The sequence below is a fragment of the Pseudomonas maumuensis genome (assembly GCF_019139675.1).
Taxonomy (GTDB): Bacteria; Pseudomonadota; Gammaproteobacteria; order Pseudomonadales; family Pseudomonadaceae; genus Aquipseudomonas; species Aquipseudomonas maumuensis.
On sequence record NZ_CP077077.1, the window covers coordinates 3,288,488 to 3,345,675 of the forward strand.

The window sequence follows — 57,188 nt, forward strand, 5'->3', positions numbered from 1 at the left end:
CACCTGGTAGGAAACCTTGCGGGTCTTGTGCCGAAACAACTGCTGAGCCAGCAAAGCCCCCGGCCAGCCCCCCAGCAGCTCGCTGGCATGCAACACCTTTTCCGGCGTGCGCCTGGCCTCGCTCCGCGCCTGCTGTTTGTCCTGCCAGTACAACAACAGGCTGACCAGGCTCACCAGCGGATACATCGCCAGTGGCAACCAATTCCCGCCGCTCAACCCCATTCTCAGGCCACCGAGCACCGGCAACAGGCACAGCACCACCAGCACCAACGCTTTCAGGCGTGCATTGCGCATGTCAGCCGTGCGCCGTCGACCAGTCGACCCAACCGAACTCCCAGGTCGCCAGGATCAGCAGGCCAAAGGCGATCCGGTACCAGGCGAACACCGCATAGCTATGGTTGGCGATGAACTTGAGCAGACCGCGCACGGCAATCATGGCGAAGATGAACGAGACCACGAAGCCGATGGCGAACACTGGCAGGTCACCCGGCTGGAACAGATCACGGTACTTGTACCCCGAATACACCGCCGCACCGACCATGGTAGGCATGGCCAGGAAGAACGAAAACTCGGTCGCCGCCTTGCGCGAGAGGCCGAACAGCAAGCCGCCGATAATGGTCGAGCCGGAACGCGAGGTGCCCGGAATCATCGCCAGGCACTGCACCAGGCCGATCTTCAGCGCATGAGTCCAACGCATGTCGTCGACATGGTCGACCTCCACCCGGTGCTGGCGACGCTCGGCCCACAGCATGATCACCCCGCCCACCACCAACGCGGCGGCAACGGTGATGGGGTTGAACAGATACTCGTGGATCAGGTCGGCGAACAGCACGCCCAGGATCACCGCCGGGATGAAGGCGATCAGCAGGTTGGCAGTGAAGCGTCGTGCCGGTACCTGCGTAGGCAAGCCCAGTACCACGTCGAAGATCTTGCGCCGGAATTCCCACACCACCGCCAGGATGGCACCCAGCTGAATGATGATGTTGAACGCCATGGCGCGTTCGCCGCCGAAGTCGATCAGGTCAGCGACGATAATCTGGTGCCCGGTGCTCGAAATGGGCAGGAACTCCGTCAGCCCCTCGATCACGCCCAGGATGATCGCCTGAAAGGCACTCCACAAATCCATCTTTCCCCCAAGTGCGACGCTGCGCGTGGCAGGCCGCTTGTTTTGATTGAGCTAATTGATACCGCACGCGGCGCGTGCTTTTTACAGCGACAGGTGCCCCCAAAGCCAGCTGAAAAGCCCAGCTGCCTAAAGGTTTCATCTGGCGCGGCCGAAATCCTAGCAGAGCCTTTGTTTCAAGGCTTGCGTTACCTGCAACTGAGGATGTCAAGAACGACGCATTAGCCGTTGGTCGAGTGGGGGCCTGCGACAAAGCATGCTTGGATGCCCTGGATAAAAAGAACAAGACTGGAGTAACGCATCATGAAGACCCTGAGGTCGATGTCGATCAGCCGCCGCCTGTGGCTGATCCTGCTGGTGGCCGTGGCCATGCTGCTGGTGCTGGGCCTGCTGATGCTGCGCCAGATCCATGACGGCCTGTACCAGGCCAAGGCCGAGAAAACCCGTCACGTGGTGCAGACCGCCGCCGGCGTGCTGGCCCATTACCAAGGCCTGGAGGCCGCCGGCACGCTGACCCGCGAGGCCGCACAGCAGCAGGCCCTGCAAGTGGTGCGCGGGCTGCGCTACGACCAGAACGACTATTTCTGGATTAACGACCTGCAACCGAAGATGATCATGCACCCGGCCAACCCCAAGCTCGATGGCCAGGATCTCTCGGCCATCCGCGACCCGGACGGCTTTGCCGTGTTCAACGAGATGGTCGCCCTGGCCCGCAGCCAGGGCGCGGGGCCCGTGGACTATCGCTGGCCCAAGCCCGGCGCCAGCGAGCCGGTGGCGAAAACCTCGTACATCCAGCTGTTCAAGCCCTGGGGCTGGATCATCGGCTCGGGCGTTTACATCGACGACGTGCAGGCCGAATTCGCCCGACAAGTGCGCGACGCGTCGCTGGTGGGCCTGGGCATCGCCCTGCTGATGGCCCTGCTGGTGATGCTGATCGCCCGCAGCATCGCCCGGCCACTGCGCGAGGCCGTGCAGGCCATGGGCAACATCGCCAGCGGCGAAAGTGACCTGACCCGGCGCCTGGACACCCATGGCCGCGACGAGATCACCCAACTGGGTGAACACTTCAACCGCTTCAACGGTAAGTTGCAAGGCGTGATCGGCCAATTGCAGGGCGCGGCCCATGCCCTGGCCGAGTCAGCCAGCCATGTCGGTGACAACGCTGGCTCCGCCCAAGCCCGCAGCGCCCAGCAATCACTGCAGATGGACCAGGTAGCCACCGCCATCAACGAGGTCTCCTACGCTGTGCATGACGTGGCCAAGCACGCCGAACAGGCCTCCAGCGAGATGCACAGCGCCCAGACGCAGGTCGGCCACGGCCAACAGGCGATCCATGGCAGCCTGCAGCAGATCGACCGGCTCTCGGCGACCATCGATCAGGCGGTACAGGTGATCCGCGAACTGGCCAGCCACAGCACCAAGATCGGCGGCGTGCTCGAGGTCATCCGCTCCATCGCCGAGCAGACCAACCTACTCGCCCTCAACGCCGCCATCGAGGCCGCCCGAGCCGGCGAACAGGGACGCGGCTTCGCCGTGGTCGCCGACGAAGTGCGCCTGCTGGCCCAGCGCTCCGCGCAGTCGACCGCCGAAATCCAGACCATGATCGAGCACCTTCAGGGGCAATCCGAAGCGGCGGTGCGGGCCATCGACACCAGCAGCGAAGCCTCGCGCCAGACCGTCGAGCAGGCCCGCGAGGCCGGCAGCAGCCTGGACGCCATCAACCAGGCGCTGGGCAACCTGGGAGCGCTGAACGCCTCGATCGCCAGCGCCACCCTGCAGCAGTCGCATGTGGTCGAGGAAATCAACCGCAATGTCACCGAAACCGCGGACCTGTCGCAGCAGACCGCCGAGGCCGCCCGCCAGTCAAGCGACGCCGGAGTGGCGTTGGCACGCTTGAGCGAGGAACTGGAACAACTGCTGCGCCAGTTCAGGGTATAGCCGCGCCAAGCGGCGGGCAGGTCCGATGCTGCTCGCCGCTTGAAGCCGGTCGCTCGAAGCGGTTAGCATCGCGCCCTTTCCCCGCCCAAGGATCGCCGATGTCCGGCCTCGAACTGTTCGCCGCCGCGCTCGGCGTCATCGCCGTCTGGCTCACCGTCAAGCAGAACCCCTGGTGCTGGCCGATCGGGTTGGTGATGGTGGTGCTGTACAGCTGGATTTTCTACGAGGTGAAGCTGTACTCGGACATGCTCCTGCAACTGGTCTACGCCGTGCTGCAGCTGTACGGCTGGTGGCAATGGACCCGCCCGGACCGGGTCGAGGACGCCCGCCAGGTAACCAGCCTGGCCCCCGTGACGATGCTCAAGGGCCTGGCGATCGGCCTGCTGGGAAGCCTGCTGCTGGGCGCCGCCATGGCCCACTGGACCGACGCCGCCCAGCCCTGGCTCGACGCCGCGCTTACCGGTTTCAGCCTGGTGGCCCAGCTGTGGATGGCACAGAAGCGCCTGCAATGCTGGGCGCTGTGGGTGGTGCTGGATGTGGTCTTCGTCGGCCTGTTCCTCTACAAGGGCCTTTACCTCACCGCCGCGTTGTATGCCCTGTTCACCCTGATCGCCGTGCGCGGCTGGCTGGAGTGGCGCCGCGACCCGGCGCTGGCCGGCGCATGAAAGTCTTGGTGCTGTGCGGCCCGGAGTCCAGCGGCAAGAGCTGGCTGAGCGGCGAGATCCAGGCGCATTTCGGTGGCGTGCTGGTCGGCGAGTATGTCCGCCACTTCATGGAACGCGAGCAGCGCGATACCTGCTACGCCGATATCCCCACCATCGCTCGTGGCCAGTTGGCCTGGGAGGACCAGGGCCGGGCGCAGGCACCGGAGTTGCTGATCCTCGACACCCACCTGCTCAGCAACATCCTGTGGAGCCGAGCGCTGTTCGGCGATTGCCCGGCGTGGCTCGAGCAGGCCATCCAGGCGCGCCATTACGACCTGCACCTGCTGCTGCGCCCCGAGGGCGTCGAATGGATCGGTGACGGGCTGCGCTGCCAGCCCCGGCTGCAAGAGCGCCAGGTGTTCTTCGATGACAGCCTGGCTTGGTTGCAACGCCACCAACACAACGTGCAGGTGATCGACGGCGATTGGTCACAACGCAGTGCCAAAGTGTTGAGCGTTGTACAGCGTCTGCTGGACGGAAAATCCCCCACCTGCCCCACCGAATGTTAAGCCGCTGATACACACTGCCGGGCCATGGCCCCCGGATTTGCGCGTACAACGCCAGATCCGGGGGTAGTGTCACAGCCATGAAACACCCTCGACGAAAACCCGTCAGCGCCCGTCTTCAATGGGCCCGGCACCTCATGGGTCGAGCCTGTGTCTCAACACTGATACAACAATCCGTTGACGCACCAGCGCTAATGCCACAACTAACTGATTCGAAAGCAATAACAAAAACCGGCACAGCTTCTGCTCTTCTTCTGGCAACGCGGCCCAGGCCCAACACGCCGAAGAAGGAATTGCCATCGTGGGGAAACTTGATAAAGGCAACGTCTGTCGTCTCCTGCTGATCGGATGCGCACTGGGTTCCAGCTTTAGCCTGCCAGCCCAGGCCGATAACGGGCTCGTCATCATTACCCGTGATGTGCAACCGCGCATTGCCACCCGCGCCCCGATTGTGCCCGATCCCAATCCTGTCACCGTCAATACCAACCCGTCCGCGCACATACTCAAGCAGACCAACGAGCTGAGCGACGGCGACTTCGCCAACATCAGCAGCGGCGCAGGCATCAACACGCTGATCACCCAACAGACCAACAACATCGGGGCCAACATCGGCACCCAGACACAACTGCCGAACATTGCCGGTGGACGAGCCTCGGGCTCGGGCAATGGCATCGCCAACATGGTCAATTCGAACGTCCAGCAAGGTCTGGGCGCCTTGAAGATCCTCAGCGGGGGTCAGTGACATGAAGCATACGCTGCTGATTCTGGCCACGTTGTGCAGTGCATCGGCCTTCGCGCAATCCCCCGTGATCAACAACGCCACCATCGACAGTTCAGGCGCACAGTACCAAGGCAACCTGGGCGTCAACCAGGCTGCCGGCGACCAACAGCAGCAGGTCAACGCCCGGGCTATCGCCATCGGCCATGACGCCAACGCCAGCACCCAGATCCGCCAACGCTTGCGCACGCATGTCGATCCTTCACTGGATGCTCAGTCCAGCATCCAGGGCAACGCCTTCAGCCATGGCAGCGGCGTTTTAGGCGTCAACCAGAGCGCCGGCGCCAGCAACCAGCAAGCCAACGCACTGCGCATCAGCGTCAGTACACAACCGCAAAGCATCGACGACAGCGTCCTTCTGCAACAGAACGTGGCGCTGATCAACAACTCCGATCCAACCGCCCAGACACCCGGCCATCGCCAGGTCAGCACCAGCGACCAGGCATTCACCGGTAGCCGTGGCGTGGTGCAGTTGAATCAGAGTGCAGGGGTGGGAAACCGCACGGCCAACACCCTGAGCATCCGGGTCGCAGATTGACCCAAACAGGTAACAACAACACTTAACCTAAAACAAAGTACGGAGAACCACCATGAAACCCTCGATGGCACTCAAGCCTCTGGTTTTCGCAATTGCTGCGATCATGGCTGTGGCTGTACAAGCTGGGCAGAATGATCCACGTGGCGGCCACAACAATGGCCATAACAACGGCCACAACAACGGTCATCACACCCCTCCTCCTACCAAGATCCCGGTATATGCAACCGCCAATGCCTGGGACAAGCAAAGCAGCACCAACAACCGCATCAACAATGAAGGCACGGTGAACGAAGCCGAAATGAGCAGCTCGGCCTCCGGCACCAGCGGCAACGTCGGTGTCAACGTCGCGGCCGGCGCCGGCAACCAGCAGGACAACGCCGCCGCCATCGCCAACGCCGGCGCCGATTCGAGCCTGGACAACAGCTTCGTGTTCGGCTCCGCCTCGGCCACCGCCGACGTACGTCAGTACAGCAACAACAACAAGGTCAACAACTACGGCACCACCAACTCCGGCATCATGAGCGGCTCGGGCAACAACGGCAGCGGCAACATGGGCATCAACATTGCCGGTGGCGACCTGAACCAACAGAAAAACACCATGGCCATTGCCAACTCCAATGCGCCACTGGGTAATGCCACCGCCACCGCCTCTGCCGACCAGAACGGCCCAGGCCTGGTCGTGAACAACAGCGCCGACCGCACCTACCGGGTCGATACGCTGACCTTCACCACCACGAAAAGTGGCAGTGCTTCGTACGACAAGGACTCCAGCTACAGCAAGGACAGCAGCGCCTCGTCGAGCTGGGACGCCGCCGGCTCCAACAGCTGGAACGCCAGTGGCTCCAACAGCTCCAGCGCCAGTGGTTCGCGTAGCCATGATTCGAGCTCCTCGGCAAGCGGTTCTCTGAACGCTTCGCTGGATGCCTCGGCAAGCGGCAGCGTGACCCAGACCCAGGACTTCGGCCGCCACGAGCGCAGCCGCACCGACTCGTTCGATGCATCGCTGACCGCCTCGATCGACGCGTCGTATGACAAATCGCATGAGAAGTCTTCCAGCTCCTCGTACGAGAAAGCACGCGACTCTGCGTTCGAGAAAGCCTACGACTCCTCCTATGAGAAGTCGGGCAGCGCCTCCAACGAATCGTCGAAGTCCGGCTCGAAGAGCTACAGCGAGTCCAGCTCGTACGACCTGAGCAACACAGTGTCGTTCCAGGTGCTGACCCCTACCGGTTGGGCTAACCCTGTGACCAACACCGCAACCCTCAGTGGCTCGGTGAACGGTGGCAGCGGCAACCTCGGCGTCAACGTCGCAGCCGGTGTGGGCAACCAGCAGAGCAACTCGCTGGCCATCTCCAACACCTCGTTCTAAGCGCTGTAGCCGTAAGGCCCCCTTCGGGGGGCCTTTCTTCAACAGGACCAGGGGGCAAGACCATGCGAATGATCGCCTTGGCGTTTTTGCTGTGCATGGCCAGTTACAGCGAAGCGGCGCAGATGCCGCTTTCGGTTTTGCCGGGGGGCGCGGTGATCTACAAGCCCATCCAGAGCATCCGTGAGCGCAAGTTCGCCGACCTGGTGCAACAGAAGACCGATTTCAGTTGCGGCGCCGCGGCGCTGGCAACCATCCTGCGCCAGGCCTACTGGCTGGACGTGGACGAACAACACATCATCGAAGGCATGCTGGCCCACGCCGACCAGGACCTGGTGCGGGTGCAGGGCTTCTCCATGCTCGACATGAAACGCTACGTGGAAAGCCTGGGCATGCGTGCCCGCGGCTACCGGGTCGCGGCCGACACCCTCACCAGCGTGCGCATTCCCGTGGTGGTACTGATGGACATCCGTGGCTACAAGCACTTCGTGGTCATGCAGCGCGTCGACAAGGGCTGGGTGTACATCGGCGATCCAGTGCTCGGCCACAAGCGCTACAAGGTCGAAGATTTCCTCAAAGGCTGGAACGGCATCATCTTCGCCGTGATCGGCCAGGGTTACGACAAGAACAATGCCTTGCTCGACCCACCTCTGCCGCTGAGCGCCAAGGGCCGCATAAACAATTTCACCCCGGTCAAAGACGCCGAACTGATGGACTTCGGTTTCATCCGCAGCGACTTCTTCTAATGACAATTGAGCAAGACGCTCCGGGAGCATCCCATGAAGACCCCAGCATGGCTCACCCTGATCTGCCTCGCCGCCGCACTGCCGGCCCAGGCAGAGACGTTCAAACCCATTGAACTGAAGGACCAGGAGTTGGCGAACTTGCGCGGCCGCTATGTGCTGCCGGGGCGGATCATCAGTTTCGGCGTGGTCATGACCAGCACCTGGCAGAACGCCAACGGCGATGTGATCGGGGCCAAGACCTCGATGCAGGTCCAGCAGTCGACCATCAAGCCGCAGTTCTATGTCTCCATGATCGACGAGAAAGGCACGGGCTCGAGCGGCGCCAAAGGTGGGACGGGCAGCGTCACCGGTGGTGGTGGCCTGGACAGCACTGTCGGCGTAACTCAGGTCGTGCGTGCCGCTGGCGACAACAACACGGCCTACAACAACGTCGACATCAACGTCACCAAGGCCAACCAGGCGCCCGACGTGCCGCAACAGGGCCAGGCACTCGCCACAGGCTCGACACTGGTCGGCAGCAACGCCGCAGGGTCCATGAGCGTCTCCGCGAATGGTACCGGCGTGCAACTGAATGTCATGGCCAACAACAACCAGGGCAGTACCCTGCAGCAGATCGCCCAGGGCGGGCTGATGCAGAACGCCACCTTGCTGGGCAACGGCAACCAGGTCAGCAACCTGACCTCCCTCAACGTCGTGCTGCGCGACAACGTGCCTGCTGCGGCCCTTAACGGCAATCTTGACCAGCTCAAAGGTCTTCGCGCGCTCGGATACTGATCTACGCTGACTCTCATCGTATGTAGTCTGAAGGGACGGCTAACTCATGCAACGATCGTTGACGCTCAAAGCTATAGTCTGTCTGAGTACCTTGACCCCGGCCACAATGCTGTATGCAGCTCCGGACCCTCAGGTCGAGGCGCTGAAGCAGGAGCTGCGGGAGCTGAAACAACGCTATGAAGCCCAGCAGAACGCCTTGATGGTACTCGAGCAGCGTGTGCGTCAAGTCGAGGAAACCCCTGCCGCGCCGCCTCCCAAACGGCTGACCAAGTCACCTTCGACACCGGCCAAGGGCGCCCAGACCGTGGCCTCCGGCGCACCGGGCAGCAGCGGCAGCTCCTACGGCCAGTCGCTCAAGGACGATTCGGAGCCGGCGCAAAGCGTTTCCAACCTGTATGACGAAGCCAGCGGATTCTTCGGTGGCGGCAAGTTCAGCATCGAGACCGGCCTGACCTATACGCACTACGATACCCGTGCGCTGACCCTCAACGGCTTCCTCGCGCTCGATTCGATCTTCCTCGGCAATATCAACCTGGACCGTATCAAGGCGGACAACTGGACCTTGGACCTGACCGCCCGTTACAACATGGACCAACGATGGCAGTTCGATATAAACGTGCCAATCGTTTATCGCGAATCGACCTATTCTTCCGGTGGTGCGGGCGGTGCCGGGCCGGTCACCTCCGACGCCACCGTCACCCGCGACCCCGCCATTGGCGATGTCAACGTCGGGATCGCCTACAAGTTCCTCGACGAATCGGAAAACCTTCCCGACGCCGTGGTCACCCTGCGGGTGAAAGCCCCCACCGGCAAGGATCCGTACGGCATCAAGCTGGTCGAGGATCCGACGAACAACAACCTTTCGGTACCCGAGAGCCTCCCTACCGGCAACGGTGTCTGGGCGATCACGCCGGGGATCTCGCTGGTCAAGACATTCGACCCTGCCGTGCTGTTCGCCAGCCTGTCCTACACCTACAACATGCAGGACTCGTTCAGCGACATCAGCCCGCAGGTCAACTCCAAGGTCAAAGGAGACGTCAAACTGGGCGACTCTTGGCAGATCGGCGGCGGCATTGCCTTCGCCCTGAACGAACGGATGAGTATGTCGTTCTCGGTCACCGACCAGTTCGCCAGCAAAAGCAAGATCAAGCCCGACGGCGGCGACTGGCAGTCGATCACCAACAGCGACTACAACGCCGCCAACTTCAACGTCGGCCTGACCTTCGCTGCCACCGACAACCTGACCATCGTGCCCAACCTGTCCATCGGTCTCACCGAAGACGCGCCAGACTTCTCGTTCAGCCTGAAATTCCCCTACTACTTCTGACCGCACCGGGCCCGCGCACGGGCCCGGCATTTGGTTACCGGTTTTGTAGCGCCCGACTTTCCCGGCACCAGCCTGTTATCATCCGGCACAATTTTGTGACGGTTTAATGGCATTAAGGAAAGTTTCGTGAACAACCTGCTCGGTCACCCTCGCGCCCGCCTTGCCAGCCTGGCAATCCTGGTGCTGGTGATACCACTGACCGCGCGCGCGCTGCTGGGCTGGTCCAACCCCTTCGGCTACCTGTCCGATCTCGCCATTGGCAGCCTGTTGCTCCTGCTCCTGCAGCGGCGCCCCTGGTGGCTGGCCCTGCCGTTGCTGTTGGCCTGGGGCGGCCTGTGGGTGGCGTCCGCCGAGCTGGTCAGCGCCGTTGGCCGGCTGCCCACGGTCGACGACCTGACCTACCTGATCGACCCGCAGTTCATGGAGAACTCCACCGGCGGCGGACTGGCCCACGCCTGGCTCCCCGCCCTGCTGGTCGCCGGCATTGGCGCCTGGCTGACGAGCGTATGGCGATCGCCAGCCAGCGAGCCGTTGCCACGGCGACTCTGGGCCGTGCCCCTGGCGCTGTTCGGCCTGCACTGGGGCGGCCAGCAGCTGGCCCCTTCGGACGCAGACCAATGGCGCCAATACGGCCTCACCCACCAGGTGCTGTCGACGGCGGTGGGCAAGGTCCAGCATCAGGCCTTGAGCCGTATGGGCCGGGTGCCGGCAGTCACGGCGCTGTCCAGCGCCGGCCTGACCCAGTCCGACCTCAATGGCGTCAAGCTGCTCGACGCCCCGGGCAAGGCGCGCAACCTGCTGATCATCACCGTCGAGGGCATCCCCGGCGCTTACCTGCGCCCCAACCGCGAGGCACTGGGCAGCCACTACCAGCAGGACCTGATGCCCCGTCTCAGCCAGTGGGCCGAGCGCGGCATGAACACCCCCGACTATGTCTTGCACACACATCAGACCATTCGCGGCCTGTACGCGATGCTCTGCGGCGACTACGACAAGCTGGCCAACGGCACCCCCAAGGGCGTGGAGCTGCTGACCCAGCAGCAACGCAACCAGGCCTGCCTGCCGGCCCAGCTGCGCGAGGCCGGCTTCGCCACCCATTATCTGCAAGGCGCCGGGCTGCGCTTCATGGCCAAGGACCGGATCATGCCGCACATCGGCTTCGACACGGTGCATGGGCTGGAGTGGTTCGCCAACGACAACTACCTGGAATTCCCCTGGGGCAAGGACGACCGCGCGTTCTTCGAGGGTGCGCTTGACTATGTCGGTGAGCTGCGCAAGCAGCCGCAACCCTGGATGCTCACCCTGCTCACGGTCGGCACCCATCAGCCCTATTCGGCGCCAGAGGCCTATCTGCAACGCTTCGATACGCCCAAGCAGGCTGCGGTGGCCTACCTCGACGATGCCCTTGGCAGCTTCCTCGACGGCCTCGAGCGCCAGGGCGTGCTGCAAGACACCCTGGTGATCATCACCTCCGACGAGTCCCACGGCATCGATGGCGTGCGCCTGGCCTCGGCCTGGGGCTTCAACCTCACGCTCGCACCGGAGCAGGCCCAACTGCCCAGGCTCAAGCAGGGCACCTACGGCCACGTCGACCTGAGCACCTCCCTGCTCGATTATTTCGCCCTGCCAATCCCTGCGGCGTTGGCCGGCCGCTCGCTGTACCGCGACTACGACAGTGGCCGCGAGATGATTTCCTACACCAACGGCATGCTGCGCTACCACGATGGCCAGGGCACCCTCAGCGAGTGCGATTTCCAGCAACGCTGCCGGCGCTATGCCAGCCCCGGTTTCATTGCCGACCAGGCAAAATTCGTCGGTCGCGGGGACGACAGCCTTGGGGCGCAGATCGGCCTGCTGGCCACCGGCCTCGACCAGTCGTTGCTGCAGACTCCGCTCAACCTGCGCTACCAGTTCGGCGGTCCCTCCCCCATCGCCCTGGCTGAGCGCATCAAGGATGACTGGGCCGACAACCTGATCGGAGCGCAATACCTGGAGATGCCCGAAGGCACCCGCACCCGGGTACGTCTCAAGATACGAGCGCTGGACCCGCGCCACGCCGCGTACATCCGGCTCAAGGCCAAGGAGCTTGAGCAGGATGTGCAGCTTGGCTTGCCCGAAGAGATTCGGGTAACGGCCGACGAGCCCCTGGAAATGCAGTTCGACTTCGACAACCCCACCGTGCGCAAGGCGTTTTCTTTCCACTTGCTGGGGTACGGCGGCGGCGAGGTAGAGGTCAGCGACTTCAGTGTGATCACCGCGCTGCCCGACGAGCCGGAGACGGTGGAGGAATTGGCAGACGGGCATCTTGCCCAGTCGAGCTGAGGCCCCGTGGGACAGTGGTCGATCAGCGAATCTGGTGCTTGTGCAACAACCGATAGAACGTCGGCCGCGACACTCCCAACACCTTGGCCGCGATGCTCAGGTTGTCACTGTGCCGGTTGAGCACATCACACAATGCCTGGCGCTCGGCGCGGTGCTTATAGTCCTCGAGCGTCCCCAGCGGCTGGTCCTGCTCCTGCAGTTCCTGTAGCCCCAGGTCCTGGGCCTCGATCTGCCGCCCTTCGGCCAGCACCAGGCCTCGCCTTACCCGGTTGGCCAGTTCGCGCACATTACCCGGCCATTCATGCCGCCCCATGGCCGCCAAGGCACCGTCGCTGAACGACCGCGGCCGCCTGCCCGTCTCCGCGCTGTAGAACTGCGAGAAATGGCTGGCCAGCATCGACAGGTCGCCATGCCGGTCGCGCAGTGGCGCGGTTACCACTTGCAGAACATTGAGGCGGTAGTACAGGTCTTCGCGAAACCGCGCCAACGCAATGGCCTTTTCCAGGTCCACATGGGTCGCCGCCAGAACCCTGACGTCAACCGCAATGGGCTGGTTGCCGCCCACCCGCTCGATATGTTTTTCCTGGAGAAAGCGCAGCAGATTGGCCTGCAGCTCTAACGGCAGATCGCCGATCTCGTCGAGAAACAGAGTACCGCCGTTGGCCGCTTCGATTCGCCCCACCTTGCGCTGGTGCGCACCCGTGAAGGCGCCCTTTTCATGGCCGAACAGCTCGGACTGGATCAGGTGTTCCGGGATGGCCCCGCAGTTGATGGCAATGAACGGTTTGTCCCGGCGCTGCGACTGCCGGTGCAAGGTACGCGCCACCAGCTCCTTGCCGGTGCCACTTTCGCCACGGATCAGCACTGGCGACTCGGTGGGCGCCAGCTTGCCCAGCAACTTGCGCAGCTCGCGGATCGGTCGGCTTTCGCCCAGGAGTTCGTGTTCGGGCTCATCCACCCGCACCGCACCCTTGCCGCGCAGGCGTGCCATGCCAAAGGCACGGCCCAGGGTTACCTGCACCCGCGAGACATCGAACGGCAGCGTATGGAAGTCAAAAAACCACTCGCAGACGAAATCACCGACATTCTGCAGACGCAGTTCCTCGGCGCTGAGCACGGCGATCCACTCGGTATTGCTGCGTTTGATCAGATCCTTGAGCGCTTCGGGATGCAGCAGGTGCGAGGCTTGCAAGCGCACCAGGCCAACGTCGCAGGGCTGCTCCAGCGCGGCCTCGAGCGTGCAACTTCGTACATCCCAGCCGACACTGCGCAAGCCTGGCAACAGGCGGTGGCAATCGTCGCAGGGGTCGACGATCAGCAGGCGGCGGTGGGATGCAGGTTCAAGCATGACCTTTCCTTGGCGCCAGTTATTGGTTTTTTACCTATAAACAGTCAGTTGCGACGCCCGAATTAACAGTAGCAATGAACTTGACGCCCCCCACTACCGTTGGTCAGCCCGCCACTGTCGCTGCTGCCCAGGCCAGGAATTTTCCCAGTCAAAACTCGTCTTAGGCGCGAAGGGAATGCATAAAAAAATGCCGTCGATTTAAAAAAATTCAACGTCCCTGTGACTTGACCACTGACTTGGAGCATCAGTACGGATAACCCCGCGCTGTAACGTATTCGGAAATAACACCGCGGAACATTATTTCGCTGTTTGGGACCATGAGAGAGACCGAACCATGAACGCCCCGCTCCGTGTCAACGAAGCACTGCTGATCGCCGACCACGCCTTCGAACCCTTCCAGTGCGTAGCCTGGGATGCACCCAACGGTACTGGTGAACTGAGCCTGGCAGTGATCGACCGGACCAGCACTCGTATCGGCAGTAAACAAGTGTCCTCGCGCGTCTATTCCGACCCTGCGCAATGGGCCAGCCTGATCGAGGAAGTGCGCGCCGAACTGTCCGGCAAAGGTTACGACCTGCAACCCTGGTCGATGCCGAAGTAAGCGAGATTGCCTATTGCAAGTGCGTGGCCGCCACGCACTTGGGCAACTTTCCCCGAAGACGGGTAGAACTTTTTCAATTGCGACATCTTGTCGCAGCCACATGCTTAATTCGTCACTGCGAACTGCTCGATATGCCGATAATCGGCATGCAGTTGTTCGGCAAGTTGCCGTGCGCGGCCCACACGTACCGCTGCCGTTTCCATATCCACCAACAGTGTGCTGCACGGCAATGGCTGCAAGTGCTCCCTGTGTTGCAGGCGACCATCGGTCAGCACCAGGCAGCGCTGGGTTTCCTGGGGAAAGCGCTTACCCCGCACCAGCAGCCAGTGGCGCGCCTCCTCCAACGCCGCCAGCAGCGGCGTGCCGCCGCCGGCCCCCAGCGCCTGCAACCAAGGCTGCAACGCCGCCGAGGCCTTCAGGCCATGCCGTTGCCATTGCGGCTTGTCGCCACTGGCCGTGAGCAAGGCCAGACGTGCGCGCTGCCGGTAGGCCTCATCGAACAATCCAGCCAGCAGGCCCTTGGCCTGGGCCAGCGCCTGGTTGCGTCGGGTGGACGCCGATGCGTCGACGATCACCAGCCAAAGCTCCGGCGCCTGGGCCTGACGCAATTGCCAGCACAGCTCGCGACGCAGGCGCGGACGCCCCTTGAGCAAGGTCGGCAGCCAGGCGATACGGCCAGTCTCGGCCGCACGCGGACGACCCCGGATACTACCTGTCAAATTGCCGGCACGGGGTTTGGCATCCGCCGCCTGGGCATGGCGCGAGCGGATGCTCAGGGCTTTTTTGCCCAGTTCGGTACCTCGCGGCGTACGCCCGTCGCCACTGGCTGAGGCGGCAACGCGCCCCAGTCGCCCTGCCCACCTTGCGCTTGCGGCAGTTGAGGTGGCTCACCCGCCGCCGCCTGCGGTTGCGGCGCCTGGGTGCGACGGCGATGGCGCAAGGCGAACTCGGCGACCGCCTCCACATCCGCCTCTTCGATCACCGCGTTACCGCGCCAAGCGGCGTGGGCCCGCGCCGCACGCAGCCAGACCAGGTCGGCACGCATACCGTCCACCCCGGCGGCAAAGCAACGCTCGGTGATCCAGGCCAGAGCCTGGTCGTCCAGGGCGATCGACGCCAACTGCTCACGCGCGGCCTGGCAACGCTGGCGCAGCGCGGCCTGCTGAGGCGCCCACTGGGTACAGAACGTCTGCGGGTCACTGTCGAACGCCAGCCGGCGGCGGATGATCTGCTGGCGCGCTTCAGGCGCGGGCAGGCCCTCGAGGGCCACGTTCAGGCCAAAGCGATCGAGCAGTTGCGGACGCAGTTCACCCTCTTCCGGATTCATGGTGCCGATCAGTACGAAACGGGCGGCATGGCGATGGGAAATGCCATCGCGCTCGATACGGTTGGTGCCGCTGGCAGCCACGTCCAGCAGCAGGTCCACCAAGGGGTCAGGCAGCAGGTTGACTTCGTCCACGTACAGTACGCCGCCATCGGCATGGGCCAGCACACCCGGCGAGAACCGCGCCTGGCCCTGGCCCAGAGCGGCATCCAGGTCGAGGGTGCCGACCAGGCGCTCTTCGGTCGCCCCAAGGGGCAGGGTCACGAATGGACCGCCGCCCAGCAGGTCGGCCAGCCCCCGCGCCAGGGTGCTCTTGGCCATGCCCCGCGGGCCCTCGATCAGCACGCCGCCGATCTTCGGATCGATTGCCGTCAGGCACAGGGCCAGCTTGAGGTCGTCGGCGCCGACCACGGCAGCCAGGGGGAATTGTACGGGTTCGCTCATGTTCAGCTGTCTTCCTCGCCGGCGAGCAACTGCTGCTCGAGGCTCTCGCGATAGTCGCCCGGCTCCTGCCACAACCCGCGCTGCTGGGCTTCCAGCAAACGCTCGGTAAGGTCGCGCAGGGCTTCGGGGTTGTGCTCGCGCATGAAATCACGGGTGGCCGGGTCGAGCACATAGGCGTCGGCCAGGCCCTGGTAATGATGGTCGTCGATCAGGTGGGTGGTGGCGTCGAAGGCGAACAGATTGTCGACCGTCGCCGCCAGCTCGAATGCACCTTTATAGCCATGGCGCTTGGCGCCGTCGATCCATTTCGGATTGAGCGCGCGGGCACGAATCACTCGGTTGAGCTCTTCCTTCAGGGTCCGCACCCGCGGCCGGTCGGCCTGGCTGTGATCGCCGTGGTAGCTGGCCCGCGCGGTGCCGGCCAGGGTTTCGGCTGCCGCCAGCATGCCGCCCTGGAACTGGTAGTAGTCGTTGGAGTCGAGCAGGTCGTGCTCGTGGTTGTCCTGGTTCTGCAGCACGGCCTGCACCTGCGCCAGGCGCTGGGCGAACGCGGCGCGGGCCGGCGTGCCTTCGTCGCTGGCGCCGTAGGCGTAGCCACCGTGGTTGAGGTAGACCTCGGCCAGGTCGTCACGGCTGTGCCACAGGCGCCCGTCGATGGCGTTCTGCACGCCGGCGCCATACGCCCCCGGCTTGGCCCCGAACACCCGCCAGCCGGCCTGCCGCGCCGCCTGCTCCAGCTCCATGCCGGCGCCGAGCAACGCTTCACGGTCGGCGCGCACCCGAGCGGCCAGGGGGTTCAGGTCGTCCGGCTCGTCCAGCGCGGCCACCGCCTGCACGGCGGCGTCGAACAGGCGGATCAGGTTGCCGAAGGCGTCGCGGAAGAAACCCGACACGCGCAGCGTCACATCCACTCGCGGCCGGTCGAGCAGGCTCAATGGCAGGATCTCGAAGTCGTCGACCCGCTGGCTGCCGGTGGCCCACACCGGGCGCACACCCATCAGCGCCAGGGCCTGGGCGATGTCGTCGCCGCCGGTGCGCATGGTCGCCGTGCCCCACACCGACAGGCCCAGCTGACGCAAGTGGTCGCCGTGGTCCTGCAGGTGGCGCTCGAGGATCAGGTTGGCCGAGGCAAACCCCAGGCGCCACGCCGTGGTGGTCGGCAGGTTGCGCACATCGACGGTGTAGAAGTTGCGCCCGGTGGGCAGTACGTCCAGGCGGCCACGGCTGGGGGCGCCACTGGGCCCGGCCGGGACGAAATGCCCGGCCAGTGCGGCCAGCAGGCCGTCGATCTCGGCGGCGCCACAGGCGTCCAGGTCCGGTGCGATCCGTTCGACCAGCGCCTGCAAGACCTCGCGCACCGGTGCCCAGCCGTCTTCATCCGGCAACGCCGCAGCCCCTTGCAATACCTGCTCGATCAATGTCAGCGCGAGGCACTCCAGACGCTCACGGGTATCACCACAGGTACGCCATGCGCTGTTGTCGAGCTGCAGCAGCAGGTCCGGTCGCGGCCCGTCCCAGGCCTGCCCCAGGTCGCAGTCCAACGGATCGAAGCCCAACGCCAAGGCCTTGGCCAGCACGCGAATCAGGCTGGCGTTACCGCCCTTGCCATCTCCCCGCGCCACCCGCACCAGGGCCAGCAGCGTGTCGCTGCGCAGACGCCCCTGGGGCGACTGGCCGAATACGTGCAAGCCATCACGGATCTGCGACTCCTTGAGGTCGCACAGATAGGTGTCCAGGCGCGGCAACCACACTGCGGCGTCCTCCAACTGCCCCTCAAGCTGCAGTTCACGGTCGATGTGGTTGGCCTTGACCAGTGCGAGGATGTCGCGCTGCAACTCGTTGGCGCGACGTGGATCGAGCAGCTGCGCTTCGTAGTACTCGTCGGCCAGCTGTTCCAGGTGGCGCAGCGGGCCGTAGGTCTCGGCGCGGGTCAAGGGCGGCATCAGGTGGTCGATGATCACCGCCTGGGTGCGGCGCTTGGCCTGGGCGCCCTCGCCCGGATCGTTGACGATGAACGGATAGATGTTGGGCAACGGCCCGAGCAACGCGTCCGGCCAGCATTCGGCGGACAACCCCACGCCCTTGCCCGGCAGCCATTCCAGGTTGCCGTGCTTGCCGACATGGATCAACGCATCGGCGGCGTAGCCGTTGCGCAACCAGAAGTGAAACGCCAGGTAGCCGTGCGGCGGCACCAGGTCCGGGTCGTGATACACGGCGCTGTGGTCCACCTGGTAGCCCCGCGCCGGCTGGATGCCGACGAAGGTCAGGCCGTAGCGCAGGCCAGCGACCATCATGCGCCCACTGCGAAACATCGGATCCTGCTCGGGCGGCCCCCAACGCTCCAGCACGGCGCGCTGGTTGGCCTCGGGCAACGCGGCGAAGGCGCTGTGGTAGTCGGCCAGAGCCAGGCTCTGGGCGCAAGGGCGCTGGTCAAGGTGATCGAGGTCGTTGGTAACACCGCCGAGCAACTGGTGGATCAACTCGGTGCCGCTGTCGGGCAGGCCGGCTACCGGGTAACCCTGCGCCTGCAGGGCCTTGAGGATGTTCAACGCCGCGCCTGGGGTGTCGAGGCCGACACCATTGCCGATGCGCCCGTCACGGGTCGGGTAGTTGGCCAGCACCAGGGCCACGCGCTTCTCCTGGTTGTCCAGGCGCGCCAGTGTCACCCAGCGCCGCGCCAGTTCAGCGACGAAATCCATGCGTTCGGGGTGAGCGCGGTAGCAGACCACGTCGGACTGGCTGCGCTCGCTGCGCCAGGCCAGGTCCTTGAAGCTCACCGGTCGGGTGATGATGCGCCCGTCCAGCTCGGGCAAGGCGATGTGCATCGCCAGGTCGCGGGCGCCGAGGCCCTGCTCGCTCTGCTCCCAGCCGGGCTGGTTGTCCTGGGCGCAGATCGCCTGCAACACCGGCACGTCGCGACGCAGCGGACGCAGATTGGGCTGTTCGGGGCTGGACAGGGCGAAGCCGGTGGTGTTGATCACCACCTCCGCCTGCACTTCGTCGAGCCAAGCCTCGACCTGGTCCAGGCAGGCGCGCTCCTTGAGGCTGGCCACGGCGATCGGTAACGGATTCAAGCCGCAAGCCTGCAGGCGCTGGCAGAACACATCGATGAACGCGGTGTTGGCTGCCTGCAGGTGGGAGCGGTAGAACAACAGCGGCGCCACCGGATACTCCGGATGCCACTCGGCGTACCAGTCCTCGAGCCGTGCGCTGGCCTTGGCCGGGTGATAGACCACCGTGCGCGGCAATGGCTGCGGCTCGTCCCAGGGGTAGGCGCGCCCCAGCCACTGGCTGGCCAGGCAGTTGAACAGGTTCAGTGCATTGGCCTTGCCGCCCTGGCGCAGGTAATGCCAGAGGCGCTCGGCCTGTTCGCCGCGTACCGTGCCCAGCCCGGTCAGCTCCGGGTCGGGGCGGTCGTCGCCGGGCACCAGGATCAGTTGCACGCCCCGTGCCGCCAGCTCGACCAGTTGTTCGACACCGTAGCGCCAATAACCGACGCCGCCATGCAGCGACACCAGGATCACCTTGGCATGGCGCAGCACCTGGTCGACATACAGGTCGACCGAGGCGTGGTTCTGCACCTGCATCGGGTTGGCCAGGCGTACGCTGGGAAAATCCGCCGGCAACTGCTCGGCGGTTTCGGCGAGCAGCGCCAGGTGTGAATCACCGCTGCAGAGGATCACCAGCTCGGCAGGAGTCTGGCCGAGGTCGGCGATGCTGTCGTCCGGCACGAAGCCGCCGGGCTGGGTCCGCAGCAGGTGCATGGGTCAGGCGCCCAGGGCCTGGCGCAGGCGCGCCTCCAGCTGGGTCGCGTCCAGGTCCTGGCCGATCAGCACCAGGCGGGTGATCCGTGGCTCCTCGCTGCGCCATGCACGGTCGAAATGCTTGTCGAAGCGGGTGCCCACACCCTGGATCAGCAGGCGCATCGGCTTGCCGGGAATAGCGGCGAAGCCCTTGGCGCGCAGGATGCCGAACTCGGTGACCAGTTGCGTCAAGGCATCGAGCAGCAGGCTCTCGTCAGCCTCGGGCAGGTCGATGGAGATCGAGTCGAAGGCGTCGTGGTCATGGTCGTCATGATCGTCGCCGTCGTGATGGCTGTCGTGGTGGGTGCGGCGACCATCGATATGCGCCTCGGACTCGGCGCCCACGCCCAGCAGCACCTCCAGCGGCAGGCGACCACTGCTGGCCTCGATCACCTTGACCGCCGGCGGCAGTTCCTCGGCCACTTCGGCACGGACCTTGGCCAGGCCCTCGGCATCGATCAGGTCAGCTTTGTTCAGTACCACCAGGTCGGCGCTGGCCAACTGGTCGGCGAACAGTTCGTGCAGCGGCGACTCGTGATCGAGGTTGGGATCGAGCTTGCGCTGGGCATCGACCTGGTCTGGGTAGGCGGCAAAGGTGCCAGTGGCCACGGCCGGGCTGTCGACCACGGTAATCACCGCGTCGACGGTGCAGGCGTTGCGGATCTCCGGCCACTGGAAAGCCTGCACCAAGGGTTTGGGCAGTGCCAGGCCGCTGGTTTCGATAAGGATATGGTCGAGGTCGCCACGGCGGGCCACCAGTTCGCGCATCACCGGGAAAAACTCTTCCTGCACGGTGCAGCACAGGCAGCCATTGGCCAGCTCGTAGACGCGACCGTTGGCCTCCTCCTCGGTGCAGCCGATGCTGCACTGCTTGAGGATTTCGCCATCGATGCCCAGCTCGCCGAATTCGTTGACGATCACCGCGATGCGGCGGCCCTGGGCATTGTCGAGCATATGGCGCAGCAAGGTGGTCTTGCCCGAGCCGAGGAAGCCGGTAACGATGGTGACGGGAAGCTTGGCCAGTGTTTTCATGTCGCGATGCCCTTGGCAGCAATGGCGCGGGCATGCAGGACGACAGCCACGGCCCGTGTCGGCCTGGCTGTTTCGCCACCGGATCACCCCGCCCGGTTGAAAGTCGAAAACGTTGCGAGGCAGGTCTCCTGGCTTGCACCGCCGGCCATCAAAGCCAGTGGGATGGCGCCTTCCCGCGCGTGCGCAGTGGCTGTGCCGAACCCTTCAGTGCCTACAGTTGCGGGGGCAGCCGCGGCTTGTACCGCGTTCCCGTCTTAGCCCGGGACAACGCCCGGGAACCTCGAACCGGCAAGGCTACGCAGTGCCTGCCTGGCGGTCAACCGCCGCGGCGATTGACGCAGCACCGGCCCCGTGATTTGCTAGCGCATTGCATTCAGGTGCCCCCAATGGGGGTGAAACGGGAAACCGGTGCGTCGCGCCTCCTTCACAGGGCCGACAAGGCCGGTGCTGCCCCCGCAACGGTAAGCGAGAGAAGCGTCCAGACCACTGTGCCCGTCGTGCGGCATGGGAAGGTGACGTTTGATCGATGGAGCCCCACTCCACCTCGCCAGCCCGGAGACCGGCCTGACATGCTTGCAGAACACCCCGCGGTGGGCGGGCGCTGTCGTATCACCTGGGTCAGTCGTGCCCGGGACGTCGCGCCTGCCCGTTGCCACAACAAAAGCAGCAGAGGAACGCGTCATGCCCATCACCCATGCCAAACCCAGTATCGCCACTCCCGTAAGCCTCAGCCAGCGACTGATCGTCGCGGTCGGCGCCAGCCTGCTGGGCCTGTGCCTGGTGTACTTCGCCGGTTTCTCGCACATCGAGGCGGTACACAACGCCGCCCACGACACCCGCCACAGCGCCGCCTTCCCTTGCCACTGAGTACCCCCGCATGATCACGCGCATCGCTCGCACCGCTGGCTTCAGCGGCCTGCTCGCCGCTCTGCTGCTGACCCTGCTGCAAAGCTTCTGGGTCGCACCGCTGATTCTCCAGGCGGAAACCTATGAAACCGCCGCCCCCGCCGCCGAACACCACGAACATGGCGAGGCCGCCGCGCCTCATGAACACAGCGCCGAAGCCTGGGCGCCCGAAGATGGCTGGCAACGCATCCTGTCGACCACGGGCGGCAACCTGGTGGTCGCCGTCGGTTTCGCCTTGATCCTCGCCGCCTTGTACAGCCTGCGCGAACCTGGTCGCGTTAGCACCGGCGCACTGTGGGGCCTGGCGGGCTTCGCCGTGTTCTGCCTGGCGCCGACCCTGGGCCTGCCCCCGGAACTGCCTGGCACCGCCGCCGCCGACCTCGGCCAGCGCCAGACCTGGTGGATCGGCACCGCCGCCGCCACCGCCACCGGCCTGGCGCTGCTGGTATTCGCCCAGCACTGGCTGTTCAAGGTGCTGGGTGTCGCCCTGCTGGTGATCCCGCATCTGATCGGCGCACCACAGCCAGCGGTTCATGAAAGCCTGGCCCCCGAAGCGCTGGAGACCCAGTTCAAGATCGCTTCGTGGCTGACCAACGCCGCGTTCTGGCTGGCCTTGGGCCTGCTCAGCGCCTGGTTGTTCCGCCGCTCCAGCCAGCACTGATGCGCGACCTCGCTCCCCAGCCGGCGTTGTATGCCGGCTTTGGTTGCCGCCGTGGCTGCCCGGTCGAAACGCTCGCGGTGCTGCTGCGCCAGACCCTGACCCACCACGCCCTGCCTCTGTCGGCACTGAAGGCCATCGCCAGCATCGAACCCAAGGCGCGCGAACCGGGCCTGCTAGCGCTGGCCGAGCGGCTCGGGCTGCCATTCATCTGCTTCGACAGCAGCCACTTGTCGAGCTTCGAGGCCCTGCTCAGCCAGCGCTCGGCGACCGTATACGCGCAGACGGGCTGCTGGGGCGTCGCCGAAAGCGCGGCCCTGGCCCTGGCCGGGCGCACAGGCGCCACGCCGCGCCTGCATGTACCAAGGCAAGGGCTCGGCGGCGCTACCCTGGCCCTGGCCATGGGTGGATAATCCGCCCCTTTACCTGCAAGGAACCCCCATGACGGTCTATTTCATCGGTGCCGGCCCCGGCGATCCGGAGCTGATCACGGTCAAAGGCCAGCGCCTGATCCACCAATGCCCGGTGATCATCTACGCAGGCTCGCTGGTACCGGCTGCGGTGCTCGAGGGTCATCAGGCGCATACCGTGATCAACAGCGCTGAGCTGCACCTGGAGCAGATCATCGAGGCCATGCGCCAGGCCCATGCCAACGGCCAGAACGTCGCCCGTGTACACAGCGGCGACCCCAGTCTGTATGGCGCCATCGGCGAACAGATCCGCCATCTGCGTGAGCTGGCCATCGATTACCAGATCATCCCCGGCGTGACCGCCACCGCCGCCAGCGCCGCGCTGCTGGGTTGCGAGCTGACACTGCCCGACGTGGCGCAGACAGTGATTCTCACCCGCTACGGTGACAGCTCGCCGATGCCAGCCGGTGAGCAACTGGCCGACCTGGCCCGCCATGGCAGCACCCTGGCTATCCACCTGGGCGTGCGTCATCTGCCGCGGATTGTCGAGCAGCTGTTGCCGCATTATGGCGCCGACTGCCCGGTCGCCGTGGTCCATCGCGCCACCTGGCCAGACCAGGACTGGGTCAAGGGCACCCTGGCGGACATCGCCGAGCGCGCAGCTGCCAAGGGCTTCCGGCGTACCGCGCTGATCCTCGTCGGCCATGTCCTGGGCGATGCCCCCTTCGCCGATTCGGCCCTGTACCGCGCCGGCCACGCCCACCTCTATCGCCCCGGCCCATGAAGCGATTGCCGAGCGGGTGACGGCGGAGCACACTGGGCCTTCCAACTGGATGGAAACCCCGACCATGCTCGACCTGCGCCCCAACTGCGAATGCTGCGACACCGACCTGCCTCCCGAAAGCACGGACGCGCTGATCTGCTCGTTCGAATGCACCTTCTGCCGTGCCTGCAACGTGCGCCACTTTCATGACCGCTGCCCGAACTGCGGCGGTCAACTGGTGACGCGCCCCACTCGCGTCGGCAAGGTGCTGGCGAACAACCCGGCCTCCACGCAGCGGGTAATCAAACCCCACGCTCCCTGCGCCTGAATCCGACTTGTAGGAATTTTCTACATATTGGTACTGGATTTTCAACACACCTATACTCGCCTATTACCAAGGATCCTGAATGTCCGTAAGGTGCGCGCTGCCCAGCAAGTCCGCAGCCCAGTACCTTGAATGCAAGGCTGAAAACGGGCTGCACTTTGACAGGAGTTACCTGAATGACATCCGTGCTGTTGGTCGATGACCACCACATTGTGCGACTCGCCGTACGCATGCTGCTCGAACGCGAACGCTTCACCGTCGTAGGGGAAACCGGTAAAGGCAAAGAGGCCGCCCGCCTGGCCGAGCAGACCAAGGCAGACGTAGTCATCCTCGACATCGGCCTGCCTGACCTCGACGGCATGGAGGTGATCAAGCGCCTCAAACTGATCGAGCCTCCTCCGCGGATCATGGCCCTCACCGGGCAGCCCGCCGACCTTTACGTGCGCCGCTGCATGGACGCCGGCATCTCGGCGTTCGTCAACAAGGACGAAGACCTCGATGCCCTGCTCTTCGCCCTCAAGGCACTGGTCAAAGGCTACTCGACGTTTCCGCAGATGGCAGTCAACAGCAACACCCTGGAAAGCGAGACCGAACGCCTGGCACTGCTGTCCAACCGCGAAATGGAAGTGCTGCGCCGGCTCAGTGCCGGCCAGAGCAACAAGCTGATCGGTGAGCAGATGAACCTCAGTGCCAAGACCATCAGCACCTATCGCGGCCGGATCATGGAAAAGCTCAAGGTCGAGTCGTTGGTGGAAATGGTCGACCTGGCCAAACGCAACCACGTGGCATGAATCATGATCAAAGGCACCCTGCTGTGCATGCTGCTGGCCATGCTGCCGGCATTGCCCGCGCAGGGTGGAATGCCCAGCGAGCATCGCCACCTGCTGGCCCGCGCGCTGAGCGCGGCGCCACCCCTGACGCTGGCCGCGACCGACCGACAGTGGCTCGATGAACGCAAGCACCTGGTATTGGGCAGCTCGCGCCCCGACTATCCCCCCTTCGACATCAACAACAGCCAGTCCGACTACGAAGGCCTGAGCGCGGACTACGCCGGCCTGATCGGCGAGCAGTTGGGCGTGCCGGTCGAGGTGCGCCGCTATGCAAGCCGCGAGCAGGCCCTGAATGCGCTGCGCGCTGGCGAAGTCGACCTGCTGGGCAGCTCCAATGCCTTCGAGGCCAACGATGCACAACTGGCCCTCAGCCTGCCCTATGCCGACGACCTGCCGGTGATCGTCTCGCGCAAGGACCAGGCCTTGCGCGACGGTGACGACCTGGCAGAGCTGCGCCTGGCCATGGTCGATCACTACCTGCCCCTGCAGGCGGTGCAACACCTCTACCCGCATGCCCAACTGAGCCTTTATCGCTCGACTCTCGCCGGAGTCGCCGCAGTGGCCCTGGGGCAGGCCGATGCCTACCTGGGTGACGCCATCAGTACCGACTATGCGATCGCCAAAGGCTTTCAGGAAACTGTCAAGGTCGATCACTTCGTCAAGACCCCGGCCAGCAGCTTCGCCTTCGCCCTGACCCAGAACAACCAACGCCTGCTGCAGTTGGTCGACCTGGCCCTGGGGCGCATCGCCGACAGCGAGCGGTTGAACATCCTGCGGCGCTGGGCTGGCGGCGGCACCAGCCTGTTGCTCGATCGCCGCCTCGATGCCTTGACCCAGGAGGAACGCGACTGGATCGCGCAACACCGGCAGGTCAGCGTAATGATCAACACCACGCTGGCGCCGCTGAGCTTCACCGATGCCCAGCAGCAAACGCGAGGCATCGCCCTGAATCTGCTGGAGCGAATCGGGCTGCGCACCGGCTTGCGCTTCGAGGTGGTCCAGTCGGAGTCGTTCGAGGACATGGTCGAGCAGGTCGCCCAGGGCAAGGCCGACATGATCGGCGCCATCGGCTACGGCGAGCACCGCGCCCAACGCCTGCGTTACACCCGCCCCTACATGATCAGCCCGCGGGTAATGGTCACCCGCCGGGATGCGGCGGCCCTCGATCCGAAGCATCCGCTAAAAGGACTGCGCGTGGCGTTGCTGAGGGGATCGCCCCTGCGCGAAGGCCTTGAACGGCAATATGGCGACCTGCAGACCGTCGAGGTGGAAAACCCCCTGCAACTGATGGAAGCGGTGGCCAACCGTGATGCCGATGTCGCCCTCGGCTCGCACATCAACGCCAGCTACTTCATCAATCAGGTCTTCAAGGACCGTCTGCGCATCGCCGGCCTGCACGGTGACGAGCCGGCGCTGGCGACCTTCGCCGTGGGCCCCGCGCAGCCGCAACTGCAGGCGATCCTGGACAAGGCCCTACTGAGCATTGCCCCGGACGAGCTGGAACAACTGGTCAATCAGTGGCGGACCAATACCGCGGTCAGCGACAGCCCCTGGCGCAACTACCGCACGCTGGCGCTGCAGGTACTGGTGCTGGCCGCCCTGCTGCTGGCTGGCGTGGTGTTCTGGAACACCTACCTGCGCAAGCTGATCCACCAGCGCAGCGAAGCACAGCGCGCGCTGCAGGAACAACTGGCGCTCAGCCGCGGATTGCTCGAACAGCTGCGCCAGGCCAAGGACGATGCCGAACGGGCCAGCCGGGCGAAAAGCACCTTCCTGGCGGTCATGAGCCACGAGATCCGCACACCGATGAACGCCGTGATCGGCCTACTCGAGATGGCGCTGGAGGAAAGCCATCACGGCCATAGCGACAGCCAGGCGCTGGAGGCGGCGCATGGCTCGGCGATCGGCCTGCTCGATTTGATTGGCGATGTGCTCGACATCTCGCGTATCGAGTCCGGTCACATGACGCTGCAACCGGTGGCCTGCAACCTCGTCGAGCTGGTCCGCGCGACCCTGCGGGTCTTCGAAGGCAGCGCACGCCTCAAAGGGCTCGCATTGGCTGCGTTGCTGCCCGCCTCGCCCACTTGGCTGCTGGTCGACCCGCTGCGCTTCAAGCAGGTGCTGTCGAACCTGCTGAGCAACGCGATCAAGTTCACCGATCAAGGTCAGGTCGACGTGTCGCTGGCAATCGCCCCGATCGATGCCAGCCTGTTTCGGGTCACCCTGCAAATCAAGGACAGCGGCGTGGGTATCAGCAGTATTGACCAGACACGCCTGTTCACCACCTTTTCCCAAGTCGATGGCCGACAGGCACGCCAGGGCGCAGGCCTGGGCCTGGTAATCAGCCGCGAGCTATGCGAGCTGATGGGAGGTGAGTTGAACCTCAACAGCATCGAGGGCCTGGGAACCCAGGTCGAAGTGCATCTGAGCCTGCCCGGCGCCGCCCCTCCCGCCAGCGAGACCGTCGACAAGGCCCTGATCGATACCGTCGCAGGCCCCCTGCAGATCCTGGTGGTCGATGACTACCCTGCCAATCTGTTGTTGCTCGACAAGCAACTGCGTTCTCTGGGCCACCAAGTGACGCTTGCCGACCAGGGCGAGGCCGCGCTGACGCTCTGGCTGGACGGTCATTTCGACGTGGTCATCACCGACTGCAGCATGCCGGTCATGGATGGCCACGAGTTGGCCCGCCAGATTCGTATACGGGAGCGCGATGACGATCTGCCCGTGGTTCGTATCATCGGCGTGACCGCCAATGCCCAGGCTGAGGAGCGCCAACGCTGCCTGGACAGCGGCATGGACGAATGCCTGTTCAAACCGATCGGTCTGCAGGCACTCAAGGCCTGCCTGCCGCTAGCCGCCGAAACGCAACGCAGCAGCGGCTTCGACCTGATGCAACTGCGCCACCTCACCCAAGACGACAACCGTCTGGTCAAACGCCTGCTGGAGCAGCTGGCGCAAAGCAGTGCCGAGGACCTGCAGGCACTGCACGCGCTCGGTGCTAATCCACCAGCCAAGGCCCTTGCCCCGGTGGTCCACCGGGTCAAAGGCGGGGCCCGGATGCTCAAGGTCAGGGGGGTGAGGCACGATTGCGAGGCTCTGGAGCAGGCCATCGCCCAGGGGCAGCCAATTGAGCAGTTGCTCGCCCAGCTGCGGGCGAGCCTGCATACCCTGGAGCTCGAGTTACGCCAGAGCCTCAGTGCAATTGAAGGGTCGAATTGATCTGGCTGATGGCGTCCACCACATGCCGCGAGCCTTGCTGGATCTCCATGATCACCGTGCCGGCTTCGTTGGCCAGCTCGACGCCCAGACCGGTACGGGTCAGGCTCGACTGCATGCTCGCCACCGCGGTCAGCGACAGGTCATGGTTTTGCCGCACCACTTCGACGATCTCCAGGGTCGCCTTGCTGGTCCGCGCCGCCAGATTGCGCACCTCGTCGGCGACCACGGCGAAACCACGGCCATGCTCGCCGGCCCGGGCCGCCTCGATGGCCGCGTTCAGCGCCAACAGGTTGGTCTGATCGGCGATACCGCGTATGGTCAGGACGATCTGCCCGATCACCTCGGACTGCTTGCTCACCGCGTCGATGGTGCGGGCGGCGTCATTGAGTTCGCAGGAGATCTGCTCGATCACCTCGACCGCCTGCTGCACCACCTGGGTACCCTTGCGCGCGCAGGCATCGGTCTGCATCGAGCTGGCATGGGCGGCGTCGGCGGCGGTCTGCTGGGTGCTGACCTGATGGGTGATGTCACTGGCGAACTTCACCACCTTGTACAGGCGCCCCTTGTTGTCGAAGATCGGGTTGTACGACGCCTCTAGGTAGACGGTCTGGCCCTGTTTATTGACCCGCTCGAAGCGATGCGAGTGGTACTCGCCGCGGTTGAGTGACGCCCAGAAATCGCGGTATTGGGCAGACTCGCGCTCGTGGGGCAGACAGAACAGCCCATGGTGACGCCCCACCACCTCCTCGAGGCGATAGCCCATGGTGTCGAGGAAATTCTGGTTGGCCTTGATCACCCGCCCGGCCGGGGTGAACTCGATTACCGCCATCGAACGGCCGATCGCTTTGAGCAAGCTTTCGCTCTCGTGCTCCTCGATCACATGGCGGGTGATGTCGGAGGCCACCTTGATCACGCTGGTCACCTGCTGGCGCTCGTCGATTACTGGCATGTAGCTGGCCTCCAGCCACACTTCGCGCCCCGCTTTGTCCAGGCGCTCGAACGTACCGCTGATGGCCTTGCCCTGGCCGAGTTCGCGCCAGAGCTGCTGGTACTCGGCGCTCTTGGCATAGGTGGGGTCGCAGAACAGCCGATGGTGCTTGCCACGGATCTCGTCGGCGCTGTAGCCCATGGTCTTGCAGAAGTTCTCGTTCACCTCGAGGATCGTGCCATCCGGCGCGAACTCGATCATCGCCATGGAACGGCTGATCGCCGCCAGCTTCGCCTCCATGCCCGCCAACGCCTGCCGGCTGCGCTGTATCTCGATCAAGTCGGACTTGCGATGGTACTCGAACATGGACCGGGCCTCCTGTGCTCACGGAATGTCCTGAGCATAGATCGGCGTCACCACCGTGCAAGCGTTCTGATATCACTTTCGCATTAGGCATTTGTGCCGTCTGTCCGGTCGTGGCATTGCTTCGAAACATAACGCGCCATTGCCGGTACGCATGACAGCCGCCAATGCCACCCGTGCATCCAGAACGGTATGTCGTGGGGCAGCATGACAACCTGTAGAATCCTCAGCACCTCAAGCTACAAGCCATTCAACAGGTATCGCATGGTCTTCAACGAGTGCTCTCTCATCGAATCGGTGATCAACACCCTTGATCAAGCAAGAAAAGCAGAGAATGCCTGCGACAGGGCCATCCGGCAGCCACTAACCGACGCCATTGGGCTGAATGAATCGTACTTTGCCGCCTCTCAGGAGCTGCAAACTCATTTGCAGGCTGCATTCAGAGAGATCTGCCTGCTGGCCGAGAAGCTTGGAGTACCACAGGGCCTATCTACATTCCAACGCGACTTTGAAAAGGCTTTCGGAACGAGCGAGCTCGAGCCTTGCCTGGAGGAGGGACGTGCTTTCTCACCAGCACTCACGGTGCTCGAAGTATTTTTCAACTCGCTCCAGCTAATCTCCGGGCACACGCACACTACCGCGAACCAGGCGTTTGAACACATTCTGCGCAGTACGCCGAAGATGTTCGAAGACCTCTTCGAGCCTCCCACCAACGAGGCTGAAGTTCGAAACGCCGTATTGAAGGTCGCCCAGTTCGCCTTTCCCGATATCCAACGGGAAGCCGTGATCCCGGTTCATTGAAACTGCATCGTACCGACCTTGCCGTGCCCTCCTTGCGAACCGTGGTCGAATTCAAGTTTGCCCGAACCCTGACAACCGCCAAGTCCTGTGTCGACGAGTTCTACTCCGATATGAAGGCGTATACGCAGACCCATCAATGGGCGCATTTCTATGCAGTGCTCTATATCCGCGGAAACTTCATGACCCAAGTCAATTTGGACCAGGCCTTCAAGGAAAAGAACGCAGATCGTAACTGGACACCGATCCTGCTCACGGGCCCAGTAAAAGGGAACTGATGCCGTGCCTGGAGCCCGGCAACCTGCCACATTCAAGGCAAGGCCTCGCAAAACGTTCTCCTATACTCAGGAGGCGCCGACATAGCGACGGCGCCTTACCGGAGGGGTACGCATGAAGATCGTAGTCACCAGCATCCTCGTTGACGATCAGGCCAAGGCCCATGCCTTCTACCACCATGTCCTGGGCTTCGAGCCCAGGCACGATATCCCCATGGGCAAGTATCGCTGGCTCACCCTCACCTCCCCCAACGATCCCAATGGCGTCGAGTTGTTGCTCGAGCCCGATGCCCATCCAGCGGCGAAGACCTACAAGGCCGCGCTCAAGCAGGACGGCATTCCCGCCACCTCGTTCGGCGTTCGCGATATCCAGGCCGAGTATGAACGACTGTGCAAGGCCGGCGTGCAGTTCACCCAAGCGCCCACGGCCATGGGCCCTGTCACCGTGGCTGTGTTCGACGACACCTGCGGCAACCTGATCCAGATCGCCCAGCGGCATTAGCCGCCTTCGCGCAGCCCGCGAGGTTTTCCCCGCAGGCTGCTACATTGCTGACTTCCCACAGCGCAGCCAGAACAAGGACACCCCATGCGCTACGAATTCAGCGAAGTGCTCAACGACCTGGTCGACTATTTCCTGCTGGGCGATATCCAGTTGCTCGAACAGTTCAAGGAAGACCAAGACCTGCCCGACGACCTGGCGCGGGCCTTCACCCGCGGCGACAGTGGCGACCTGGCAGTGCAGCAAGGCGTAATCCTGCCGCTGGCCGGCATCGACAACCTGCCCTACCGCATCCTGTTCACCCTCGACGAACGCACCCCGGCACTGCTCGAGCCCGGCAGCCGCCTCAAGCACCGCCGCCCGGGCCATGTGCTACGGGTCGAACACGGCGCCGTGATGCTCTTCACCTGGCGCATCCTGCAGCACTTCACCAACAAGACCCTGGGTGATCTGCTGGCGCGCTACCAGGAGCCGGGGCGGCCAATCATCGAGCTGGACAACGGCTGGTATTCGGTTGAAGTACTCGCGGGCGCCGTGGTGCGCGACGGTTTGTACGAACCGGCGTTCGAATTCGTCATGAAAAAGGCCTATGCGCGACCACAGGCCTCGGAGGTGGATGTCGGCTACCGATACACGTTGCGCGGCTACTTCGACTGACCGGGGCCGCTCCTGCAGTGCCGGCATGAACCGAGCCATTGCTGCAGGAGCGGACCTTCATCCTTCAGGTGTGATGGATATCCCGATCCTTGGTCTCAGGCAGGAAGAAGATGCCCAGCACCGCGGTCATCACCGCAATGACGATCGGGTACCACAGCCCGTAGTAGATGTCCCCGGTCGCCGCCACCATGGCGAAGGCCACCGTCGGCAGGAAGCCACCGAACCAGCCGTTGCCGATGTGGTACGGCAGCGACATCGAGGTGTAGCGGATCCGCGCCGGGAACAGCTCCACCAGCCAGGCGGCGATCGGCCCGTAGACCATGGTCACGTAGATCACCAGGATGGTCAGCAGCAGCAACACCATCGGGTAATGGATCTTCGCAGGGTCGGCCTTCTCGGGATAACCGGCCTCTTTCAGGGCACCGGTCAGGGTGGCGGTGAAGGCGTCGGCCTGCGTCTTCAGTTCAGCCGCGGCCAGGCCGGTCCCCTCGAAACTCGGGATCACGCGCTCGCCGATACGGATCTGCGCCACGCTGCCAGGCTCGGCCTTTTCGTTCTCGTACGGGATCGCCCGCTTGGCCAGCAGGCTCTTGGCGATGTCGCAGGAACTGGTGAAGCGGGCCTTGCCCACCGGGTCGAACTGGAAGGCGCACTGCCCGGGATCGGCCACCACCACGACCGGGTTTTGCTCCTGGGCGACGAACACATCCGGGTTGCCGTACTCGGTCAGCGCCTTGAAGATCGGGAAATAGGTCAGCGCGGCAATGATGCAACCGGCCATGATGATCTTCTTGCGCCCGATGCGGTCCGACAGGCTGCCGAAGACGATGAAGAACGGTGTGCCGATCAGCAGGGAACCTGCGATCAGCAAGTTGGCGGTCTGCGGGTCGATCTTCAGTGTCTGCAGCAGGAAGAACAGCGCGTAGAACTGCCCGGTGTACCACACCACCGCCTGGCCGGCGGTGCCGCCGAGCAGTGCCATGATCACCACCTTGAGGTTGTCCCAACGGGCGAACGATTCGGTCAGCGGCGCCTTCGACGCCTTGCCCTCGGCCTTCATCTTCATGAACACCGGCGACTCGTTGAGCTGCAGGCGGATGTACACCGAAATCGCCAGCAGCAGGATCGACAGCAGGAACGGTATCCGCCAGCCCCAATCCTCGAACGCCTCGGTGCCCATGGCGGTACGGCAGGCCAGGATCACCAGCAGCGACAGGAACAGCCCGAGGGTGGCGGTGGTCTGGATCCACGCGGTGAAGAACCCGCGCTTGCCCTTGGGCGCATGCTCGGCCACATAGGTGGCAGCGCCGCCGTACTCCCCGCCCAATGCCAGCCCCTGCAACAGTCGCAGGGTGATGAGGATCACTGGCGCGGCCACGCCGATCGTCGCATAGCTGGGCAGCAACCCGACCACCGCGGTGGACACGCCCATGATCACGATGGTGATGAGGAAGGTGTGCTTGCGCCCGATCATGTCGCCCAGGCGGCCGAACACGATGGCGCCGAACGGCCGCACGGCAAAGCCGGCAGCGAAGGCCAGCAGGGCGAAGATGAACGAAGTGGTTTCGTTGACCCCGGCAAAAAAGTGCTTGGCGATGATTGCCGCCAGCGAGCCGTACAGGTAGAAGTCGTACCACTCGAACACGGTGCCCAGCGAAGAGGCGAAGATGACCTTGCGCTCCTCCCGGGAAATGCCACGTTGGGGCGCGCTACTGCCCGTGGATGCGCTGTCAAGGACCGCCATGGGTCGCCTCCGTCTGGTTGTGGTAGACCGGAGTGCTCCATCAGGTAGCCAAAGCACGCACCCAGGCCCAAAGGCATTGCAGGCTGCGCGAAGCACGACGAGGCACGGCCTCGAATCGCGGCAAGTCACTTCAAGCATAATCGGCCTTTGCACGATAGCCACTCGCCTGAGTGATCGAGCGCCGAAACGGATAGGGAACCCGCAATGAGCGAAGCACAGCACAGCGCCTGGCGAGGTCGGCTCTCGCTGGCCGATGATCACGGCCTGCTGCTCGGCACGGCGGGCCACACCGGTGTCCATGCCCACTATGCCCACCAGGTAGTGCTCGCCCTCGAGGGCCAAGCCTGCCTGCAGGTCAATGGCGAAGAGCACCGCGGCGACATGCTGGCCATCGCCTCGTTGCAGCCCCACGCCATTCTCGCGCCCGGCGCCACCTGCATCACCCTGTTCGCCGAGCCCCTGGCGTTTTCCCTGGAGACCTTGCTCGACGTCTGCCGGCAAGCCCCCCGCGATATCTCAAGCCTCGCCCAGGCGTTGCGCCAGGCACCACGCCGCCCGTTGGATCCGCGCCTGGCGCGGGTCCTGGCACGGATTCGCGCGGTGGACGAGCAGCGCCTGCCGGCCACGGAGCTGGCACAGGCAGCGGCGCTGTCGGTCAGCCAGCTCGAGCGCCTGTTCAGTGGCCGCCTGGGCCTGTCAGTGCGGCGCATGGTGCTGTGGCAACGCCTGCGCGTGGCCCTGGGCGAGGCGCTGTCCGGTGCCAGCCTGACCGAGGCGGCCATGACCGCCGGCTTCGCCGACTCGGCGCACCTGAGCCGCAGCCTGCGCCAGCAATTCGGCATCCGTGCCAGCGAAGCCCTGCGCCATCTGCGCTCAGACGTGCTCTAGCGCCTGACGCAGGCTGTCCGGCACGGCTGCCGGCGGCTGCGCCTTGGCCGCTGGACGAAACGGCTCACGCAGTTGCGCAAGGTACGTTTGCGGGTAGTCCGGACGGTCGCCGATGCCCATGTCCTCATCGCCCACCCCATAGCCCGGCAGGTGAAGGGCAGTGCCGAGCAAGCGATCCCAGACCGGGAAGAACAGCGCAAAATTGACGTCGCCCAGGGTGCCGTACTTCAGGTGGTGCAGCCGGTGTACGGGGGCCCAGGCAAAGAGATGGCGCAGAACGCCGATGCGCATGTCGACATTGCTGTGCTGCAACAGCAGCTGGACGGCGATGCAGAACGCCAGCAACGCCGCCACATCCTGCGGCAAACCCAGTAGCAGCAAAGGCAGCACGCCGCCCAACCCCTCGGCCATCTGGTGCAGCGGGTGCTTCATCAAGCCATTGAAACCGTACAGCCGGGTCACGCTGTGATGCACCGCGTGCAGGCGCCAGAGCAACGCGCTGCGATGGCTGGCGTAATGCACCAGGGTGATGCCCAGGTCGGCCAGGGGCAGCGCCAGCAACAGTTGCCCGAGCACGGGCCAGTGGCTGGGCCACAGGCTTGTGGCCGGCAGCCAGCCGGCGAACAGCGGGATGGCGGCGATGCTGGCGATATTGAGGATTTCGTTGACCAGCGCGTGCAGACCATCGCGCCCGCCCTCGCCTGCTGCCTCGCTCCAGGCAGGTTTGTAGGGGTACAGCGCTTCGCAGGTGAACGACAGCAGGATCGCCACGCCGAGCAGAGGCAGCAGCCAGAGGATGTCGGCGCCAAGATCGATCAGCCACACGGCGGTGGCGATGAATCCGAAGAAGAAACACGGTGCGTAGAGGATGCGCATGGAAGGCTCCAGTCATGGTTGGAGCCACCAGTGTTGCCCGGTGCTTGCCCTGCACGATTGAACGAACGGCGCATGCGGCGCAGCGCTGTACCTACAGGGTCGGTGAGTCTGCGGCCCGGGCAGCCAACTGCCGACGCATCTCGTCGTTGGCGCCCTGGGCCTGGGCCAGGATGGCGCGAAGCCCCTGCACCTGCGCGTCTCGTTGCTGCAGCTGCTCGTCCAGCAGCTTACCTTGGGCCGTGGCCTGGCGATGCTCGGCGAGCAGGCGCTCGTTGTCGCGATGCAGTCGGGTCAGCTCGTCCTGACGCGCCAGCGTACCCTGCTGCAAGGTCTGCAGTTGGCCTTGCAACTGGCGCACCTGAGTCTCGTTGCGGCGTTGATCCTGCTGGCGCTGCTCGAGGCTGGCGCGCAGTTGCCCATCCTTGTCGGCCAGGCGCGCCTGCAGTTCGCCCTGTGCCTGGCTGAGACTGGCACTGCGCAACTGTTCGGTCTGCAGGCTGGCCTGGGCTGTCGTGAATCGTTGGGTTTCGGCGTGCAACGCGGCGGTCAGGGCCTCGACCTGGCGCAACGCGCCGGCCAGGTCGCGCTGGCTCAGTTGCAGCTCGGCCTGCATAGCCGCACAACGTGCCTGCGCCGCCTGCTCGGCGGCGGCGATCCGGGCCTGCCCTTCCTCGTGCAGCTGGCTGGCCAGTTGCTCGACCAATCGCGCCAACGGTTCACTCAAGGCGCCTTGGCTACCGAGCAACTCCAGCGGTTGTCGGTCGAGCTCCTTGAGATAGCGATGGATGGTGGTCTTCGAGCCGGTGTTGCCCAATTCGATACGTACCGCATCGATACTGGGGTTTTCCCCCCGGGCCATCAGCGCCTGCCGTGCCTGCTGTACTGAAGCCTTGTCGATACCATTGCGGGCCATTGCTCACTCCACCTATTCGTACCATGGCATGTACCATGTAATTCGACGCAATACTGCACGGCCCTGACCCTCGATTCAAGCGTGCGAGTGAAATGTCATTCACCGCACAGCGGCCACAGGCTGCTCGCCCGGATTGAGCGTGGCCACCAGAAACATCGCGCTACGGGTAGTCGGTCTGTCGACAGCCTACGACTCGATCTCGGCGCGGCTGAACAACTGCATCTCATAGATGCGCTCTATCAACTCATCCAGCCTATCGATTTGACCGCGTCAAATTGCCTCAGATAACGTGCCGCCCGCTTCGAAGTTGCCTGTTCCCTCCACCACGAGCCGAACCGCGCTGGCCTCGTCCCATCGTTACCAGATCCGCCCAATGGTACCGCCGTTATCCTTGCGTTCGAGTTGTTGAAATGTCTGTGAATACCCCCTCCCGGATCACCGAGCTGGTCATCGAAGCCGGCACCCGCAAAGCCCACCTGCCCACCCGCGCCACCTTGATCCTCGGCTTCCTGGCCGGCGCGTTCATTTCCCTGGGCTTTCTGCTGGCGATCCACGTCAGCACCATGATTCCCCCGCAGTGGGCCTCGTTCGGCACGCTGCTCGGCGCCGCGGTGTTTCCCATCGGCCTGATCCTGGTGATCCTGGCCGGTGGCGAACTGCTCACCGGCAACATGATGAGCCTACCCTTGGCAATGTTCGCCGGGCGCATCCGCCTGCGGGCGGTGGCGCGCAACTGGACCCTGGTGACCCTCGCCAACCTGCTGGGCGCGCTGTTCGTCGCCTACTGCTTCGGCCATCTGCTGGGGCTGACCGAAGGCGCGTATCTGGGCAAGACCCTGGCTGGCGCCACCAGCAAGGTCAGCGCCGATTTCCTGCACGCGTTCGTCTCCGGTATCGGCTGCAACTGGCTGGTATGCCTGGCGGTATGGCTGTCCTACGCCAGCCGCGAGATGAGCGGCAAGATCCTCGGCATCTGGTTCCCGATCATGGCCTTCGTCGCCATCGGCTTCCAGCACGTGGTGGCCAACATGTTCCTGATCCCGGCGGCGATCTTCGCCGGCTACCTGAGCTGGGGGCAGTTGGCGGAGAACCTGGTGGCGGTGTTCCTGGGCAACGCCGTGGGTGGGGCGATCTTTGTCGGCCTGGCCTACTACGTGTCGTTCGGCGTGCCTGCGCAGGAACAAGGCGCATTGCACTGATACCACCCCACCGAAGCGGTGGGGTATTTTTCGGCGATGTCCTGGTTGCGTGCGAACTCAGCTGTCCTTGCCCAGCACATAGCGGTCGAAGTGCTGGATATGCTCGTCGAGGTTGTCCTCAAGCATCATTCGGTACTGCTCGCTGAAATACTTCAACAACTCCTCGCGCGCCGCGGCCATTTCCGCCGCGGACTTGAAACTGCGCGCCGCCATCCAGGCATTGAAGCGGCTGGCGGCGAAGGTCATCGAAGCGCTGACCTTGCCGAGGTCTTCGAGCTTTTCGATCTGCTGGTTGGCCAGTTCCACATGCGCATCGGCGCGGTCGTAGAAGGCTTGGTCGGTGGCTTGTGCCATGGGAGTCTACCTATCGGAAACGTTGGTTCAGGCGGTCTTGGCCTGAACGGTGAACAGGCTGGCCCCCAGCGTCATGAACGACACGCCGAACAGGCGATTCATCAGGCGAGCGCGGCTCGGTGCCGCCAGCTTGCACTTCAGGACCTGGGCCAGGGTGACATAGAAGGCATGGGACAGGACCGAGCACAGGGCGAAGGTGCCTACCAGCAGGCCGAGCTGGCCATGGGCACCGCTGCCCGTGCCCATGAACTGCGGCAGGAAAGCGGCGAAGAACAGGATGGCTTTCGGGTTGGTCAACGCCACCGTCACGCCGTTGAGCATCAGCCGGCGGTTGCTGACCAGGGCCTTGACCGGTTGCTCTAGCTGGTCAAAGGCGCTGCTGCGGCTTTTCCACTGTTTGACGCCGAGGTAGATCAGGTAGCTCGCGCCCACCACCTTGAGCAGCAGGAAAGCGCTGGCCGAAGTCTGCAGCAATACCCCGAGGCCCGCACTGGTGGCGGTGGACACCACCAGCAGCCCGAGCGCGTTGCCCAGCGAGCCGAGCATCGCCCGCCGCGGCCCGTGCGACAGCGAGTTGGACAACGCCATGATGACACCCGGGCCTGGCGACAAGGTCACCACCATCGAGACAACGACAAATCCGAACCAATCGTGCAGCGACATCCTTGTACATCCTCGGGCCGATTACATGAGGCGGCGACTGTAACAGAATGCCGCCCCGCTCCGGAATTGGCGCTGCGCCTGATAGCCCCCCTGCTACATCACGCCTGAGAATCCGCCAGCGCCGTCCCCACCGGCCGTTCTTGCGTCGGTGCATGGTTGCAGGCCACGAAATCCTCCTGGCGCAGCACCACCAGCGCCACCAGTGACGCCACGCCGGTGCCCACGTAGAAGTACCAAGGCGCGGTGATATCCCCGGTCACCTTGATCAGCCAGGTGGAGATCAGCGGCGCGCTGCCGCCGAATACCGCCACCGGAATGTTGTAGGCCATGGCGATGCCGGTGGAGCGGATGCGCGTCGGCAGCAGCTCGCTCATCAGCGCGTAGGTCGACGACGCATACAACCCGAACAGGATCGCCACCGCCATCAGCGGCCAGAACAGGGTGGCCGGTGTGGCGCCCGGCGCGGTCTTGAAGAACCAGTACATGGCCAGGGTCGCCAACGTGCCGATCACCATCAGGAACGGCTTGCGCCCGTAGCGATCGGTGAAGGCGCCGCCAAACGGCATCACCAGCGCCGCCGACAGGCTGGCGACGAACACATAGAGCAAGGTGGTGCCGCTGTCGAACTTCAGCGTGTTGGACATGTAGGTCGAGGCGAAGGTCAGCACCAGGTAGAAGATCGAGCTGTGCAGGGTGATGATGAAGAACACCAGGGCGATCGAACGCTTCCACTGCCACACCTCGCGCAGCGGCGCCTTGGAGGTCTGCCCGGCTTCCACCAGGGCGAGGAACTCCGGGCTGTCCTCGAGCTTCAGGCGAATGTACAGCGAGATGAAGCCCAGAGGGCCGGCAATCAGGAACGGAATCCGCCAGCCCCAGTCCTGCATCAGCTCGGCGCCCAGGGCCCAGGTCATGCCATTGGCCACCGCGCCGCCCAACAGCAGCCCGAGCACCGCCGTGACCATCAGCCAGCAGGTGGCGAAGCCTCGGCGGCCGGGGCCGGCGTATTCGGAGATGAAGCTGGTGATGGTGCCGATCTCGCCCCCGGCGGAGAAACCCTGCACACAGCGGATCAGCACCAGCAGCACCGGCGCGGCGATGCCGATGCTGGCGTAGGTCGGCAGCAGGCCGAGCAGAAAGGTGGAGCCGGCCATCATCACCAGCACCGTGATCAGCGTGCGGCGGCGGCCGATCTTGTCCGCCAGCGGGCCGAAGAACAGCCCGCCCAGGGGGCGGATGAAGAAGCTCAGGGCAAAGGCCGCGAAGCTCGCCAGCAGGCTGCTGGTAGGGTCGTCAGAGACAAAGAAGGCCTTGCCGATATACAAGGCCAGGAAGCCGTAGACGCCGTAGTCGTACCACTCGATCAGGTGACCAGTGGTGGCGCCGATGAAAGCCCGGCGCCGTTGGCGCTGGGTGTTGGCGGGTGACATGCCCATGCGGGTAACTCCTGTCGTGTCGCTTTCCATGAAATGTCGCGGCTCAAGCGCTGCCGAGCGACCCGTCCGGGTCTTGCAGCCATTGGCGCAACTGGGTCTTGAGAATCTTGCCATAGCTGTTTTTCGGCAGCTCGGCGCAGAACAGGTACTTCTTCGGTTTTTTGAACGAGGCCATGCGCGCCAGGAACCACTGATTGAGTGCCTGGGAGTCGAGGCTGCCTGCCGTGCGCGGCACGACGAAGGCCACCACCGACTCGCCCCACTCGGCGTCGGCTTCACCCACCACGCAGGCTTCGAACACTTCGGGGTGCTGGATCAGCACTTCCTCGACCTCGCGGGGGTAGATGTTGCTGCCCCCGGAAATGATCACGTCCTTGCTGCGGTCGGTCAGCGACAAGTAGCCCTGGCCGTCGAGAAAGCCGATATCGCCGGTGTGCAGCCAGCCATCCACCAGGGCCGCCGCGGTGGCCTGGGGATTGTCCCAGTAACCCTGCATCACCACTGGGCCGCGCACGACGATCTCTCCTGCCTCGCCGGTCGCCGTCTCCCGGCCCGTGCCATCGACCACGCGCACCTCCACGCAGGCCTGGGCCCGGCCAACGGAAGCGGCGATGGCCGGCCAGCCAGGGTTGCCACGGTCGGCGATGGCCTCGCGGGACAATGCACTGATGGTCATCGGGCATTCGCCCTGGCCATAGATCTGCACCAGGCGCGGGCCGAAGGTATCCAAGGCATCCACCAGGTCCGCCAGGTACATCGGGCCGCCGCCATAGACGATGGTCTTGATGCCTTCGCCGGCATAGCCCTGCTGACGCGCATGCTCGACCATGCGCTTGACCATGGTCGGCGCGGCGAACAGGCTGACCTGCCCCAGCGATCGCGCCAGGGTGAACAGCTCCGCCGCCTGGAAACCACGGGACAGGGGCATCACGTGCCGGGCGCCGCAGCGCACGTGGATGAAGTTGTACAGCCCCGCGCCGTGGGACATCGGCGCGGCATAGACCACGGCGTCATCGGCGGCTACCGGGTCGACGTCCAGCGGATAGCACAGCGACATGGCAATCAGGTTGCCATGGGACAGCATCACGCCCTTGGAACGCCCGGTGGTGCCGGAGGTGTAGAACAGCCAGGCCAGGTCGCTGTCCAGGCGTGGGTGCGGCGCCTGCAGCTCATCGCTGGCCGGCAACCCCGGCATGCGCTGGACAGGCGTGGCCAGCTCGCGACAACCGTTCGGCAATGCCAGGTCGGCGAACAGCTGGCCCTCGTCGGTGAAGATCAGCCGCGCCCCGGCATTGCCGGCGATCCACGCGGCTTCCAGGGCGTGTAGTTTGTGGTTGATCGGCACCGCCACCGCACCGCACCACCAGATCGCATAGAGCAGTTGCAGGTAGTCGCAGCTGTTCTTCATCAACAGCGCCACCCGCTCACCCGGCTCGATGCCATGCACGTGACGCAGCTCCAGCGCCCGTGCCCGCACCTGGGTGGCAAACATCCGGTAGTCGGCGATCTGCCGCATCCCCTCGAACAACGCCGGCCGCCCAGGCCAACGCTGGGCCGCATCCTGCAACCAATGGGCGATGTTCATGGCTCAGACCCTGACGGCTTGCAGCACGCTGGCGTAGTTGGCCACCGCCATCCCGCCCATGTTGAACAACAGGCCGAACTCGGCGTTGGGCACGCCTAGGCCGATGGGCTTGCCGGTCAGCTGGGCGAAGCCCAGGGCATGCATCGACACCCCGGTTGCCCCCACCGGATGCCCCTTGGCCTTGAGCCCGCCGGACAGGTTCACCGGCAAGCGCCCACCCTGGCGCACGATGCCGTCGTCCAGGGCGCGGTGCCCCTCGCCACGCGGCGCCAGGCCCATGGCTTCGTAGATCAGCAGTTCGGCGATGGTGAAGCAGTCGTGCACCTCGGCGAAACTCAGGTCGTTGAGGGTCACCCCCGCCTCGCGCAGCGCCCCGTGGATGGCCCGCTGCGGCCCCTCGAAGGCCAGCATGTCGCGACGCGACAGCGGCAGGAAGTCATTGACCTGGACCATCGAGCGGATCGCCACCTGGCGCCGCATCGAACGGGCGCGGGCGGGCGAAGCCAGGATGATCGCCGCAGCACCGTCGCTGATCAGCGAGCAGTCGGTCAGGCGCAGGGGCGCCGCGATCAGCGGGTTGCTCGGCGACACCTGGTTGCAGTGCTCGAAGTCCATCACCCGGTGCATCTGCGCCAGCGGGTTGGCCATGGCGTTGGCGTGGTTCTTCACCGCGATCGCCGCCATCGATGCCAGTGGGCTGTGGTAGCGCTCGGTGTATTGCTGGGCAACCTGGCCGAACAGCTGGGCAAAACTCAGGCCGGCCTCCTGCAAGGCGTTCTGGTAACCGGCACCGGCCAGTGCCCGGGTGACCTCGACCGTGCTGTTGCCAGTCATCTTCTCCGCGCCGACTACCAGCACCAGCTCGGCGGCGCCGCTGCGGATCGCGTTGATCCCGGCCTGGATCGCCGCCGAGCCCGAGGCGCAGGCGTTCTCGCAGCGGGTGGCGGGCTTGAAGCGCAGTTGCGGGTCGGCCTGCAGCATCAGCGAGGCGGGGAAGCCGTCGGCCACCAGGCCCGAGTTGAAATGGCCGAGAAACAGCGCGTCGATCTCGGCGGCGTCGATGCCTGCATCCTGCAAGGCATCACGGGTAACCTGGACGATCAGGTCTTCGAGGTTCAGGCCATCCAAACGACCGAAAGGGCTGTGCGCGGCGGCGACGATGGCGACGGAATCGTGGAACATGGTGTTTTCTTCTGTCCTTGAAGCGGGTATTGCATACAATGTGTCAGCACCCGAATCCCACGCTAGTTGGGGCAACTACGTACACGAGTAAGTAGTGAGCCTTACGGGGCATGACCATAAGCACCGAGGCAGGAAGCCTGATGACCGTACCCACCCACGCCTCCCCGGACCTCGAGCGCCTGGCGTTCCAGGTGTCACCCGCACCCCAATTGATCACCGGGCATCGGCGCATGCTCGACTGCAACGAGGCCTTTGCCCGGCTGTTCGGCTACACCCGCGAGGAACTGCGCGGGCACCTGACCTTGCTGCTCTACCCTTCCCAGGCCGACTACCAGAGCATCGGCGAGCGCAGCGAGCACTGTTTGCGCAACGGGCTGGGCGCCTTCTACTCAGACGAGCGCTTCATGCAGCACCGCAATGGCGAGGTGTTCTGGGCCCGGGCCCAGGGCTTCACGCTGACCACGGACGATCCGTTCAAGCTGATGGTCTGGCATTTCGAACGGCTCGACCGGCAGCCGGCGCCCGCGGTGCAACTGACGCCGCGGGAGCGGCAGATTTCATCGCATATCGTCAACGGGCTGACCTGCAAGGAAGTGGCGCGGCAGCTGGGGATATCGCACCGGACGGTGGAGGTGCATCGGGCGCGGCTGATGAAGAAGTTGCAGGCCAAGAACAGCGCGGAGCTGGTATCGAGGATAATTTTCATCAGTTGAGCTGGGTGCGACAGACCAGCCGGACCTTGCAATCCCCCCGCCACCCCGAGACAATGCGAGCAATTACCATTTACATCCTGGATCCCGCTCTATGTCGACGCTCGACCGCTCGGCGCTTCACCAGCTGTACTGCGAAAACAACAGCTGGCTGAAAAGCTGGCTGCGCGCACGCCTGGGCAATGCCGCCGATGCGTCCGACCTGGCCCACGACACCTTCCTGCGGGTGATGACTGCCCGCAACCCGGGCCCCATTCGCGAGGCGCGCAGCTACCTCAGCGCCATTGCCCGCGCACTGTTGATCGACAAAGTCAGGCGCCGCGCCATCGAGCAGGCCTACCTGCAGGCCCTGGCCTTGCGCCCGGAGCCGGTCGAAGTGTCGCCGGAGACGCGCCTGTCGATCATCGAAATGCTGGTAGCGGTCGATGCACTGCTCGACGAGCTGGGCCCCAGGACCCGTGACATCTTCCTTGCGGTGCAACTGGAAGGCCTGACCTACGCGGCGGTCGCCGAACGCTTCGATGTATCGATCACTACAGTGAAGAACCACCTGATCCGGGCCATGACCCGCTGCCTGCTGGTGGTCGACAATTGAGGGCCGGCCAGTGGACCTGAAGACCCTCGAGGCAGCCGCCACCTGGTACGTGCAACTCAATGACGGTGATGCCGACACAGCACGGACCCAGGCCTGGCGCGATTGGCTGGCCGCGAGCCCCGCGCATGCCGAAGCCTGGGCGCGGGTGGAGAAACTTCAACGCCAGTGGTCAGCTCTGCCGCGCCAAGCCGCGCTGTCGGGCCTGGGCGCGGCCCAAGCGCAGCGCCGCGAGGTGCTCAAGGTGCTGGGCCTGCTACTGGCAGTCGGTGGCGGTACCTGGTTGGCCAGCGAGCAGGTGCCCTATCGCGCCCTGCTCGCCCAGCAGCGCACCGGCAGCGGTGAACGGCGCTCGCTGCACCTGGACGACGGTTCACAGCTGGAGCTGAACGTCGACACCGCACTCGACGTACGCTTCGACGCCCAGGTGCGGGCGATCCAGTTGTATCGCGGCGAGATCCTGATCAGCACCGCCAGCGATGCCACCCACCGCCCGTTCATCGTGCATACCGACAACGGCAGCGTGCGTGCGCTGGGCACGCGGTTCAGTGTGCGCCAAACAACGCAGCAGACGCAGGCCGGCGTGTTGCAGTCAGCCGTCGAGATACGCCCGCTACGCCACCTCGACCAGGTGTTGCGCCTGGACGCCGGCCAGCAGGCCGGCTTTGACCGCGACGCGATCGGCCACGCCCAGGCCCTGCCTGCCGATTCCGCGGCCTGGGTCCAGGGCATGCTCAGCGTGAACGACTGGCGCCTGGGGGATTTCATCGCCGAACTGGGCCGCTACCGCCCCGGCGTACTGCGTTGCGCGCCTTCCATCCAGGGCATGCGCATTTCCGGCTCATTCGCCATCGATGACACCGATATCGCCCTGGCGAACCTGCCGAAATCCCTGCCAGTGAAGGTGTACTACCTGAGCCGCTACTGGGTGAGCGTCGAGCCTGCCTGAACCCGATGCAAAAAAAGTTTTTCGCAATCTTGCTGATTTCGATTCTCGTCCGTCCATGACACAAGCCGCGACGACAGCGACTTTCCGCCATGACACGCAAGGATCACCCAATGCCCCTGCTCCAGCCCAGCACCCGCCTGCGCCACGCCATCCACCGGTTCACCCTCGGCCTGTCCCTCGCCACCGCGCCTGGCCTGATGTTCGCGCCGATCGACGCCCTGGCCATCAGCCAGACCGCCTACCACATCGCAGCCGGCCCCCTGGGCAACGCCATCACCCAGTTCGGCGTGCAGGCGGGGGTGACCATTTCGTTCGACACCGAGCAGACCCGCCATCTCTCCACCCCTGGGCTCGACGGCAGCTACAGCGTTGAGGAAGGCCTGCTGCGCCTGCTCGGCAGCAGCGGGCTGCAAGCCCAGCGCCAGGGCAATGGCGGCTATGTGCTGGTCCCGGCTGACAATGGCCCCGCGATGGAGCTGGGGCCGTTGACCATCGACGCCAACCGCCTCGATGCCACCAGCGAGGGCACCCAGTCCTATGCAGCGCGGGCGGTGACCATCGGCAAAGGCGTGCATACGCTCAAGGAGACACCGCAGTCGGTCACGGTCATGACCCGCAAGATGCTCGACGACCAGAACCTCAACACCCTGGAGCAGGTGCTCGACAAGACCCCCGGCATCACCGTCTACGACTCGCCCATGGGCGGCAAGTACTTCTACTCCCGTGGCTTCAACCTCGACGGCCAGTACCAGTACGACGGCGTGCCGCTGGACGTGGGCGGCAACTACGTGCAGGCCAACAGCTTCTCCAGCGACATGGCCTTCTACGACCGGGTCGAGATCCTCAAGGGCGCGGCCGGCATGATGAAAGGTTCCGGCTCATCGGCAGGTGGCGTCAACTTCGTGCGCAAGCGCGGCCAGGACAAAGCCCAGACCACGCTGACCCTTTCCGCCGGCACCTGGGACAATTACCGTGGCCAGGTCGACGTGGGCGGCCCGCTGAACGAGTCGGGCACCGTGCGCGGCCGCGCCGTGGCTACCCTGCAGGACCGCCAGTACTTCTACGACAATGCCAAGCGCCAGGATCAGGTGCTGTACGGCGCCCTCGACTGGGATGTTACGCCCGACACCACCCTGGGCGTCGGCCTGGCCTATGAGGACGTCGATGCCTCGCCCTGCTACCACGGCCTGCCCCGCTACGCCGACGGCAGCGACCTGAAGTTGTCGCGTTCCACCTGCCTGGGCGCCAGCTGGAACGACCAGCAAAGCCAGCGCACCACCGGTTTCGCCGACCTCAAGCACCGCTTCAACGACGACTGGAGTCTGAACTTCGCCTCGGTCTATACCCACAACAACCAGAACATCGAGTACGGCTACGCCGAGGGCGCGGTGCCGGTCGGTGCCGGCAGCGCCGCTATCCGCCGCTACGCCGGGCGGTTCGACTATGACCAGGACGACTACGGCTTCGATAGCTACCTCGACGGCAAGTTCGAGGCGTTCGGTCTGCAGCACGAACTGATCGTCGGCGCCAACGCCAGCCGCCAGCAGACCCACGACTACTTCGCGCTGATGGGCCTGAGCGGCACCCAGAATCCGTTCGACCCGTCGCCGGCCTTCCCGCACCCGTCCAAGGACGCATTCCTGACCGCCCCCAGCCGCGGCGGCAGCGTTCCCACCGACTCCACCACCACCCAGTACGGCACCTACGCCACCCTGCGCCTGAAGCTGGCCGAGCCGCTGACCCTGGTGCTCGGCTCACGAGTGAGCTGGTACCGCAACAAAAGCGATTCCTATACCCAGGCCTGGGACTACTGGGTGCATAACCGCAGCCAGGAAAACGGCCAGGTCACGCCCTTCGCCGCGGTGCTCTATGACCTCAACGATGAATGGACCGCCTACGCCAGCTACGCCGATATCTTCCAGCCGCAGAGCAACCTGGTGAATGCCCAGGGCCAGGCCCTGCAACCGAAAACCGGCGCCAACTACGAGCTGGGCATCAAGGGTGAACTGTTCGGCGGCGCGCTCAACACCGCCTTCAACCTGTTCCGCACCATCGAGGAGCACCGCGCCGAAACCGACTTCGTCGACACCTGCAAGGGCTCGGGCGACCAGTACTGCTACACCGACAGCGGCAAGGTGCGCGCCCAGGGCTTCGAGGCCGAGGTCAGCGGCTCGCCCATCGAGCGCCTGCAACTGCTGGCAGGCTACACCTACACCCAGACCAAGTACCTGAACACCATCAACCAGACCGACCCGACCGAGCTCACCTTCACCTCCAGCTTCATCCCGCGGCACATGCTCAAAGTCTGGGGCGACTACCAGCTTGCCGGCGCGCTCGAGCGCTGGACCGTAGGGGCCGGGGTATCCAGCCAGAGCGAGAACTTCCGCCGCCAGGGCAACCTGAGCATCGAGCAAGCGGGCTACACGCTGTGGAGCGGTCGCGTACAGTACCGCCTGGACGAACACTGGAGCCTGGCACTGAACGGCAACAACCTGCTGGACAAGCGCTATTACTCGACCGTGGGGGCCACTGGCTGGGGTAACTACTACGGCGAGCCGCGCAACTTCATGCTGACGCTCAAAGGCAGTTTCTGACCGGTGCAAGACGGGGCGGCCCTGCGCGCGCCGCCCCTGGCGTTTTCACACCTTCTTCTGAGCTTGCGCCGCCTGATCAGGCAGCGTTCCTATGCTCGCGAGAAAGTCCCCGCAAGCAGTTGCTAGTAAGTAGCGGAAAGCCAAAGTGAGCTCAACAGCGCAGCTTACCTACTGATGTTGTTGGCTTAGTGAACAGTCCGCCAGCAAGTGCTGGTTGGCAGCGTACTTAAGCTAAATCAGTGTGTTGCGCACTAGGCCGAATGGCAAGTTCATGGGGTCTGCCGCCGTCGAAACAGGGCATGATAACAGGCCGAGTTACGCACCTTGCACACGCCGCGGTCGCGCTCTAACCATCCAGCAATTTACTCCGGCGCCCCTGCAGTTCAAGGTTGCAAGCACGGCCTGCGCTGCTGTTAGGTTACTTGCCATTTTGGTTCATCGTATTTGACATCGCTCCTGTCTCTGCCATCCTATTGGCATAGTGCCACCATGACAGGGGTTTTTATGCAATCTCTCCTGCAGGTCGAACCCCACAAAGTCATTCTCTGAAAGCTTTCGTGGATTGTAACAACCTGATTAAGCATGACCATGCTTACATTAATCCTTCATCGCCTGGTGTTTCACTGCCATATCGTCAAGTTATATAACTTTGCCCGGATCCTGATATTGATCGACTTTATAGGAGTAGGGACATATGAAAGCCATTGCGGCAAGTGTCATGTCACTGCTTTTCGCGGCAGGATGCGCGACGAATAAAAACGACTCCGCGATTGATGATGTGAACTCGCAAACAAACACTATCTATATAGATAAAAATGGAGAGTTGCTAAATCCTGAAACCGGAAAAAAAGTGTCAGAATCAAAAGATTTTCTGGAAGTTGATAGAGCCGAAAGGAAATATATCTCAGGGATAATTAGTGGATTTAAGTCAGCAAACGAAAAGGCGAAAGGCCAATCAAAAACACTGCGCCTCACTTTATTTGTGCATGGTGGCTTGAATGTTTTTGATGGCGCTACTGAGCGAGCGAGAAAATTTTCCAGGGATATGATCAAAGACGGGCAGTATCCGGTATTCATATGCTGGGATAGTGGCCCATTCACCAATTACTTCGATCATCTATTCAGGATAAGAAAGGGGCTTAGCCGTCCTGTTTTAGGCGGAGTGAGCTCTCCTTTTGTATTTGTGGAAGACGCCGCTCGGTCTGTATCTAGAATTCCGGCAGCAACATACAAAGAAATTGCTGACACTGTAATTGTCGCCAAGGGCGTGGAAACAGTCGATGAAAGAAATTACAAATTGCGAGCAGCGGAACTTGATCATCAGCACTTTTCAGTACACAGCAGGGAGCCTTACACCGGTGTTGGAAACGCATACTGGACTGTTTGGAACCCGGTGAAATTTTTAACTGCCCCTTTCCTAGATGGCCTGGGAACAGGAGCATGGGATTCGATGTTACGTCGCGCCGACCTTGTTCTTACAAAAAAACAGGCATATGAAGGTGAGCTTCCAGCATCTAAGTCTTCCGACGGCGACGATAAGCAGGATGTGCCTCGGTATGCGGATACTGCAGCCACCAAGTTGCTAGCGGAATGGGCTCGAGATAGCAGCCTAAAAGACGTAAAAATAAATATTATTGGCCACAGCATGGGCGCTATAGTTTCTACCGACATTCTTGTGAGGCACCCTAGACTAAATGTAGATAATATTGTTTTCATGGGCGCAGCGGCGCGAATCAAAGATGTTGAGAATGTAATTGTTCCATGGATGCAGAGCGCAAATCATAAAGAAGCCAGGTTTTATAACTTGAGCCTGGACCCTTATCGCGAAATTGGAGAAAATGTATACTATGATTTTTTACCAAGGGGGAGCTTGCTAAACTGGATAGATTTTATATTCGGCTCTGTCAATTCGTACAAAGACCGTACAGCAGGCTCTTGGTGGAATATAGTTAGGACTGCAGAGGATATTTTTCCTGGCGGCGACCCTCAACTTAGACAGCGCGTCCATTTGACTAGATTCCCCATCGGGGGGCCGGAGATGGGCCCGCAAACACATGGCGGGTTTGGGGAGTATTGCTTCTGGCGGTCTAGCTTCTGGAAAAACACTGGTCGCCAACTCAAGCATCCACAGTGTGCAGGCCGCCCAGAATAAAGGGCTGAACATTCCTCAGGAGGCCTCCGTGCTGAATTTTCAGGCAGCAAAGCCGTACCAGCAAAGGTGCGGTGGATAGCCGCAGGCATCTGCATGCCTGCACTCCACGCCCCGAAATACAAGGCCTCAACAAACCAACCCATCATCTGATATGGTTTTTATCTCGATACCTGGACCTGTGCTGAAAACAGATCGCGGGCCATAGTGCCCTGGCCTGATCGAGGCCTGATGAGCGACGAACCATGAGCGACAGAATCCCCTTCCGAGTCATCGAGATTGCCCCCACCACCCACAAGAGCAAAAGCCAGGTGGCCGGTGGCATTCATACACGCAGCTTCACCGGCTTCTACCGCAACCTGCGGATCGCCTTCGCCGGCTTGCTGTTCGTGCTGTTCTTCGGCACCGCCTGGTTGCAATGGGGCGACCGCCAGGCCGTGCTCTGGGATCTGGCCGACAGCAAGTTCCATATCTTCGGCGCGACCTTCTGGCCGCAGGACTTCATTCTGCTGTCGGCGCTGCTGATCATCTGCGCCTTCGGCCTGTTCGCCATCACCGTGTTCGCCGGACGCGTCTGGTGCGGCTACAGCTGCCCGCAAAGCACCTGGACCTGGCTGTTCATGTGGTGCGAGAAAATCGCCGAGGGCGACCGCAACCAGCGCATTAAGCTGGCCGCCGCACCGTGGGGCGTGGAGAAGATCGCCCGGCGTAGCCTCAAGCATGGTCTGTGGCTGGCCATTGGCGTGCTCACCGGGCTGACCTTCGTCGGCTACTTCACGCCGATCCGCCCGCTGGCCGCCGAACTGCTCACCTTCGAGCTGGGTGGCGTGGCCTTGTTCTGGGTGCTGTTCTTCACCGCCGCCACCTACCTCAACGCCGGCTGGCTGCGCGAGGCGGTGTGCATGCATATGTGCCCCTATGCACGGTTCCAGAGCGTGATGTTCGACAAGGACACCCTGGCGGTGGCCTACGACCCCAGCCGCGGCGAAGCCCGTGGCCCGCGCAAGAAAGGCAGCGATGCGCGCAGCCAGGGCCTGGGCGACTGCATCGACTGCACCCTGTGCGTGCAGGTATGCCCCACCGGCATCGATATCCGCGAAGGCCTGCAGATGGCCTGCATCGGCTGCGCCGCCTGCATCGACGCCTGCGACGGGGTGATGGACAAGATGGGCTATGCCCGTGGCCTGATCGGCTACAAGTCCGAACACAATCTGCAAGGCGGCAAGACCCACTGGCTGCGCCCTCGCCTGCTCGGCTACGCCGCCGCGCTGACGGTGATGATCGGCGCCCTGGTGCTCGCCCTGCAGATGCGCCCGATGGTGTCGATGGACGTGATCAAGGACCGTGGCCTGTTCCGCGAGAACGCCTTGGGGCAGATCGAGAACATTTACCTGCTCAAGATCATCAACAAGACTCAGGAACCGCAGCACTATCGCCTGCGCCTGGTGGACGCCGACGGTTTCGAGCTGCATGGCCGTACCGAGTTCACCCTCGCCTCGGGCGAGATGAGCGAATTGCCGGTGTCGGTGGCGATGCTTGCCGACCGGCCGACCAGCAGTTCCCAGGAGCTGACCTTCGAAATCCAGGACAGCGACCAGCCGGGGATCCGCAGCACCGCACGCAGCCGTTTCGTCGCGCCGATGAATCGCTGATCCCTTACACTGACCTTCACCTTGCCTGCCAAAACCATAATGAAACGCTACGAACGATTCGCCGACGACATTGCCGAACTGATCCGCTCCGGGGTGCTAGGCCCCGGCCAGCGGGTGCCTTCGGTACGCTACGCCAGCCAGACCCACGGGGTCAGCCCGTCCACCGTGTTCCAGGCCTACTACCTGCTGGAACGCCGCGGCCTGATTCGCGCCCGGCCACGCTCGGGCTACTTCGTCAACGCCCACGCACCGCGGCCGTTCTGTGAGCCGCAGCCCCAGGCGCCGGCCAGCGAGTCCACCGATGTCGATGTGAGCGGCCTGGTGTTCTCGATCCTCGACTCGATCAAAGACCCACACACCGTGCCGTTCGGCTCGGCCTTCCCCAGCCCGACCCTGTTCCCGCTGCAGCGCCTGTCACGCTCGCTGGCCAGCGCCAGCCGGGCCATGGACCCGCGCATGGTGGTCACCGACCTGTCGCCGGGCAACCCGCAACTGCGCCGGCAGATCGCCCTGCGCTACATGGTGGGTGGGCTGATGCTGCCGATGGAGGAGCTGCTGATCACCAACGGCGCGCTGGAAGCGTTGAACCTGTGCCTGCAGGCAGTGACCCAACCCGGCGACCTGGTAGCCATCGAAGCGCCGGCCTTCTACGCCTGCCTGCAGGTGCTCGAGCGCCTCAAGCTCAAGGCGGTGGAAATCCCGGTGCATCCGCGCGAGGGCATGGACCTCGGCGTGCTGGCCCAGACCCTGGACAAACACCCGGTCAAGGCCGTGTGGTGCATGACCAACTTCCAGAACCCGGTGGGCGCGAGCATGCCGGAGGCCAAGAAGCAGGAACTGGTCGAGCTGTTGCGCCGCCACCAGGTGCCACTGATCGAGGACGATGTCTACGCCGAGCTGTATTACTCGCAGCAGGCGCCGAAACCGGCCAAGGCCTTCGACACCGAAGGGCTGGTGATGCATTGCGGCTCGTTCGCCAAGAGCCTGGCCCCCGGCTACCGCATCGGCTGGGTCGCCGCCGGGCGCTTCGCGCAGAAGATCGAGCGGCTCAAGCTGATGACCTCGCTGTGCGCCTCGATGCCGGCCCAGGCGGCGATCGCCGACTACCTGCAGCACGGCGGTTACGATCGCCACCTGCGCAAGCTGCGCTACGCGCTGGAAGGCCAGCAAGCCAACATGCTCGCCGCCATCGCCCGTCACTTCCCGGCGCAGACCCGGGTCAGCCAGCCTTCCGGCGGCTACTTCCTGTGGCTGGAGCTGCCCGAGCAGATGGACGCGCTGAAGCTGTTCCACATGGCGCTGGCCCAGGGCATCAGCATCGCCCCGGGGCCGATCTTCTCGCCCACCCGGCGCTTCGGCAACTGCATCCGCCTCAACTACGGCAGCCCTTGGGGCGACGGCGCGGAGCAAGCCATGGAAACCCTGGGGCGCATCGTGCGCTCGTTCTGACCTTTGGCAGGCACCGCCCAGGCGGCTATAGTGGCACCACTTCCCGACGGGTGCCTGTCCATGTCCGATGCCCCTTCCCGCGAACACTTGCTTGCGCGCATCGCCGAACTCGAAGCCCAAGTTGCCCAGCATCAGTTCGAGCGCGCCTGTTTCGCCTTGCTGCGCAGCCACATGACCGAGGGCTTTTGCGTCCTGGAAATGCTCGACGGTCCCGAGGGTGCCCTCAGTGACTACCGCTACATTCTGAACAATGCTGCCTGCGTGCATCACACCGCGCACCCCAAACACATGGGGCAGACCGTCCGCGAACTCATCCCGGACGAAGCCGATTCCTGGGTGCTGCGCTTCGCCGAGGTGGTGCGTACCGGGCAGCCGGCCCACTTCGAACAACGACTGGTCGCCACCGACCGGCATCTTTCCATTGCCGCCTACCCCCTTGGCCCACCCTGTGATCGACGGGTGGCGGTACTGTTCACCGGCATCCCAGCCAGCGACCAGATCACCAACACCCTGCTCGCAAGCGCGAGAAAACGCGCTGACGAAGCCACGACCAACAACAAGCTGCTGGGCGAGCTCGTCGACCATAGCCTGGCCAACGTGTTCGCCGCCGATCGCGACCTGCGTCTGATCGCCATCAACCGAACGGCCCGCGAGACGTTCGAGCGGCTGCACGACTTCACGCCCAAGGTAGGCGATCACATTCCCAAGATCATGGCCATGCAGCCGGAAATCATGCGCAGCCTCGAGCCGGTTTGGCCGCGCGTACTGGCAGGCGAGGCCTTCGCCCAGACCATCAGCGTCGGTACTCCCGGGACTCAGCGCCATTACGACATGCGCTACAACCCATTGATCGACGCAGAAGGACAGATCCAGGGCGGTTACCTGTTCGCCTACGACATCACGGCCCGGATCCAAGAGCAGGAACAACTGCGCCAGACCGAGGAAGCCTTGCGCCAATCGCAAAAGATGGAAGCGATCGGCCAGCTGACAGGCGGGATCGCCCATGACTTCAACAACCTTCTGGGCGGCATTCTGGGCGCGCTGGAACTGGCGGAGAAACGCCTGAATGAAGGTCGCGCCGAGGCCTGCAGACACATGCTGGGCATTGTCCAGCAGAACGCCTCGCGTGCAAGCTCGCTGGTCCAGCGCCTGCTGGCGTTCGCCCGCCAGCAGGCGCTGATGCCGCAGGCGGTGGACGTACACCACCTGGTGGCCGGCATGCATGACCTGATCCACAGTTCGATCGACAGCAACATCCTCTTCGTCGATGCGACGCTGCCCGGGCAATGGCTGGTGCGCGTCGATCCCCCGCAGCTGGAAAGCGCCCTGCTCAACCTGTGCATCAACGCCCGTGATGCCATGCTCAAAGGCGGCATGCTGCGCATTGGCTGCCAGAATTGCGCACTCGATGCGATCCAGGCCGCCAGCTTGCAGCTCGAGCCCGGCGACTACTTGAAGATCGTGGTGGAGGACACCGGCTGCGGCATGCCCGAGAACATCACCACCCGGGCCATCGAGCCGTTCTTCACCACCAAGCCGCTAGGCCAGGGCACCGGCCTGGGTCTGTCCATGGCCTATGGGCTGATACGCCAGTCCGGCGGACACCTGGATATCGACAGCACGCCGCAAGGCGGCACGCGCATCAACCTCTACCTGCCACGCAACGACAGCGCGGAACTGCTGGGTGCTTCCAGCGCTTACCCGACCGTCTCCCCAAGCCCATCCAACACCAACCGCTGCATCGTTTTGGTCGAAGACCAGCCGACGCTACGCATGGTCATCCGCGAAGTCCTCGAGGAGCGCGGGTATCGTGTGCAAACCTATGCCGAGGGTACCCGTGCCGTACAGGCGCTCAGCCAGGGGCTGCGTCCGGCCTTGATAATTGCCGATATAGGGCTGCCGGGCGCTGTCGATGGCTACCAAGTGGCCAATGCTTATCGGGAGTACGACGATGAACTGCCGGTGTTGTTCATTACCGGTTACGGCAATGACCTGGAGATCGACAGGCTCAATACCGCCACGCGGACCGCCCTGCTGCACAAGCCTTTCGAGCTGACACTCCTGACCTCACAAGTAGATCAGCTGCTCAGCGCAGCTCGCCATGGACCTGCCACGGTTTGACGCTAAACACCAGCCCGCCACTCGATCGCCACGGGGCCAGTCGAGCGATGGCAAACGAAGTTTTGCGCCAGGAGAGGAATGCAGTACCGGGGGTGCTGCCCAAACCTTTCGCGTTCGAGCAATACTCGAACACATGAAGCAACTCACACTGACAAGGAGTCCCGTCGATGTCGCTTCGCTCCCACAGCGAGAGCCATGACCAGCTGCATACCCTGCGTGAGGCGCTCGATCAGGAACGCGACCGCAATGCCTGCCTTACGCGCGAGCTTGGGCAACTACGCGAGCAAGTTCGCGAGGCCGAGCGCTATCGTTTCCTGTTCGAGACCATGGAAGAAGGCTTCTGCATCATTCAGTTCATCGCCGGCGCGGATGGCCGATGGGTCGACTACCACCACCTGATGGCCAACCCTGCCTATTGCCGTCATGCCGGCCTGCCCGATGTGGTCGGACGCACACTGCGCGAAGTCATTCCCGATGAAGCCGACATCTGGCTGGAACGCTTCGGCCATGTGGCGCGCACCGGTGAGCCGATCTACTTCGAGCACGAACTGTATGCCACCAACCGCTACCTAGGGCTGGCGGCGATTCGTGTCGAACCCGCCGAGCATCATCAGGTAGCGGTCATCTTTCGCGACGTGACTGCGCGCAAGCGCGCCGAAATGGCCTTACAAGTGCTCAATACGCAACTGGAACAACGCATCGAACAGGCGCTGGCCGAACGCAAGGTATTCGCCGACCTGATCGACGCCAGTGTCGCGTGTGTGCAGGTGGTGGACAGGCAGATGCGCTGGCAGGCCATCAATGCCGCCACCCGCGTCGAGTTCCAGCGCATCTTCGCCTTTCAGCCCGAAATCGTCGCACCATTGTCGGTTGAGTTCGCTGCCGCCACGGACGATTGCCAACGCTCATTGGCGCTGTGGCGCAGGGCACTGGCCGGGGAAGCCTTCATGACCATCGAAGCGTTCGGTCAAGGCGATGGACGGCGACACTACGAAATGCGCTTCGCCCCCTTGCTCGGTAGCGGCGACGATCCCCTTGGCGCCTATCTGTTCGCCTACGACGTCACGGAACGAATCGAGGAGCAACAACGTCTGGCGCACGCCGAGCACGCCTTGCGCCAAGCGCAGAAGATGGAAGCCGTGGGGCAGCTCACCGGCGGTGTCGCCCATGACTTCAACAACCTGCTCGGCGGCATACTCGGCGCGCTTGACCTGGCCGGGCAACGCCTGCAGCAGCAACGTCACGACGCTGTGCCCCCGCTGCTGGGCAATGCCCAGGACGCGGCGCAACGTGCCGCCTCGCTGGTACATCGTCTGCTGGCATTTTCCCGGCAACAGACCTTGCTGCCCGAGCCAACGGCGGTAACTGCGCTGGTCGACGGCATGCGTGATCTGATTGCCCGTAGTGTCGGGCCGCATATCGAGGTGTATTGCCAAAGCGACGATGACCTCTGGACGGTGCGCATCGACCCACCGCAGCTGGAAAGCGCGCTGCTCAATCTATGCATCAACGCCCGCGACGCCATCGTCGCCAGTGGCACGGTCAGCATCACCTGCCACAATGTGGCGCTCGACGAACACCAGGCCGCGCCCCTGGACCTGAGCCCCGGGCAGTACGTGCGAATCAGTGTGAGCGACACTGGGCGCGGTATGGACCCTCAGGTGCTGGCCAGGGCGGTGGATCCGTTCTTCACCACCAAACCGCTTGGCCAGGGGACCGGTCTTGGTCTCTCGATGATCTTCGGTTTCGTGCGCCAGTCCGGGGGGCAGATAAAGATCGATTCGATACTTGGGCAAGGCACATGCGTGAACCTCTACCTGCCACGTCATCACAGCGCGGCGCCGCGCATGCCTGCGCCGATTGACGCGGCTATACCCGTGCCGAGCGCTCAGGCCGCACGGCACGTTGTGGTGGTCGAGGACGAGGTGGCCATGCGGGTGGTGATCGGGGAGGTCCTGGAGGACCTGGGTCATCAGGCACAGATGTACGAAAACGGCCCCCAGGTGCTGGCGGCGCTCCAGGCGAGCACCGCACCAGACCTGCTGATCAGTGACGTTGGCTTGCCGGGCGGCCTCAATGGCCGGCAAGTGGCCGGTGCATTGCGCCTGCGCTACCCAGGTTTGAAGGTGCTGTTCGTCACCGGCTACGACGAAACGGCCGCCCTGCGCGATGGCGCCCTCGAGGAAGGCATGAGCGTGCTCACCAAACCGTTTTCCTTGAAGCAACTGGCGACGCGGGTTAACCGGATGCTGCAGGACTGAGGCATGCGAGTGTCCTGTCTCGGTACTACGTGTTCTTCTGGCGAGCGGTGTTCGGCCAAGGCGCCGCCAAAAGTGAGCAGCTTAGTTGCGAGACAGACCCCTAGCGGCCGCCACCCAGGTCGATGAAGCTGCCGGTCGAGTAGGATGCTTTGTCCGAAAGCAGCCATAGGATCGCTTCGGCCACTTCCTCAGGCTGGCCGCCACGCCCCATCGGCAGGCCAGGCTCGAGCTTGCCGACCCGATCCGGATCGCCGCTCAGGGCGTGGAACCCGGTGTGGATGTACCCAGGCCGCACGCCATTGACACGTACCCCCTCGCCCGCCACTTCCTTGGCCAGGCCGAGGGTGAAGGTATCCAGCGCGCCCTTGGACGCGGCGTAGTCGACATACTCGTTGGGCGAACCCAAACGCGCGGCCACCGACGACACATTGACGATCGCCCCGCCCTGCCCGCCATGCCGTCGGGCCATGCGCAGCAAGGCATGCTTGGCGCACAGCATCGGCCCGACCACGTTGGTCTTCATCACCTTGAGCAGGCGAAACTCGGACATCTCCTCGACCCGG

Annotated in this window: 50 protein-coding genes, 2 pseudogenes and 2 riboswitches (2 of these 54 running past the window's edge); of the genes and pseudogenes, 34 read left to right on the plus strand and 18 right to left on the minus strand. The window is 63.9% G+C overall.

Going from position 1 to position 57,188, the window contains the following annotated elements; all coding sequences use genetic code 11:
- On the minus strand, positions 1-294 hold the 5' portion of the coding sequence (locus KSS90_RS14615) for a DUF1294 domain-containing protein (RefSeq protein WP_217866127.1). Its footprint begins 84 nt before the window's first position; the window shows 294 of its 378 coding nt (coding positions 1-294); its start codon is at positions 292-294; its stop codon lies beyond the left edge, outside the window.
- Between the two features lies 1 nt (position 295).
- The gene (locus tag KSS90_RS14620) at positions 296-1,126 is read right to left on the minus strand and encodes an undecaprenyl-diphosphate phosphatase (protein WP_217866128.1); all 831 of its coding nucleotides are present in this window, start codon (positions 1,124-1,126) and stop codon (positions 296-298) included.
- Between the two features lie 390 nt (positions 1,127-1,516).
- On the opposite strand from KSS90_RS14620, the pseudogene KSS90_RS25910 reads away from it, so the two are divergent.
- The 11 genes and pseudogenes from KSS90_RS25910 to KSS90_RS14670 all read left to right on the plus strand — a co-directional run.
- Positions 1,517-2,188 (plus strand): annotated as a pseudogene (locus KSS90_RS25910) (cache domain-containing protein); the annotation flags it as partial.
- Between the two features lie 138 nt (positions 2,189-2,326).
- Positions 2,327-3,061 carry a methyl-accepting chemotaxis protein gene (locus tag KSS90_RS25915; protein WP_437180093.1) on the plus strand — a complete coding sequence of 245 codons (735 nt, stop codon included), beginning with the start codon at positions 2,327-2,329 and terminating at the stop codon, positions 3,059-3,061.
- Between the two features lie 98 nt (positions 3,062-3,159).
- The gene (gene pnuC, locus KSS90_RS14630) at positions 3,160-3,726 is read left to right on the plus strand and encodes a nicotinamide riboside transporter PnuC (RefSeq protein ID WP_217866130.1); all 567 of its coding nucleotides are present in this window, start codon (positions 3,160-3,162) and stop codon (positions 3,724-3,726) included.
- Positions 3,723-4,274: an AAA family ATPase gene (locus KSS90_RS14635; RefSeq protein WP_217866131.1), complete on the plus strand. Its 552-nt coding sequence runs from the start codon at positions 3,723-3,725 to the stop codon at positions 4,272-4,274. Before pnuC ends, KSS90_RS14635 begins: the two co-directional genes overlap by 4 nt.
- 298 nt (positions 4,275-4,572) lie before the next feature.
- Positions 4,573-5,013: a functional amyloid chaperone FapA gene (gene fapA / locus KSS90_RS14640; protein WP_217866132.1), complete on the plus strand. Its 441-nt coding sequence runs from the start codon at positions 4,573-4,575 to the stop codon at positions 5,011-5,013.
- Between the two features lies 1 nt (position 5,014).
- On the plus strand, positions 5,015-5,587 hold the full coding sequence (fapB, locus tag KSS90_RS14645; RefSeq protein WP_217866133.1) for a fibril amyloid subunit FapB: 573 nt from the start codon (positions 5,015-5,017) through the stop codon (positions 5,585-5,587).
- 52 nt (positions 5,588-5,639) lie between these two features.
- Positions 5,640-6,956 carry an amyloid-like fimbrin subunit FapC gene (fapC, locus tag KSS90_RS14650; protein ID WP_217866134.1) on the plus strand — a complete coding sequence of 439 codons (1,317 nt, stop codon included), beginning with the start codon at positions 5,640-5,642 and terminating at the stop codon, positions 6,954-6,956.
- A 62-nt stretch (positions 6,957-7,018) separates the two neighbouring features.
- The gene (gene fapD, locus KSS90_RS14655; protein WP_023630128.1) at positions 7,019-7,699 is read left to right on the plus strand and encodes a fibril amyloid maturation endopeptidase FapD; all 681 of its coding nucleotides are present in this window, start codon (positions 7,019-7,021) and stop codon (positions 7,697-7,699) included.
- Between the two features lie 33 nt (positions 7,700-7,732).
- Positions 7,733-8,473 carry a fibril amyloid subunit FapE gene (fapE, locus tag KSS90_RS14660; RefSeq protein WP_217866135.1) on the plus strand — a complete coding sequence of 247 codons (741 nt, stop codon included), beginning with the start codon at positions 7,733-7,735 and terminating at the stop codon, positions 8,471-8,473.
- Between the two features lie 46 nt (positions 8,474-8,519).
- Entirely contained in the window at positions 8,520-9,800 is a 1,281-nt protein-coding gene (fapF, locus tag KSS90_RS14665; protein ID WP_217866136.1) for a fibril amyloid transporter FapF, read from the plus strand.
- A 126-nt stretch (positions 9,801-9,926) separates the two neighbouring features.
- Positions 9,927-12,122, plus strand: a complete 2,196-nt coding sequence (locus tag KSS90_RS14670) for an LTA synthase family protein (RefSeq protein WP_217866137.1) — start codon at positions 9,927-9,929, stop codon at positions 12,120-12,122.
- A gap of 22 nt (positions 12,123-12,144) precedes the next feature.
- Here the strand turns inward: KSS90_RS14670 and KSS90_RS14675 are convergent, their stop codons facing one another.
- Positions 12,145-13,470, minus strand: coding sequence for a sigma-54 dependent transcriptional regulator (locus KSS90_RS14675; protein ID WP_217866138.1), 1,326 nt, complete (start codon positions 13,468-13,470; stop codon positions 12,145-12,147).
- Positions 13,471-13,804: 334 nt separating this feature from the next.
- Between KSS90_RS14675 and KSS90_RS14680 the strand changes: the two genes are divergently transcribed.
- The gene (locus KSS90_RS14680; protein ID WP_028690802.1) at positions 13,805-14,071 is read left to right on the plus strand and encodes a hypothetical protein; all 267 of its coding nucleotides are present in this window, start codon (positions 13,805-13,807) and stop codon (positions 14,069-14,071) included.
- Positions 14,072-14,175: 104 nt separating this feature from the next.
- Here KSS90_RS14680 and KSS90_RS14685 read toward each other — a convergent pair whose 3' ends face one another.
- Genes KSS90_RS14685 through cobW form a run of 4 tightly spaced genes read right to left on the minus strand, consistent with a single transcriptional unit; the run spans position 14,176 to position 20,674 of the window.
- On the minus strand, positions 14,176-14,790 hold the full coding sequence (locus tag KSS90_RS14685; protein WP_225933084.1) for a vWA domain-containing protein: 615 nt from the start codon (positions 14,788-14,790) through the stop codon (positions 14,176-14,178).
- A gap of 53 nt (positions 14,791-14,843) precedes the next feature.
- Positions 14,844-15,839: a magnesium chelatase ATPase subunit I gene (locus KSS90_RS14690; protein ID WP_217866139.1), complete on the minus strand. Its 996-nt coding sequence runs from the start codon at positions 15,837-15,839 to the stop codon at positions 14,844-14,846.
- A 2-nt stretch (positions 15,840-15,841) separates the two neighbouring features.
- On the minus strand, positions 15,842-19,603 hold the full coding sequence (cobN, locus tag KSS90_RS14695; protein ID WP_217866140.1) for a cobaltochelatase subunit CobN: 3,762 nt from the start codon (positions 19,601-19,603) through the stop codon (positions 15,842-15,844).
- 3 nt (positions 19,604-19,606) lie between these two features.
- A complete protein-coding gene (cobW, locus tag KSS90_RS14700; protein WP_217866141.1) occupies positions 19,607-20,674 on the minus strand; it encodes a cobalamin biosynthesis protein CobW in 1,068 nt (355 codons plus the stop codon).
- Positions 20,675-20,775: 101 nt separating this feature from the next.
- Positions 20,776-20,972: riboswitch (cobalamin riboswitch) on the minus strand.
- A gap of 61 nt (positions 20,973-21,033) precedes the next feature.
- Positions 21,034-21,256: riboswitch (cobalamin riboswitch) on the plus strand.
- 99 nt (positions 21,257-21,355) lie between these two features.
- Between cobW and KSS90_RS14705 the strand changes: the two genes are divergently transcribed.
- From KSS90_RS14705 to KSS90_RS14735, 7 genes are all read left to right on the plus strand, one after another.
- Entirely contained in the window at positions 21,356-21,541 is a 186-nt protein-coding gene (locus KSS90_RS14705; RefSeq protein WP_046855330.1) for a CbtB domain-containing protein, read from the plus strand.
- Positions 21,542-21,551: 10 nt separating this feature from the next.
- Positions 21,552-22,241: a CbtA family protein gene (locus KSS90_RS14710; RefSeq protein ID WP_217866142.1), complete on the plus strand. Its 690-nt coding sequence runs from the start codon at positions 21,552-21,554 to the stop codon at positions 22,239-22,241.
- Positions 22,241-22,651 (plus strand): cobalamin biosynthesis protein, encoded by a 411-nt coding sequence (locus tag KSS90_RS14715; protein ID WP_217866143.1) that lies wholly within the window; start codon positions 22,241-22,243, stop codon positions 22,649-22,651. Before KSS90_RS14710 ends, KSS90_RS14715 begins: the two co-directional genes overlap by 1 nt.
- 28 nt (positions 22,652-22,679) lie before the next feature.
- Entirely contained in the window at positions 22,680-23,432 is a 753-nt protein-coding gene (cobM, locus tag KSS90_RS14720) for a precorrin-4 C(11)-methyltransferase (protein ID WP_217866144.1), read from the plus strand.
- A 64-nt stretch (positions 23,433-23,496) separates the two neighbouring features.
- A complete protein-coding gene (locus KSS90_RS14725; protein WP_217866145.1) occupies positions 23,497-23,739 on the plus strand; it encodes a DUF1272 domain-containing protein in 243 nt (80 codons plus the stop codon).
- Positions 23,740-23,912: 173 nt separating this feature from the next.
- The gene (locus KSS90_RS14730) at positions 23,913-24,527 is read left to right on the plus strand and encodes a response regulator transcription factor (protein ID WP_217866146.1); all 615 of its coding nucleotides are present in this window, start codon (positions 23,913-23,915) and stop codon (positions 24,525-24,527) included.
- Between the two features lie 3 nt (positions 24,528-24,530).
- Positions 24,531-27,788, plus strand: coding sequence for a transporter substrate-binding domain-containing protein (locus KSS90_RS14735; protein ID WP_217866147.1), 3,258 nt, complete (start codon positions 24,531-24,533; stop codon positions 27,786-27,788).
- On the opposite strand, the gene KSS90_RS25920 is transcribed toward KSS90_RS14735, so the two are convergent.
- Together KSS90_RS25920 and KSS90_RS25925 are read right to left on the minus strand one after the other, a co-directional pair.
- Positions 27,763-28,257 (minus strand): methyl-accepting chemotaxis protein, encoded by a 495-nt coding sequence (locus tag KSS90_RS25920; RefSeq protein WP_231867507.1) that lies wholly within the window; start codon positions 28,255-28,257, stop codon positions 27,763-27,765. The two genes, KSS90_RS14735 and KSS90_RS25920, sit on opposite strands and share 26 nt — an antisense overlap.
- 42 nt (positions 28,258-28,299) lie before the next feature.
- Positions 28,300-29,082 (minus strand): annotated as a pseudogene (locus KSS90_RS25925) (PAS domain-containing protein); the annotation flags it as partial.
- 261 nt (positions 29,083-29,343) lie between these two features.
- Between KSS90_RS25925 and KSS90_RS14745 the strand changes: the two are divergent.
- The 4 genes from KSS90_RS14745 (at position 29,344) to KSS90_RS14760 (ending at position 31,308) form a co-directional block, all read left to right on the plus strand.
- Positions 29,344-29,880, plus strand: a complete 537-nt coding sequence (locus KSS90_RS14745; protein ID WP_217866149.1) for a hypothetical protein — start codon at positions 29,344-29,346, stop codon at positions 29,878-29,880.
- Positions 29,877-30,155 (plus strand): PD-(D/E)XK nuclease domain-containing protein, encoded by a 279-nt coding sequence (locus KSS90_RS14750; protein WP_217866150.1) that lies wholly within the window; start codon positions 29,877-29,879, stop codon positions 30,153-30,155. The genes KSS90_RS14745 and KSS90_RS14750 overlap by 4 nt, the downstream gene beginning before the upstream one ends.
- Positions 30,156-30,267: 112 nt before the next feature.
- Positions 30,268-30,654: a VOC family protein gene (locus tag KSS90_RS14755; protein ID WP_217866151.1), complete on the plus strand. Its 387-nt coding sequence runs from the start codon at positions 30,268-30,270 to the stop codon at positions 30,652-30,654.
- An 84-nt stretch (positions 30,655-30,738) separates the two neighbouring features.
- The gene (locus tag KSS90_RS14760) at positions 30,739-31,308 is read left to right on the plus strand and encodes a hypothetical protein (protein WP_217866152.1); all 570 of its coding nucleotides are present in this window, start codon (positions 30,739-30,741) and stop codon (positions 31,306-31,308) included.
- 64 nt (positions 31,309-31,372) lie between these two features.
- On the opposite strand, the gene KSS90_RS14765 is transcribed toward KSS90_RS14760, so the two are convergent.
- The gene (locus tag KSS90_RS14765) at positions 31,373-33,052 is read right to left on the minus strand and encodes an MFS transporter (RefSeq protein ID WP_110702207.1); all 1,680 of its coding nucleotides are present in this window, start codon (positions 33,050-33,052) and stop codon (positions 31,373-31,375) included.
- A 204-nt stretch (positions 33,053-33,256) separates the two neighbouring features.
- Between KSS90_RS14765 and KSS90_RS14770 the strand changes: the two genes are divergently transcribed.
- A complete protein-coding gene (locus KSS90_RS14770; protein ID WP_217866153.1) occupies positions 33,257-33,940 on the plus strand; it encodes an AraC family transcriptional regulator in 684 nt (227 codons plus the stop codon).
- On the opposite strand, the gene KSS90_RS14775 is transcribed toward KSS90_RS14770, so the two are convergent.
- Together KSS90_RS14775 and KSS90_RS14780 are read right to left on the minus strand one after the other, a co-directional pair.
- On the minus strand, positions 33,926-34,816 hold the full coding sequence (locus KSS90_RS14775; protein WP_217866154.1) for a sterol desaturase family protein: 891 nt from the start codon (positions 34,814-34,816) through the stop codon (positions 33,926-33,928). The two genes, KSS90_RS14770 and KSS90_RS14775, sit on opposite strands and share 15 nt — an antisense overlap.
- Positions 34,817-34,907: 91 nt before the next feature.
- Positions 34,908-35,729 carry a DNA-binding protein gene (locus KSS90_RS14780; RefSeq protein ID WP_217866155.1) on the minus strand — a complete coding sequence of 274 codons (822 nt, stop codon included), beginning with the start codon at positions 35,727-35,729 and terminating at the stop codon, positions 34,908-34,910.
- Positions 35,730-36,139: 410 nt separating this feature from the next.
- Here KSS90_RS14780 and KSS90_RS14785 point away from each other — a divergent pair, with 410 nt between their 5' ends.
- A complete protein-coding gene (locus KSS90_RS14785) occupies positions 36,140-36,928 on the plus strand; it encodes a formate/nitrite transporter family protein (RefSeq protein WP_217866156.1) in 789 nt (262 codons plus the stop codon).
- Positions 36,929-36,985: 57 nt separating this feature from the next.
- Here KSS90_RS14785 and KSS90_RS14790 read toward each other — a convergent pair whose 3' ends face one another.
- From KSS90_RS14790 to KSS90_RS14810, 5 genes are all read right to left on the minus strand, one after another.
- Positions 36,986-37,282 carry a DUF3144 domain-containing protein gene (locus KSS90_RS14790; protein WP_102682437.1) on the minus strand — a complete coding sequence of 99 codons (297 nt, stop codon included), beginning with the start codon at positions 37,280-37,282 and terminating at the stop codon, positions 36,986-36,988.
- Positions 37,283-37,309: 27 nt separating this feature from the next.
- Positions 37,310-37,945, minus strand: a complete 636-nt coding sequence (locus tag KSS90_RS14795) for a LysE family translocator (protein WP_217866157.1) — start codon at positions 37,943-37,945, stop codon at positions 37,310-37,312.
- 98 nt (positions 37,946-38,043) lie between these two features.
- Positions 38,044-39,381, minus strand: coding sequence for an MFS transporter (locus KSS90_RS14800; RefSeq protein ID WP_217866158.1), 1,338 nt, complete (start codon positions 39,379-39,381; stop codon positions 38,044-38,046).
- Positions 39,382-39,424: 43 nt separating this feature from the next.
- A complete protein-coding gene (locus KSS90_RS14805; RefSeq protein WP_217866159.1) occupies positions 39,425-40,966 on the minus strand; it encodes a class I adenylate-forming enzyme family protein in 1,542 nt (513 codons plus the stop codon).
- A gap of 3 nt (positions 40,967-40,969) precedes the next feature.
- A complete protein-coding gene (locus tag KSS90_RS14810; RefSeq protein ID WP_038706289.1) occupies positions 40,970-42,148 on the minus strand; it encodes an acetyl-CoA acetyltransferase in 1,179 nt (392 codons plus the stop codon).
- A gap of 140 nt (positions 42,149-42,288) precedes the next feature.
- On the opposite strand from KSS90_RS14810, the gene KSS90_RS14815 reads away from it, so the two are divergent.
- From KSS90_RS14815 to KSS90_RS14855, 9 genes are all read left to right on the plus strand, one after another.
- Positions 42,289-42,861, plus strand: a complete 573-nt coding sequence (locus tag KSS90_RS14815; protein WP_217866160.1) for a LuxR C-terminal-related transcriptional regulator — start codon at positions 42,289-42,291, stop codon at positions 42,859-42,861.
- Positions 42,862-42,952: 91 nt separating this feature from the next.
- Positions 42,953-43,453: a sigma-70 family RNA polymerase sigma factor gene (locus KSS90_RS14820; RefSeq protein ID WP_217866161.1), complete on the plus strand. Its 501-nt coding sequence runs from the start codon at positions 42,953-42,955 to the stop codon at positions 43,451-43,453.
- A gap of 10 nt (positions 43,454-43,463) precedes the next feature.
- On the plus strand, positions 43,464-44,399 hold the full coding sequence (locus KSS90_RS14825) for a FecR domain-containing protein (protein WP_217866162.1): 936 nt from the start codon (positions 43,464-43,466) through the stop codon (positions 44,397-44,399).
- A 110-nt stretch (positions 44,400-44,509) separates the two neighbouring features.
- A complete protein-coding gene (locus KSS90_RS14830) occupies positions 44,510-46,993 on the plus strand; it encodes a TonB-dependent siderophore receptor (RefSeq protein ID WP_217866163.1) in 2,484 nt (827 codons plus the stop codon).
- A gap of 694 nt (positions 46,994-47,687) precedes the next feature.
- Complete coding sequence (locus KSS90_RS14835) at positions 47,688-49,145, plus strand: alpha/beta fold hydrolase (RefSeq protein ID WP_217866164.1); 1,458 nt, start codon at positions 47,688-47,690, stop codon at positions 49,143-49,145.
- A 242-nt stretch (positions 49,146-49,387) separates the two neighbouring features.
- Positions 49,388-50,794 carry a cytochrome c oxidase accessory protein CcoG gene (ccoG, locus tag KSS90_RS14840; protein WP_217866165.1) on the plus strand — a complete coding sequence of 469 codons (1,407 nt, stop codon included), beginning with the start codon at positions 49,388-49,390 and terminating at the stop codon, positions 50,792-50,794.
- A gap of 39 nt (positions 50,795-50,833) precedes the next feature.
- On the plus strand, positions 50,834-52,243 hold the full coding sequence (mapR, locus tag KSS90_RS14845; RefSeq protein WP_217866166.1) for a GntR family transcriptional regulator MpaR: 1,410 nt from the start codon (positions 50,834-50,836) through the stop codon (positions 52,241-52,243).
- Between the two features lie 60 nt (positions 52,244-52,303).
- Positions 52,304-54,364: a PAS domain-containing hybrid sensor histidine kinase/response regulator family protein gene (locus KSS90_RS14850; protein ID WP_225933085.1), complete on the plus strand. Its 2,061-nt coding sequence runs from the start codon at positions 52,304-52,306 to the stop codon at positions 54,362-54,364.
- Between the two features lie 167 nt (positions 54,365-54,531).
- Entirely contained in the window at positions 54,532-56,625 is a 2,094-nt protein-coding gene (locus KSS90_RS14855) for a PAS domain-containing protein (protein WP_217866167.1), read from the plus strand.
- 100 nt (positions 56,626-56,725) lie between these two features.
- On the opposite strand, the gene KSS90_RS14860 is transcribed toward KSS90_RS14855, so the two are convergent.
- On the minus strand, positions 56,726-57,188 hold the 3' portion of the coding sequence (locus KSS90_RS14860; RefSeq protein WP_217866168.1) for an SDR family oxidoreductase. 284 nt of this gene lie beyond the right edge of the window; the window shows 463 of its 747 coding nt (coding positions 285-747); its start codon lies beyond the right edge, outside the window — the gene reads right to left on this strand; it ends in the stop codon at positions 56,726-56,728.

Excerpts from the sequence above, each read along its gene's own strand:
- KSS90_RS14620 (WP_217866128.1), bottom strand. The coding sequence starts at position 1,126 with ATGGATTTGTGGAGTGCCTTTCAGGCGATCATCCTGGGCGTGATCGAG.
- KSS90_RS25915 (WP_437180093.1), top strand. The coding sequence starts at position 2,327 with ATGGACCAGGTAGCCACCGCCATCAACGAGGTCTCCTACGCTGTGCAT.
- pnuC (WP_217866130.1), top strand. The coding sequence starts at position 3,160 with ATGTCCGGCCTCGAACTGTTCGCCGCCGCGCTCGGCGTCATCGCCGTC.
- KSS90_RS14635 (WP_217866131.1), top strand. The coding sequence starts at position 3,723 with ATGAAAGTCTTGGTGCTGTGCGGCCCGGAGTCCAGCGGCAAGAGCTGG.
- fapB (WP_217866133.1), top strand. The coding sequence starts at position 5,015 with ATGAAGCATACGCTGCTGATTCTGGCCACGTTGTGCAGTGCATCGGCC.
- fapC (WP_217866134.1), top strand. The coding sequence starts at position 5,640 with ATGAAACCCTCGATGGCACTCAAGCCTCTGGTTTTCGCAATTGCTGCG.
- fapD (WP_023630128.1), top strand. The coding sequence starts at position 7,019 with ATGCGAATGATCGCCTTGGCGTTTTTGCTGTGCATGGCCAGTTACAGC.
- fapE (WP_217866135.1), top strand. The coding sequence starts at position 7,733 with ATGAAGACCCCAGCATGGCTCACCCTGATCTGCCTCGCCGCCGCACTG.
- fapF (WP_217866136.1), top strand. The coding sequence starts at position 8,520 with ATGCAACGATCGTTGACGCTCAAAGCTATAGTCTGTCTGAGTACCTTG.
- KSS90_RS14675 (WP_217866138.1), bottom strand. The coding sequence starts at position 13,470 with ATGCTTGAACCTGCATCCCACCGCCGCCTGCTGATCGTCGACCCCTGC.
- KSS90_RS14680 (WP_028690802.1), top strand. The coding sequence starts at position 13,805 with ATGAACGCCCCGCTCCGTGTCAACGAAGCACTGCTGATCGCCGACCAC.
- KSS90_RS14690 (WP_217866139.1), bottom strand. The coding sequence starts at position 15,839 with ATGAGCGAACCCGTACAATTCCCCCTGGCTGCCGTGGTCGGCGCCGAC.
- cobN (WP_217866140.1), bottom strand. The coding sequence starts at position 19,603 with ATGCACCTGCTGCGGACCCAGCCCGGCGGCTTCGTGCCGGACGACAGC.
- cobW (WP_217866141.1), bottom strand. The coding sequence starts at position 20,674 with ATGAAAACACTGGCCAAGCTTCCCGTCACCATCGTTACCGGCTTCCTC.
- KSS90_RS14705 (WP_046855330.1), top strand. The coding sequence starts at position 21,356 with ATGCCCATCACCCATGCCAAACCCAGTATCGCCACTCCCGTAAGCCTC.
- KSS90_RS14710 (WP_217866142.1), top strand. The coding sequence starts at position 21,552 with ATGATCACGCGCATCGCTCGCACCGCTGGCTTCAGCGGCCTGCTCGCC.
- KSS90_RS14715 (WP_217866143.1), top strand. The coding sequence starts at position 22,241 with ATGCGCGACCTCGCTCCCCAGCCGGCGTTGTATGCCGGCTTTGGTTGC.
- cobM (WP_217866144.1), top strand. The coding sequence starts at position 22,680 with ATGACGGTCTATTTCATCGGTGCCGGCCCCGGCGATCCGGAGCTGATC.
- KSS90_RS14725 (WP_217866145.1), top strand. The coding sequence starts at position 23,497 with ATGCTCGACCTGCGCCCCAACTGCGAATGCTGCGACACCGACCTGCCT.
- KSS90_RS14730 (WP_217866146.1), top strand. The coding sequence starts at position 23,913 with ATGACATCCGTGCTGTTGGTCGATGACCACCACATTGTGCGACTCGCC.
- KSS90_RS14735 (WP_217866147.1), top strand. The coding sequence starts at position 24,531 with ATGATCAAAGGCACCCTGCTGTGCATGCTGCTGGCCATGCTGCCGGCA.
- KSS90_RS25920 (WP_231867507.1), bottom strand. The coding sequence starts at position 28,257 with ATGCAGACCGATGCCTGCGCGCGCAAGGGTACCCAGGTGGTGCAGCAG.
- KSS90_RS14745 (WP_217866149.1), top strand. The coding sequence starts at position 29,344 with ATGGTCTTCAACGAGTGCTCTCTCATCGAATCGGTGATCAACACCCTT.
- KSS90_RS14755 (WP_217866151.1), top strand. The coding sequence starts at position 30,268 with ATGAAGATCGTAGTCACCAGCATCCTCGTTGACGATCAGGCCAAGGCC.
- KSS90_RS14760 (WP_217866152.1), top strand. The coding sequence starts at position 30,739 with ATGCGCTACGAATTCAGCGAAGTGCTCAACGACCTGGTCGACTATTTC.
- KSS90_RS14765 (WP_110702207.1), bottom strand. The coding sequence starts at position 33,052 with ATGGCGGTCCTTGACAGCGCATCCACGGGCAGTAGCGCGCCCCAACGT.
- KSS90_RS14770 (WP_217866153.1), top strand. The coding sequence starts at position 33,257 with ATGAGCGAAGCACAGCACAGCGCCTGGCGAGGTCGGCTCTCGCTGGCC.
- KSS90_RS14775 (WP_217866154.1), bottom strand. The coding sequence starts at position 34,816 with ATGCGCATCCTCTACGCACCGTGTTTCTTCTTCGGATTCATCGCCACC.
- KSS90_RS14780 (WP_217866155.1), bottom strand. The coding sequence starts at position 35,729 with ATGGCCCGCAATGGTATCGACAAGGCTTCAGTACAGCAGGCACGGCAG.
- KSS90_RS14785 (WP_217866156.1), top strand. The coding sequence starts at position 36,140 with ATGTCTGTGAATACCCCCTCCCGGATCACCGAGCTGGTCATCGAAGCC.
- KSS90_RS14790 (WP_102682437.1), bottom strand. The coding sequence starts at position 37,282 with ATGGCACAAGCCACCGACCAAGCCTTCTACGACCGCGCCGATGCGCAT.
- KSS90_RS14795 (WP_217866157.1), bottom strand. The coding sequence starts at position 37,945 with ATGTCGCTGCACGATTGGTTCGGATTTGTCGTTGTCTCGATGGTGGTG.
- KSS90_RS14800 (WP_217866158.1), bottom strand. The coding sequence starts at position 39,381 with ATGGGCATGTCACCCGCCAACACCCAGCGCCAACGGCGCCGGGCTTTC.
- KSS90_RS14805 (WP_217866159.1), bottom strand. The coding sequence starts at position 40,966 with ATGAACATCGCCCATTGGTTGCAGGATGCGGCCCAGCGTTGGCCTGGG.
- KSS90_RS14810 (WP_038706289.1), bottom strand. The coding sequence starts at position 42,148 with ATGTTCCACGATTCCGTCGCCATCGTCGCCGCCGCGCACAGCCCTTTC.
- KSS90_RS14815 (WP_217866160.1), top strand. The coding sequence starts at position 42,289 with ATGACCGTACCCACCCACGCCTCCCCGGACCTCGAGCGCCTGGCGTTC.
- KSS90_RS14820 (WP_217866161.1), top strand. The coding sequence starts at position 42,953 with ATGTCGACGCTCGACCGCTCGGCGCTTCACCAGCTGTACTGCGAAAAC.
- KSS90_RS14830 (WP_217866163.1), top strand. The coding sequence starts at position 44,510 with ATGCCCCTGCTCCAGCCCAGCACCCGCCTGCGCCACGCCATCCACCGG.
- KSS90_RS14835 (WP_217866164.1), top strand. The coding sequence starts at position 47,688 with ATGAAAGCCATTGCGGCAAGTGTCATGTCACTGCTTTTCGCGGCAGGA.
- ccoG (WP_217866165.1), top strand. The coding sequence starts at position 49,388 with ATGAGCGACAGAATCCCCTTCCGAGTCATCGAGATTGCCCCCACCACC.
- mapR (WP_217866166.1), top strand. The coding sequence starts at position 50,834 with ATGAAACGCTACGAACGATTCGCCGACGACATTGCCGAACTGATCCGC.
- KSS90_RS14850 (WP_225933085.1), top strand. The coding sequence starts at position 52,304 with ATGTCCGATGCCCCTTCCCGCGAACACTTGCTTGCGCGCATCGCCGAA.
- KSS90_RS14855 (WP_217866167.1), top strand. The coding sequence starts at position 54,532 with ATGTCGCTTCGCTCCCACAGCGAGAGCCATGACCAGCTGCATACCCTG.